Here is a 57,671-nt window from a genome sequence, read left to right as displayed (position 1 = left end):
CCCTGCTTGTGGACGAGGACGGCGTCGTACACCGGGTCCAGGTGGGACACGTGGTTCATCACGAGCAGGACGCCGCCCTCGCGCGGCAGACCCGGTCCCTCGATGCGCCTGCCTGCCAGCAGCGCGCCTGCGGGGTAGAGGATCGTCGCGCCGACCCCCACCCAGAAGCCGCCCTTCTCCTTGGCCACTTGCTCCCCTCTCGGTCGTCGGACCCTGGATGCTCCCCGGAGGTCGCCGCCGGGTCCAGCGGGCATCGGGGAGTATGGCGGTGTGCGAGCGGACGTCGACCTGGTGGTGCCGGTGAAGAGCCTCGACCGGGCCAAGACGCGGTTGGAGGCGGGGACCGGCCGGAGGGCGCTGGCGCTGGCGTTCGCGCTGGACCTGGTGGGTGTGGCGCGGCGGGTGGCGCGGACGGTGCTGGTGGTGACGGCGGACCCGGTGGTGGCGGAGGAGCTGGCGGCGGCCGGGGTGGAGACGGTGGTGGGGCCGGAGGGGTTGAACCCGGCGCTGCGGCACGGGGCGGCGGTGCTGCGCGGGCGTGATCCGGGGTCGGTGGTGGGGGCGCTGCAGGCGGACCTGCCCGCGCTGCGCGAGACCGAGCTGCGGGCGGCCGTGGTGGAGGCGGGGGGCGAGCGGGCGTTCTGCGCGGACCGGCAGGGGACGGGGACGACGCTGCTGCTGTCGGCGGCGGGGCGGGACCTGGAGCCCGCGTTCGGCGGGCCGTCGGCGGCGGCGCACCGGGGTGGCGGGGCGCGGGAGCTGGCGGGTGACTGGCCGACGTTGCGGTGCGATGTGGACACGCTGGAGGACCTGGCGCTGGCCGCCGGGTACGGGTTGGGGGCGCGGAGCGCGGAGGTGTGGGCGCGGGTCCGGGTGGCGGGGTGAGTGGGTGAGTGGGGTGAGCGGGTGAGTGGGAGGCGCGGCGGGCGCGCGGTGGGCGGCAGGCACGGCGGGTAAGGCACGGCGGGCGGCGGGCGCGCGGCAGGCACGACGGGGGCGGCGGCAAGCGGCAGGCGCAGCAGGCACGGCGGGCGGCAGGCGCGCGGTTGTGCCAGGCGCACGACGGGGACGGCGGCGGGCGCGGCGACCGGGTCTGACAGCCAGCGGATGATGGATAACCCGCAGGCGTGGAACGGCGGTGGAGCGAGGCCGACCGGCTGGACTTCGCGGGCGAACGGGTCGGCGTCCCAGCACGGATCGGACGCTGGTGATGGATAACTCGCGCGTCCACGAGCGACGCCCGACCAACCGCAGGATCGCAGGCGACCAGGCTCGGCAGTTCGGGGACAGCGGCGGCACGGTGGCTTGCGCGGCAGCGACAGGACGGTTGCGACCAGCGGCACGATGGCTTGGCCGCTCGGCAGCGGCAGCGGCAGGACGGGTTGCGGCCAGCGGCACGGCGGCGGTGCGGCAGGAACGCGGTCACGGCGGTGGAACGGCAGCGCGGCCACAACGGCGGAACTGTGGCGAGGCGCGGGTGGGGCGGCAGCGCAGTCGCGGTGCGGGAGTGGCTTGGCGGTGAGGCCTGCGAGGCAGCGGCAGGGCGGCGCGGCGGCATCGGCACGGCGGCATCGGCGGTTCGACCACCGCGCGGCTGCGATCGGACGGCGCGGCGGGCAGCGCGTGACGGGGCTGCCCCGGCACCGCCAACCCCGCCCCACCCCCACCACCATGGGCTACCTTCCCCCCGTGCCCGAACGCCCCCGCCCCGAGCAGGCCACCGTCAGCCGCCACCTCCCCGACGGTTCCGCCGAGGTCCTGCGCGACGACGGCGTCCTCGTCCCCGTCCCCTCCCCCGCCGTCGACGCGGGCGGTTGGCGGGTGATCCGGCCCGGTCAGCGGGTGGCGCTGCGGCGGGACGCGTCGGGTTCCGTTGTCGCGCTGCTCCGCCCGGTGTGACCCGGAGTTCACCTCTTCGACGACTCGGATCAGCGCGGGCCGCCCCCATCTGGGGAACAATGCAGAGCGTGAGCACGGAGAACAGCGACCAGCAGCCGACTCCGAAGCGGCGGACACGTTCCGCGCGGACGAGTCCCACCACCGCCACCGGGCGCGCCTCGGGCGCGAGCCGCCAGCCCGCCGCGGCGACCCCGCGCAGGCGGCCCCGCCCCGCGACCCGGCGCAGCTCGGTGCAGCAGGTCGCCCCGCCGCCCGACGCTCCCCGCATCATCCCCGGCTCGCCGCCCGCCGCGACCAACGACTTCAGCACCGTCGACCTGCCGGACGACCGCTACTTCAACCGCGAGCTGTCCTGGTTGGACTTCAACGCCCGCGTGCTCGCGCTCGCCGAGGACTCGTCCCAGCCGCTGCTGGAGCGGGCCAAGTTCCTGGCCATCTTCGCCTCGAACCTGGACGAGTTCTACATGGTCCGGATCGCGGGCCTGAAGCGCCGCCAGGAGACCGGGCTGTCCGTGCGCAGCGCCGACGGCCTGAGCCCCAGCGAGCAGCTGAACAACATCTACAAGCGCACCCAGGAGCTGGTGGAGCAGCACGCCCGCGCGTTCCTGGACCACGTGGGCCCCGAGCTGGAGAAGCACGCGATCAGCATCGTGTCCTGGGCGCAGGTCACCGACTTCGAGCGGCTGCGGCTGTCGAACTACTTCACCGAGCAGGTGTTCCCGGTGCTCACGCCGCTGGCGGTGGACGCGGCGCACCCGTTCCCGTACATCTCCGGCCTGTCGCTGAACCTGGCCGTCATGGTCCGCGACCCCGAGGGCGGCATGGACCGGTTCGCCCGCATCAAGGTGCCGGACAACGTGCCGCGCCTGGTCCGCGTCGAGTCCGACCGCGCCAGCTCCAGCGCCACGTTCCTGCCCGTCGAGGAGCTCATCGCCGCGCACCTGGGCGACCTGTTCGCGGGCATGACGGTGCGCGAGTGCCACGCCTTCCGGGTGACGCGCAACGCGGACCTGGAGGTCGAGGAGGACCGGCACGAGGACCTGCTGCTGGCGCTGGAGAAGGAGCTGGCCCGCCGCCGGTTCGGCCCGCCCGTGCGCCTGGAGGTCGCGGGCGACATGACCGAGCACATGCTGGAGCGCCTGCTGCGCGAGATGGAGGTCGACGAGCAGGACGTCGTGCAGGTGCCGGGCCTGCTGGACCTGTCGTGCCTGTGGCAGCTGTACGGCCTGGACCGCAAGCAGCTCAAGGACCGGCCGTTCGTGCCGTCCACGCACCCCGCGTTCGTGGAGCGGGAGACGCCCAAGAGCATCTTCGCGACGCTGCGCGAGGGCGACGTGCTGGTGCACCACCCGTACGACTCGTTCTCCACGAGCGTGCAGCGCTTCATCGAGCAGGCCGCCGCCGACCCGCACGTGCTGGCCATCAAGCAGACCCTCTACCGCACCTCCGGCGACTCCCCGATCGTGGACGCGCTGATCGACGCGGCCGAGGCGGGCAAGCAGGTCGTGGCGCTGGTGGAGATCAAGGCGCGCTTCGACGAGCAGGCGAACATCAAGTGGGCGCGGGCGCTGGAGAAGGCGGGCGTGCACGTCGTCTACGGCCTGGTGGGGCTCAAGACGCACTGCAAGACCTCGCTGGTGGTGCGCCAGGAGGGCTCGACGATCCGCCGCTACTGCCACATCGGCACCGGCAACTACAACCCGAAGACGGCCCGGCTGTACGAGGACGTCGGCATCCTCACCGCCGAGCCCACGATCGGCTCGGACCTGACGGACCTGTTCAACGTGCTGACCGGCTACGCCAGGCAGGACCACTACCGCACGCTCATGGTGGCCCCGTACGGCGTGCGGCGCGGCATCGTGGAGCGGATCGAGCGGGAGATCGAGCACGCCCGCGCGGGCCGCCCGTCCGGCGTGATGATCAAGGTGAACTCCCTCGTGGACGAGGAGGTCGTCGACTCGCTGTACCGGGCGTCGATGGCCGGGGTGCCGGTGGACGTGATCGTGCGCGGGGTGTGCGCGCTCAAGCCGGGCGTGCCGGGGCTGAGCGAGAACATCCGGGTGCGCTCGATCCTGGGCCGGTTCCTGGAGCACTCGCGGCTGTTCCACTTCACCGGCTGCGGCGAGCACTGGATCGGCAGCGCGGACATGATGCACCGCAACCTGGACCGCCGGGTCGAGGTGCTGGTGCGGGTGACCGACCCGAGGCTGACCGGGCAGCTGGAGGCGGTGGTGGAGTCCGCGCTGGAGCCCACCACGCGCTGCTGGGTGCTCCAGCCGGACGGCGAGTGGGAGGCGTTCCCCGCCGACGGCGGCCGGGTGCGCGACCACCAGACCGAGCTGCTCCGCAAGCACAACGCGCTGGGGTGAGCGGTGGTCGACGAGGTGCGCCCGGTGATCCGGGCGGCGGGCGCGGTGCTGCGCGACGGGGACCTGGTGGCGGTGGTGCACCGGCCCCGCTACGACGACTGGTCGCTGCCCAAGGGGAAGCTGGACCCCGGTGAGACGGCGCCCGCGGCGGCGGTGCGGGAGGTCTTCGAGGAGACCGGGTTCCGCGCGGTGCTGGGCCCGTACCTGAAGGCGGTCCGGTACGCAATGGACGGCGTGCCGAAGGTCGTGGACTACTACGCGGCCGACGTGGTCGCGGGCTCGTTCGCCCCCAACGAGGAGGTGGACGAGCTGCGCTGGCTCTCGCCCGCCGAGGCGGCGGTGCTGGTGTCGCGGGACGAGGACCGGTCGGTGCTGGCCGCGTTCGCCGCGCTGCCCGCCGGGTTGCGGACGCTGCTGCTGGTGCGGCACGCCAAGGCCGGCAAGCGCGAGCACTGGTCCGGTGACGACGACCTGCGCCCGCTGAGCGCGGCGGGCTGGCGGCAGGCGCACGCGCTGCGCGGGATGCTGCCGCTGTGGGGCGCCTCGCGGGTGCACGCGGCGCCGAGGCTGCGCTGCGAGCAGACCGTGCGGGCGGTGGCGGACGACCTGGGCGTGCCGGTGCGCTCGGAGCCCGCGCTGACCGAGGAGGGCTACTGGCCGGACCGGGACGCGGCGGTGGCGCGGGTGGCGCGGCTGCTGGAGGAGGACGACGGGGTGCCGGTGGTGTCCTCGCAGGGCGGGGTGATCCCGGACCTGGTGGAGTCGCTGGCCGCGCTGGGCGGGGTGGCGCTGGAGGACGGCAGGACGCCGAGCAAGAAGGGCAGCGCGTGGGTGCTGTCGTTCCGGCCGGGCGAGCCGGGCTGGTCCACTTCGGACCCGGTTTCCCGGTGGCCGCGCCTGGCCGCCGCGCACTACCTGCCGACGGCGTTGGGCAAACCGCTCTCCTGAGCCGAATGGGTCGCCCCGGTGTGGCGCCCGCAACAGTGCGGGGTGGAATCGCCGTGCGTCCGCCGGGTTTTCCACGGATGGCGGAATGAGGGGTCGGGTGGCGCTTTCCACCTGACCCCGGCGGTAAATCGGTTGCGCGCGACCGGCAATCGGACCGGGGTTTCAGCCGGGGGAAAAGCGGGCACCGACCGTCCGGTTGAGCCGGACCCCCTCGCCCGTTAGTCGCGGACCGCTCGGCCGTTAGTGGCGCGAGAGCGGTGCGGGAGTGGGCGGCGCCACTTCGACAAACCGATGCGGTTAGCCCGGTGCGACCGGGGAACGCGCGCGGGCAACGACGCGGGAACAGACGCACGACGCCTTTGCGGAACAGCGCGGCGACTTCGGTCGAGTGGCGGGGGAAAGCGCGGACAGGACGACGTTCGCGCAGGTCAGCGGCATGATCAACATTTAACGGGATGCTGCGGGAATTGCGGGGAACCGTTGTCGGCCGCGCGCGGGCCGAGCGGGGCGGTGGCCGCAGGACCCCCGAGAGGGCCGCCCACCAGCCCGAAGGCGGCTCGGGCACGAGGTGAGACGCGGGTCCGGCACAGGGGTGTGGGACAGGCGGGGCGCGGTGCGGGCAGGAGACGGACGAGACGCGGGCGGGGCGCGGGCAGGGCGCGGGCAGGGCGCGGACCTGGACGCGCGGCGAAGCGCTGGCCTGGACGGACGAGCGGGGCTCGGTCGAGCCGCGCGAGCAGCCACGAGGCCAGGGAGCTAGGGCCCGGAGCGCAGGAACCGCTCAGCGGCCCCACAGGGCCCAGCGGGCCGCCACCCCTACTCGGCACACCACCCAGGAGCCTCCAGGACGTCCTGGGGCCGTTGGGCGGCCGATCACGCGGCGGACGATCTCCGCGGCCCACGTTCGGCGGACAGCGCGGCGACCACCACCGGCCCCGCCCCACCCGCACCCGAGGTCCCCCACCGCCCGAACAGCCCAGGAACAGGCCACCGGCCATCCCGGACAGCAGGCTCCCGAGCAAGCCCCACAGGCCCGAGCAGCGGGCAGGCCCTCGACGCCTCGATCGACCAGCGGCCCACCTGCCTCGAACAGCGCCAGGACAACCGCTCCCGGCCCAGGCAGCAGGCCCCCGGAGCAGACCTCTCCGGCCCCGACTGACCACCAGCTCACCCCCGAGCGGCCCCGGATCAGGCCCGGCCACCCCACCGACCCGCCGCCCCCACCGGCCCCCGGACAGCGACGAGCCCCGGCAGGCCGTTGGCCTCCGGGGCTCCGCTGCACCGCGAATCCAGTTGTGGAAAGCACCTCCGGTCCCCTCCCGCGCCCCACCGGGGCCGCTCGGGTTCCGGAACTCCCGCGCGCACGGGCGGGTTCCCCCGCCGCTCGCGCGGGCCACCGCTCGCACGCCCCCGACCTCGCGCGATGTCCTCATCGGTCTCCCGACTCGGTCGTCCCGCCCGGCCGGAACGCGGTCCCGGCAGCGGCAAGCCCCGGCAGCCTCGCGTTGGCTCCCAGGGCTTCCCAACGGCGCATCCCCGCGCGGTCCCGGTCCGGTCGCCTGACGCGACAGCCCACCGGTCCGAACACCGCCTCGGCGGGGTGCTCGCGGTCCTCCCGCTCACGCGGGAGGAACCGGCCCGCTCCGCCGCACCAGGGCCGCGGAACGGGCGCGGCTCACTTCTTGGCGGCCGTGGTGGTCTTCCGCGTGGTGGTGCGCTTCGCGGCGGACGTCTTGGCGGCCGGGGTGGCCTTCGCGGCGGGCTTCTCGGCGGTCGCGGCGGCGGCCGGGGCGGCCGTCTTGGCGGCTGCGGCCGTCTTGGCGGCTGCGGCCGTCTTGGTGGAAGCCGCCTTGGTGGCGGTGGCCTTGGCCGGAGCGGCCTTGGTCGCGGCCGGCTTGGTCGCGGTGGCGGAGGTGGACGCGGCCTTGGTGGCGGCGGCCTTCGTCGTGGTCGTGCGCTTGGCGGTGGTCGCCGTCTTCGGCGCCGCCTTGGTGGCGGTGGCCTTGGTGGCGGGCGCCTTCGCGGCGGTGGTCTTGGCGGCCGGGGCGGCCTTCGCCGTGGTGGCGGAGGTCTTGGCGGCAGCGGTGGCGGTGCGACGGGCGGGCGCCTTCGTCGCGGCGGCGGCGCGCGTGGTGGTGCTGCGCGTGGCACGCGTGGTGGTCGCCTTGGCAGCGGGCGCCTTGGTGGCGGTCGCGGCGGGCTTCGCGGCGGTCGTCGTCGCCTTCGCGGCGGTGGCGGTCGCGGCCGGCTTCACGGCGGTGACGCGGGGCAGCTTCTTCGCCCCGCTGATGACGTCCTTGAACGTGGAACCCGCGCGGAACGCGGGAACGTTGGTCTTCTTGACCTTCACGGTCTCACCGGTGCGCGGGTTCCGCGCCGTGCGTGCCGCGCGAGCGCGCTTCTCGAAGACGCCGAAGCCCGTGATGTTGACCTTCTCGCCCTTGTGGACGCTCCGGACGATGACATCGACGATGCCGTCAACGGCGGCGGCTGCGTTCTTCTTGTCGCCAAGGCGCTCGGCGAGCGCCTCGATGAGCTGGGCCTTGTTCACCGTCAGTCCCTCCCAGGACGCTCACGGCCCTAGTCGGGCCGACTGAAGGCCACGGTAAGCCCATATGCAAGGAAATACCAATCGCCACGCCAATATTTTCGTTGCGGGGCGGGCAATTGCGCCCTGTTGAGGGACAGGGGAGGCGTCCGGAGGGGTGCGTCCGAGGGAGCGATTCCCCCTGGGGGAGGGGGAATCGCTCCCCGTTCACTAGCTCGCGGGCCGCACCTCGGTGTCCGGCAGCCAAGCGGCTCGGGTGGACTCGAACTCCGCGATGGAGTCGGAGTGCCGCAACGTCAACGCGATGTCGTCCAATCCCTCCAGCAACCGCCAGCGGGTGTAGTCGTCGATGTCGAAGCGGGCCGTGAAGTCCTTCGCCGACACCGTCTTCTGCTCCAGGTCGACGGTGACCGAGGTGCCCGGCTCGTTCTCCAGGACCTTCCACAGCTGCTCGACATCGGACTGCTCGCACTGCGCCGCGACGAGGCCCTGCTTGCCCGAGTTCCCCCGGAAGATGTCGGCGAAGCGGGACGAGACCACCACCCGGAAGCCGTAGTCCATGAGCGCCCACACCGCGTGCTCGCGGGAGGAGCCGGTGCCGAAGTCCGGTCCGGCGACCAGGACGCTGCCCGCGCGGAACGGCTCCTGGTTGAGCACGAAGTGCTCGTCGCCGCGCCACGCGGCGAACAGCCCGTCCTCGAAGCCCGAGCGGGTGACCCGCTTGAGGTAGACCGCCGGGATGATCTGGTCGGTGTCCACGTTGGACCGGCGCAGCGGGACGCCGACGCCGGTGTGCGTGCTGAACGCTTCCATTCGCTTGCCTCTTCTCAGACCAGGTCGGCGGGGGACAGGTCGGCCGGGGACGACAGGGTGCCGCGCACGGCGGTGGCGGCGGCGACGAGCGGCGACACCAGGTGCGTGCGACCGCCCTTGCCCTGCCTTCCCTCGAAGTTGCGGTTGGAGGTGGACGCGCTGCGCTCGCCCGGCTTCAACTGGTCCGGGTTCATGCCCAGGCACATCGAGCACCCGGCCTGGCGCCACTCGGCCCCGGCCGCCTGGAACACCTCGTGCAGCCCCTCGGTCTCGGCCTGCGCGCGCACGCGCATCGAGCCGGGCACGACCAGCATCCGGACGCCGTCGGCGACATGGTGACCGCGCAGCACGTCCGCCGCCGCGCGCAGGTCCTCGATTCGTCCGTTCGTGCAAGAGCCGAGGAACACCGTGTCCACGCGGATGTCGCGCAGCGGCGTGCCCGCCTCCAGACCCATGTACGACAGCGCCTTCTCGGCGGCGACGCGCTCGTTCTCGTCCGCGATCGCCTCGGGGTCCGGCACGCTCGCGCCGAGCGGCAGGCCCTGGCCGGGGTTGGTGCCCCAGGTGACGAACGGCGTCAGCTCGTCCGCGTCCAGCGTCACCTCGGCGTCGAACTCCGCGCCCTCGTCGGTGGCGAGCGTCGACCAGTACTCGACGGCGGCGTCCCAGTCGGCGCCGGACGGCGCGTGCGGGCGGCCCTTGATGTAGTCGAACGTCGTCTGGTCCGGCGCGATCATGCCCGCGCGCGCGCCCGCCTCGATCGACATGTTGCAGACCGTCATGCGGGCTTCCATGGACAGCGCGGAGATCGCCGATCCCCGGTACTCCAGCACGTACCCCTGGCCGCCGCCGGTGCCGATCTTCGCGATGACGGCGAGGATGACGTCCTTGGCCGTGACGCCGGGCTTGAGCGCGCCCTCGACGTTGATCGCCATGGTCTTGAAGGGGCGCAGGGGAAGCGTCTGCGTCGCCATCACGTGCTCGACCTCGGACGTGCCGATGCCGAACGCGAGCGCGCCGAACGCGCCGTGCGTGGACGTGTGGCTGTCGCCGCACACGACCGTCATGCCCGGCTGGGTCAGCCCGAGCTGCGGTCCCACCACGTGCACGATCCCCTGCTCCGCGTCGCCCATGGGGTGCAGCCGCACCCCGAACTCCGCGCAGTTGCGCCGCAACGTCTCCACCTGCGTGCGCGACACCGGGTCGGCGATCGGCAGCTCGATGTCCACCGTGGGCACGTTGTGGTCCTCGGTGGCGATCGTGAGGTCGGCCCTGCGCAGCCGCCGACCGGCCAGCCGAAGCCCGTCGAACGCCTGCGGACTGGTCACCTCGTGCAGCAGGTGGAGGTCGATGTAGAGCAGGTCGGGCTCAGCGCCGCTGCCGTGGCGCACGACGTGCGCCTCCCACACCTTCTCCGCGAGCGTGCGGCTCATCTCAACTCCAAACTCCAAGGGCGAGCAACAAGAAGACAGCTCTGGACTTCCCAATCAATGGGAAGTTAGTATCGGCTTGTGGGACAGCATAGCGGGATCGGCGTCCTGGACAAGGCAGTGGCCGTGTTGAACGCCGTGGCAAAAGATCCATGCGGGCTCGCGGAGTTGTGCAACCGCACGGGTCTGCCGAGAGCGACCGCGCACCGCCTGGCGGTGGGCTTGGAGGTGCACCGCCTGCTGCGCAGGGGTTCGGACGGCCGCTGGCGCCCAGGCGCGGCACTGGCGGAACTGGCGGGAGGCGCGACCGATCCACTGCTCGACGCGGCGACCTCGGTCCTGCCGCGCCTGAGGGACATCACCGGCGAGAGCGTCCAGCTCTACCGCCGCGACGGGATGCAGCGCGTCTGCGTCAGCGCCGCAGAACCCCCGAGCGGCCTCAGGGACACGGTGCCCGTGGGCGCCCGCCTCCCCATGACCGCAGGCTCGGGGGCGAAGGTCCTGGCGGCGTGGTCCGACCCCGGAACCCAGCGCGCCATCCTCGCCGACGCCGTCTACGGCGAACGCACCCTCCTGGAAGTCCGCAGGCGCGGCTGGGCCCAGAGCGTCGCCGAGCGCGAGCCGGGCGTGGCCAGCGTCAGCGCCCCCGTCCGCGACAGCGGCGGCACCGTGGTGGCCGCCATCTCCGTCTCCGGCCCCATCGACCGCATGGGCCGCCGCCCAGGCGCCAGGTGGGCCGCAGACCTCCTGGCAGCAGCAGAAGCCCTCCAAAGCCGCCTCTAAAACCCCCAACACCAAGGCCCCCGGACCCAAGTCCGGGGGCCTTCCTACACCCACCACCCACCCGAAGTGACCCACCTCACCACCGAGTGAAAAGCCCAAAAAAGAATGCCCCACACAAAAGTGACCCGCCCCACAAACCCAAGCGTCCACGGCGATGCGCGAAGCGCGAGCCGGAGGGTCAGCAATGGGCGAAGCCCGAGCCGTGACGATCATCACCGCACACACGACCCCCCTCGAAGGGGGTCCGGGGGGCGAAGCCCAGCCGGGCGGGGTCTGGGGGCTGCGCCCCCGGTGAAAATGCGAAAGAGCCGTGGTTGGCGTCCTCCGCCAACACGGCTCTCCCAGCTCTGTAGCCCCGATGGGATTCGAACCCACGCTACCGCCTTGAGAGGGCGGCGTCCTAGGCCGCTAGACGACGGGGCCCTAGAACAAGCTCATGAAGTTGTATTACCAGCGACCGTTCCAAGTCACCCCGGAAAAACCGCTCGTAGCCCCGATGGGATTCGAACCCACGCTACCGCCTTGAGAGGGCGGCGTCCTAGGCCGCTAGACGACGGGGCCTGGACTTTCATCCTGTGGACTTGCGTCCATGCTCGCGGCTCTCGCCGCTCGCAGCTGGGGTACCAGGACTCGAACCTAGACTAACTGAACCAGAATCAGTCGTGCTGCCAATTACACCATACCCCATTGGCTTTCCCTTTCAGCTTCCCCCCGGTCTTGCTCGGGAGGGGCTGTCCGTTCCGCCGAGATGAATACTAGACCACACACCCGGCGGAACGGAAATCGGGGTTCACACGCGGGTCCCCGCCAGCTCGCAGACGAGCAGTTCCGGCAGCTCAGCGAGACTTCGGATGGCGGACACGCCGTGCGGCAGGCTCCCGCCGCCCTGGTCCCCCTGACCGTTCCGGTCGAGCCAGACGCCGCGCATCCCGGCGTCCCGCGCGCCGATGGCGTCGGCGTACAGCCGGTCGCCGACGTGGACGGTGTCGGCCAGCGCGGTGTTCAGGCCCGCGCAGGCCGTGTCGAAGATCACCCGGTCCGGTTTGGCCGCGCCGACCTCGCCCGCGATGAGGACGGTGTCGAAGTACTGGGCCAGACCCAGGGTGGCGATCTTGTCCCGCTGGTGCCGCCCTGAGGCGTTGCTGACGGCGGCCAGGGGGAGGCCTGCGGCACGGAGCCAGTCGAGGCAGGGGACGACGTCGGGGTAGAGGCGCCAGCTTCCCGCCAGCGCCTCCTGCCGCCCCAGTTCCCGCCTGGCGGCCTCGTGCTCGTCGAGTTCTTCCCCGAGCGCCGCGAAGAACGCGCGGGTCCTGATCGTGCGCATGGTCGAGTACTCGAACTCGCCGGTGAGCATCCGGGCGCAGTGGTCGTCGGTGATGCGCTGCCACAGCGGGAAGGTGTCGTCGCTGCCGACCATCGAGGCCAGCGCCGCCCTGGACGAGGTGCTGTAGTCGACGAGGGTGTCGTCGACGTCCAGGCACACCGCGCGGACCGCGCCGGTTCTCCTAGGGGTGTGAGTCGGGGCTGTGGTTGTCACCCTGAGAGGCTAGGTGGGTATGCCCCCTGGGCGATTCGACCAGTGAGGTGATATCTGCGCGGTCTTGCGCGATCAAGCCGTGTCGAATCGCCCAGTCGCCCCGATCAGCTTGCGCCGAGCGCCTTTCGCAATCGCCCGATCGAGCGATCACGGCCGAGCAGCTCCATGGACTCGTAGAGCGGCGGGGACACGGTGCGGCCGGTGACGCCGACGCGCACGGGAGCGTAAGCCTTGCGGGGCTTAAGTCCCAGACCGTCCACAAGGGACGCCTTGAGCGCCTCCTCGATGCTCGCGGCGGTCCACTCCCCCGTCGCCTCCAGCGCGGCGATGGCGGCCTCCAGGACCGGCTGGGCGTCGGCGCCGAGCGCCTTGGCCGCCGCGTCCTCCTCGGGCGTGAACACGTCGTCGGCGGTGAAGAGGAAGCGCACCATGCCGGAGACCTCGGAGAGCACGACGAGGCGCTCCTGCACGAGCGGCGCGACCCCGCGCAGCACGGCCAGGTCCGCCTCGGCGGGCTCGGCCGGGAGGATGCCGTCCGCGACCAGGTACGGCAGCGAGCGGCTGACGAACTCCTCGACGGGGAGCGCGCGCAGGTGCGTCGCGTTGATCGCCTCGGCCTTCTTGAGGTCGAAGCGGGCCGGGTTGGCGCTGACCTTCGCGATGTCGAAGGCCGCCACCAGCTCCTGCGTGGTGAAGATGTCGCGGTCGTCCGCGATGGACCAGCCCAGCAGCGCGAGGTAGTTCAGCAGGCCCTCGGGCAGGAACCCGCGGTCGCGGTACAGGAACAGGTTGGACTGCGGGTCGCGCTTGGACAGCTTCTTGTTGCCCTCGCCCATGACGTAGGGCATGTGGCCGAAGAGCGGGGTGAACGTGGTGACGCCGATGCGCTGGAGGGCGCGGTAGAGCCCGATCTGGCGCGGGGTGGACGGGAGGAGGTCCTCGCCGCGCAGGACGTGCGTGATGCCCATGAGGGCGTCGTCGACGGGGTTGGTGAAGGGGTACAGCGGGTCGCCGTTGGCGCGCACCAGGACGGGGTCGGGCGTGGCGCCCGCCTTGAAGGTGATCTCGCCCCGGACGAGGTCGGTCCAGGACAGGTCCTCGTCGGGCATCCGCAGGCGCAGCACGGGCTCGCGGCCCTGCTCGCGGTAGGCGGCCTTCTGCTCGTCGGTCAGGTCGCGGTCGAAGCCGTCGTAGCCGAGCTTCGGGTCCTGCCCGGCGGCACGGCGGCGGGCCTCGACCTCGTCGGGGGTGGTGAAGGACTCGTAGAGCTCACCGGCCTCCAGGAGGCGGCGGGCGATGTCGGCGTAGATCTCGCGGCGCTGGCTCTGCCGGTACGGCTCGTGCGGGCCGCCGACCTCGGGACCCTCGTCCCAGTCGAGGCCGAGCCACCGCATCGCGTCGAGCAGCGCTTGGTAGGACTCCTCGGAGTCGCGCGCGGCGTCGGTGTCCTCGATGCGGAACACGACTTTGCCACCGGTGTGCCGGGCGTAGGCCCAGTTGAACAGAGCGGTGCGGATGAGCCCAACGTGGGGCGTGCCGGTCGGCGACGGCGAGAAGCGGACGCGGACCTCTTGGGGTGCGGATGCGGTGCTCATGACCGGATGAGCGTATCCCCCTTGACCCGGTTCCGACCGGGGAGCATCCTGGGCTTATTCAACTGGTGTTGAAAAGGGGTGTGGCGTCATGACCAGGACCTCGATCGCCATCGCGGGCGGCGGCCCCGCCGGGATGGTGCTGGGACTGCTGCTCGCCAGGGCGGGCGTGCCGGTGACCGTGCTGGAGAAGCACGGGGACTTCCTGCGGGACTTCCGCGGCGACACCGTGCACGCCTCCACGCTCGGGCTGCTCGACGACCTGGGGCTCGGGCCCGCGTTCGACGCGATCCCGCCCCGGTACGTGGAGCGGATGCGGGTGGTGCTGCCCAGCGGGCCGATGACGGTCGCGGACATGCGGCGGTTGCCGGGCAGGCACAAGCGGATCGCGTTCGTGCCGCAGTGGGACCTGCTGGAGCTGCTGGCGCGGGCCGGGCGCGCGGAGCCCGCGTTCACGCTGGTGATGGACGCCGAGGTGACCGGGCTGCTGCGCGAGGGCCAGAAGGTCACCGGGGTGCGGTACCGGACGCCGGAGGGCGAGGTCTCGCTGGGCGCGGACGTGGTCGTGGCGGCGGACGGGCGGACCTCGCGCGTGCGGGCGGAGGCCGGGCTGGCGGTGCGGTCGTTCGGCGTGCCGATGGACGTGTGGTGGTTCCGGGCGCCCGTGCGGGACGGGGACGAGCTCGGCGAGGTGCTGGGGCGGTTCGGGCGCGGCGAGGGGCTGGTGGCGATCCCCCGCACGGGCTACTTCCAGTGCGCGTTCCTGATCCGCAAGGGGACCGACGCGCGGCTGCGGGCCGAGGGGGTCGAGCGGTTCAGGGAGCGGGTCGCGGCGCTGATGCCCGCGCTGGCCGACCGGGTCGGGGAGATCGCGTCGCTGGACGACGTGAAGCTGCTGGACGTGGCGCAGAACCGGCTGCGCACCTGGCACCGGGACGGGCTGCTGTGCGTCGGGGACGCGGCGCACGCCATGTCGCCGGTGGGCGGGGTGGGGATCAACCTGGCGATCCAGGACGCGGTGGCGGCGGCGCGGCTGCTGGCCGGGCCCGCGCTGCGCGGGGCGGTGACGCCGGACGTGCTGGCGCGGTTGCGGAGGCGGCGGGTCCTCGCGACGGCCGCCGTGCAGGCGGTGCAGCGGGTGGCGCAGCGGGGGGTGATGCGGGAGCCGAGGGCGTCCGCGCGGCCCGCGCGGGTGCCGCTGCCGCTGCGGTTGGCACAGCGGTTCCCGGTGCTGCAAGGGGTTCCGGCGTACCTGGTGTCGATCGGGCTGCGGCCGGAGCCGACGCCGGGGTTCGCGAAGCGGTCGCCCGCGCCCGCGCGGTGAGGCGCGCCAGGGGTTTCCGCGCGATCGGGTGAAGCCGGGTGCGGCCGAGCGGGTGCCGCGCGCGGGGAGCAGGTCGGCCGGGGTTGTTGTCCCGCAACGGGTTCCGCGCTCCGCCCCAGGACCGCCGGAACCGCACTGGTGCGGCCTCGGGGACGGGAACGCCCCCGGTCCGGAGTGGACCGGGGGCGTTCCCCTCTTCCGCTCGGCGACAGGGGATCAGCGCGCGGCGGCGGTGTTGGTCAGCGTGCCGAGGCCGTCGATCGAGACCGAGACGGTCTGGCCGGGCTTCATCGGGCCGACGCCCGCCGGGGTGCCGGTGAGGATGACGTCCAGCGGGCGCAGGGTCATCACGGTGGAGATGAACGAGATGAGCGCCGGGATGTCGTGCACCAGCTGGGAGGTGCGGCCGTCCTGCTTCACCTCGCCGTCCAGCTCGGTGCGGATCGCCACGTCGGTGGGGTCGAACTCGGTCTCGACCCACGGGCCCAGCGGGCAGAACGTGTCGTAGCTCTTGGCGCGGGTGAACTGCACCTCGGAGCGCTGGATGTCGCGGGCGGTGACGTCGTTGGCGATGGTGTAGCCGAGGACCGAGCCCATGGCCCGCTCGACCGGGATGTCCCGGCCGCCGACGCCGATGACCACGGCCAGCTCGCCCTCGAACTCGACGCGCTCGGAGGCCGCCGGGAGGCGGATCTCGGCGTTCGGGCCGACGACGGTGGTGTTGGGCTTGAGGAAGATCAGCGGCTCGGCCGGGACCTCGTTGCCCAGCTCGGCGGCGTGGTCGGCGTAGTTGCGGCCGACGCAGACGATCTTGGGCGGGAGGAACGGGGCCAGCAGGCGGACGTCGGCCAGCGGCCAGCGGCGACCGGTGAAGGTCGGCTTGCCGAACGGCTCGTCGGCGATCTCGGCCGCGACCAGGTCGCCGCCCTCCCCCTCGATGGCGGCGAAGGCGAGACCGTCTGGCTGGGCGATACGGGCGATGCGCACGGAGTTCACCCTAACCGGCGGTGGGCGCGGGTGCCCGCCCCGCCTAGCGTCGGCTCATGGAACCCCTGCGCGGAGCACGCCTCCGCTCCCCCACCCGATCAGCCCTGCTGACCGCCGTGCTGCTGCTGCTCATGGCGGGCCCGGCCGACGCGGCGACGACGCTGCGGACCGGCACGGTCGTCCGGCTGGGCTCGAACGAGCAGTGCGCGAACGGCTTCAACGTCGAGGGCCACCTGCTGCTGCCGCCCGACTGCGTGCCCAGGGCCGCAGGCGTCAACCCGCTCGGCGTGGCGGTGCTGGGCGCGGGCGGCGAGACGATCGCCCGGATCACCGGGGTGAGCCGCGCCTTCGTCCTGGCCACGCAGGTTCCGGGCGCGACCGTCACCAGGGAGCCGGTGGTGGAGCACACCGGGACCAGGATCACCGGCGCGGTCGCGGCCGGGGTCGGGAAGCGGGTGTGCGTGCTGAGCCGGGCCAACGGGGTGCTGTGCGGGCCGGTGGTGGCGCTGAACCGGACGGTGAACTGGGCCGAGGGGACCGTGACCGGGCTGTCCGAGCTGCGGGTGTGCGCGAGCGGGCCGTGGGGCTGGGACCCGGTGGTGGACGGGACGCTCGCCGTCGGGCACGTGCTCGGCGGCGCCGGGTGCTCGCTGTACTTCCTGCCGATCACCCCGCTGCTGAGCGCGGGCGGGCTGCGGCTGGCGCTGTAGCGCCGGGAGGGGGCGGCCCGGTCGGCGCCGCCCCCGCTCCACGGCTCAGACCAGCGCGGACGCCCGCGAGGCCTTGTGCGCCAGCGCGTCGCACAGCGCCAGCCAGCTCGCCTCGACGATGTTGCCGTGCACGCCGACCGTGGTCCACTCGCGCTCGCCGTCGGTCGAGTTCACCAGCACCCGCGTCACCGCCTCGGTCCCGTCCGCGTCCCGCCCGTCGCCGGACAGGATGCGCACCTTGTAGTCGTTCAGCTTGACCGCGTCCAACCAGGACAGGTGCGGCAGCAGCGCCTTGCGCAGCGCCCCGTCCAGCGCGTGCACCGGACCGTTGCCCTCCGCCGTGGCGATCACCCGCTCGCCGCCCACGTGCACCTTCACCGTCGCCTCGGAGACGATCTCGCCGTCCGAGCGGTGGTCGAGCACCACGCGGTAGGACTCCAGGGTGAACGGCGGGGCGTCCAGTTCGGACAGCTCGTCGCGCAGCAGCAGCTCCAGCGACGCGTCGGCCGCCTCGAACGACCAGCCGCCCGCCTCCAGCTCCTTGACCTTGCGGACGGCGCTGGTCAGGGCCTCGGGGTTGGCCGCGAGGTCCACGCCCAGCTCCCTGCCCTTCAGCTCCAGGCTCGCCCGCCCGGCCATCTCGGTGACCAGGATCTTCATGCCGTTGCCGACCACCTCCGGGTCGATGTGGTTGTACAGCAGGGGGTCGACCTTGATCGCGCTCGCGTGCAGGCCCGCCTTGTGGGCGAAGGCCGACGACCCGACGTAGGCCTGGTGGGTGTCGGGTGCGATGTTGGCGATCTCGGCGAGGGCGTGCGAGACGCGGGTGAGCTCTCCCACGGCCCCCTCCGGCAGGACCGGCATCCCCAGCTTGGTGACCAGGTTGCCGACCACGGCGAACAGGTCGGCGTTGCCCGCCCGCTCGCCGTACCCGTTCGCGGTGCACTGGACGTGCGTCGCGCCCGCCTGGACGGCCGCGAGGGTGTTCGCCACGGCGCAGGACGTGTCGTCCTGGCAGTGGATGCCGACCCGGAAGCCGGTGCGGGCGATGACGTCCGCGACCACCTCGGCCAGGCCGAGCGGCAGCTGGCCGCCGTTCGTGTCGCACAGCACCACCACGTCGGCCCCGCCGGTGACGCCCGCCTCCAGCACGCGCAGCGCGGTGTCCGGGTCGTGCGCGAAGCCGTCGAAGAAGTGCTCCGCGTCCAGGAAGACGCGGCGGCCGTTGTCCACCAGGTGCTTGACGGTGTCGTGGACCATGGCGAGGTTCTCGGCGGCGTCGGTGCGCAGGGCGCGCTCCACGTGCCGCAGGTCCGACTTGGCCACGAGGGTGACGACGGGGGCCTGCGAGTCGAGCAGGGCGCGCACCTGCGGGTCGTCCTGGACCTTCACCCCGGCCTTGCGGGTGGCGCCGAACGCGACCAGCTCCGCGCTGGACAGCTCCAGCTCGCCGGAGGCCGCGCGGGCGAAGAACTCGGTGTCCTTGGGCATCGCGCCCGGCCAGCCGCCCTCGATGAAGCCGACGCCCAGCCCGTCCAGCAGGCGCGCCACCTGGAGCTTGTCGGCGACGGAGTAGGTGATGCCCTCGCGCTGGGCGCCGTCCCTGAGGGTGGTGTCGTAGACGTGGAAGCTATCGCCGAGCGTGGTCACGGTGTGCTCTCCTGCGGGCGGGTGTCAGGTTTGTCGAGAAAACAAAAAGACCCCCCGCTGGGATGCGAGAGGTCTGCGCGCCGGGGCGAGTGCTCGGGCACTCAACCGGCGCGCTGCTCGATAATCACGGCGACGTGGACAGCCATGTCCGCGATGGTGCCACAGGCCGGACGGGCGTACCAAGCTCCGGGCGGAGTTTCCCACCAGGTGGGTTACGCGATCGCTCGTTCGCAGGTCGGGGGTGGGCGCCGGGCGCGGGGTGGTCACCCGGACGGGCGGTGGGGTGGCCGGGCAGGAGGGCCGCGGCGATGCGGGCGGGAGGGCTCCGGGAGGGCGGCCCGGCGGTTTTCCCGGTGGCCCCGAACGCACGACCCGGCGGTTTTCCCAGCGCTCCGGACGCACGGCCTGGCGGCGGGCAGGCGGTTTTCCCGACCCCCGGCAGCGCGTCCCGGCGGCGGCCCGACGGTTTTCCCGCCCCCGGCAGCGCGACCCAGCAGCGATTCGGCGGTTTTCCCTGCGGCCCCGGACGCCTGCCGTGGCGCGCCATTTCCCGACCCGGAATGCCCCCGCGTCCCCGGAACGCGGAAAGGGCCACCGAAGACTTTCGATGGCCCTTCCCGCACTTGTGCCCTGGCCGCGAAGCGCGGCCCCGGTGTCAGCCGGTCCGCACGTTGGACGACACCAGCGCGGCGAGCCGGTCGCCGATCGCGTAGGTCGCGCCCGGCGACGCGTGGTCGCGGGTGGCCAGGTCGAACGCCACCGACGCCTCGATGCGGCGGGCCGACTCGTGCTCGCCGAGGTGGTCGAGCATGAGCGCCACGGACAGCACCGCGGCGGTCGGGTCGGCCACGCCCTGGCCCGCGATGTCCGGCGCGCTGCCGTGCACCGGCTCGAACATGCTCGGGTTGCGCCTGGTCACGTCCAGGTTGCCGGACGCGGCCAGCCCGATGCCCCCGGTCACCGCCGCCGCCAGGTCGGTGAGGATGTCGCCGAACAGGTTGTCGGTGACGATCACGTCGTAGCGGCCGGGGTCGGTGACCAGGTGGATGGTCGCCGCGTCCACGTGCTGGTAGGCCACCGTGACGTCCGGGTGCTGGAGCGAGACCTCCTCGACCACGCGGGACCACAGGGAGCCCGCGTGGGTGAGGACGTTGGTCTTGTGCACCAGGGTCAGGTGCTTGCGGGGGCGGTTCGCGGCGCGCGCGAAGGCGTCCCGGACGACCCGCTCGACGCCGAACGAGGTGTTGATGGACACCTCGGTGGCGATCTCGTGCGGGGTGTCCTTGCGCAGCAGGCCGCCGTTGCCCGCGTACAGGCCCTCGGTGCCCTCGCGGACGACCACCATGTCGATCTCCGGCGGGTCCGCGATGGGGCTGCGGACGCCGGGGTACAACCGCGCCGGGCGCAGGTTGACGTGGTGGTCGAGCTCGAACCGGAGGCGCAGCAGCAGGCCGCGCTCCAGGATGCCGCTGGGCACCGACGGGTCGCCGACGGCGCCGAGCAGGATCGCGTCGTGCTGGCGCAGCTCCCCCAGCACGGACTCCGGCAACAACTCACCTGTGGCGTGCCAGCGCGCCGCACCGAGGTCGTAACGGGTGATCTCGGCCGCCGGAACGACCTCACCCAGCACCTTCAGTGCCTCGGCGACGACCTCGGGCCCGATCCCGTCCCCCGGGATCACTGCGAGCCGCATTAACACACCTCCCAGGTATCAGTCCCAATTCACGGGACTAGTTTTCATTGCGAAAGGCTACCGGCCCGATGCGTCCGCACCGCACCCGGAACACGCCGTCGGGGGTAACTCTCCCGGACTGCGGGACACCCGAACGGTTCAACACCCCCGTTCAGATGTCACCTGAAAGACGTAAAACAGCTCTGGCCGGCCGGGGGAAAGTCCCCACGGCCGGCCAGAGCACCCCGTTCTGGATCGTTCCGACCAGCGCTTATGCCACCGGTCGGAGCGTCAGGGGAGGGGTCAGGCGGCGGGTCGGTCGCTGCCGCCCTTGACCTTCACCACGTCCACCCGGTCCCCGGACGCGTTGTGGTGGTTGACCACCATCAGGCTGTCCGCCGAGGTGCCGGGCGCGCGGTTGACCACGAGCGCCGTACCGGGCTTGGCCTGGTACGACAGCGCCGCGTCCCCGCCGCCCTGCACCCACAGGCCGGGGTTGAGGACGTCGAACGACAGCGCGCCGTCGATCGAGTCGATGCGGTCGTCGGACGCGCCGGGCGCGAGGTAGAACCCGGTGCTGTTCACCGTGTAGGTGATCTTCGCGGTGTCCCCGGACGGGTCGATGCCCAGTGCGGAGAGCAGCACCGGGAGCACCACCACGTTGGTGTCGAACACGTTCGTGTCAACATCACCGAACTGGCCGTTGACCGGCTGGATGTCGACGGTCTCCCCGGTCGCCAGGTCCACCGTGACCGCGACCAGCAGGTCGGTGTCGGTGAGCTTGGTCGTGTAGGTCTCGAAGTCCGGGGTGCCGTCGCCGTTCACGTCGACGTCGATGTAGAAGATGGTGTTCGACCCGAGGTTGTACCAGTTGTCCCAGGTCGAGACGCCGAACGCGAGCAGCGCGTCCTCGGGGTTGCCCTGGAGCTTGGCCAGCGGCGCGGTCGACGTGACGCCGACGTGCCGCAGGTCCGCGCCCTTGGCGGTCTGGTTGAGCGTGCAGCCCGAGGTGACGTTGCGGCGGCACTCCGGGAGCCTGGGCGAGGTCGCCTGGAGCTCCAGGACGCTCACCAGCGAGCGGAAGCCCCTCTGGTCCACGCCCCGGCCCGCCAGGTTCAGCACGGTCTGGGTGGCGTTCTTGCCCAGCTTCACGCTGCCGGGCACCGAGATGTCCGAGGCGGGCTTGGGCGCGGAGTACACCGGCACCCGCAGCGGCACGGTCGCGCCGCTCTTGGGCGAGAGCACCACGCGGCCCGACGCGTCGGCCAGGAACTGGCGCGGCACGTCCAGGTGCAGCGGCTCGACCGTCGGGTCGACGGTCTTGGCGAGCGCCTTCGGGTCGTCGATCCTCAGGGTGACCTTGACCCTGGCGACGCCGCGCGGGCTGAGCCTCACGGTCTGCTCGGACAGCTCGTAGCGCACGCCGGGGATGCTGGTGACGGCCTCGTAGCCCACCGAGTACTCGACGGCCTTCGGGGACTTGTTGACCACCTTGATGGTCTTGGTCAGCGCGGTCTTGCCGGTGACCTCGACCGGCCCGAACGACGCGGACACCGCGCCGGGGTCGTCCTGCACGTAGGCCAGGACCTGGTTGTCCAGCGCGGCCTTGGCGTCGATGCGGCCCGCGCCGACCCGGTTGGGGGCGAAGGTCTTGCCGTTCTCCTTGACGTCCGAGCCCGCGGAGTTCATGACCGCGGCCTTGACCTCCTCGGTGGTCCAGTCCGGGTGGGCCTGGCGGACGAGGGCGGCGATGCCGGTGGTGTGCGGGGCGGCCATGGAGGTGCCGCTGATCACCAGGGTGCCGTTGCCGGAGCCGACCAGCGCCGAGGCGATGGTGTCGCCGGGGGCGGCCACGTCCGGCTTCACGACCGGGCCGCGCACGCCGCGCGAGGTGAACGCGGACGGGGTGTCGGCGATCTTCTGGTCGTAGGTGGGCAGCGAGGTGCGCAGGTCACCGGCCTGGCGCACGGACAGCGTGCCCGCCGCGAGGGCCGGGCGCAGCGCCGAGGTGGCGGTGCCGGTGAACTGGAACACCGGGATGGCGGCGTTGCCCGCGATGCCCGCGTTGAAGTTCTCCAGCGCCGAGGTGAACAGCGCGCCCGCCGCGCCGGCGGCGGTGGCGTTGTTGGCGCGGGCGCCGGAGCCGCAGCGGCGGGTGGCGTCGACGTCGTCCCACTCCAGCCAGACGAACTTGCCCGCCACGGCGGCGGCGTCGGCGGCGCTGAACGGCTGGCAGCCGTCCAGGTTGGACGGGTCGGTCAGCGCGACCACGGGCTTGGTCTGGTCGTAGCCCGCGTAGTCGAAGTTCTGGCTGTACTGGCCGGGCTGCTTGGCGCCGTTCGCCTCGGCGGCGTCGCGCAGCACGAACGCGTCGCGGGTGCTGGCCACGGTCAGCGCCTCGGGGGTGCTGCCGGGCGAGCCGCCGATGTCGTACAGGTCGCCGCCGTTGCCCGCCGAGAACACGGTGAGCACGCCCGCCGCGTTGAGCTTGCGCACGAACAGGCTGTCCGGGTCGTCCGGGGCGCCGTAGTCGGAGCCGAGGGACAGGTTGACCACGTCGAGGTGGTCGGTGAAGTCGCCGTCGCCGTCGGGGTCGAGCGCCCAGTCCAGCGCCTGCGCGGTGACGTTGGTGGACCCGTCGCAGCCGAAGACCTTCAGCGCGTACAGCAGCGCCTTGGGGGCGGTGCCGGGGCCGATCCGCATGGCGTCGAGCTGCTCGCCGGAGAGCGTGGTGTAGTCGCCGGTGAACGTGCTGCCGTCGGCGTTGACGCCGAAGCCCGCCGCCGTGCCCGCCACGTGCGTGCCGTGGTCGTTGCAGTCGAGCGGGTTCGGGTCGGGCTTCGGGGTGCTCAGCGCGGGGTCGTCGCTGCCGCCGTCGTAGGCGTCGCCGACGAAGTCGTAGCCGCCGACCACCTTGGCGGTCGGGAAGTACGAGGCGTCCACGACGGTCGGATCGATCGCCTGGTAGGCCTCGGGCGTGCCGGGACCGGCGAACGCGGCGTGCGTGTAGTCGATGCCGGTGTCGATGATGCCGACGCGGGTGTCGTCGCCGAGCTTGCCGTACTGCTGCCAGGCCTTGGCCGTGTTGGTCAGCTGCACGGCGCTGGAGTTGGTGCGGGTCTTGGGCACCACGGTGCGGATGGACTTCACGTCCGACCGGGACGCCAGCTCGCGCACCTCGGCCGCGTCGGCGGTGACGACCACGCCGGGCACGCCGTTCGCGGTGCGGAAGAGCTCCTTGGTGCCGGAGTCCTTGGCGCGCAGGTCGCCGACGACCTTGTCGGTGACCTTGGTGGTCTCGCCCTTGGTGGCCTTGGCGGCCTCCTTGGCCTGCTGCTTGCTCGCGCCCTGGCCGGTCTTCTCGGTGAAGGTGTCGACGGCGGGCTTGGCCTCCAGCTCGACGAACGCGGTCACCCTGCCCTTCGCCGAGGCCAGGCGACCGGCCACCTTGGTCTGGAGCTTGGCGGCGTCCAGGCCCTTGGCGGGTTTCACGGACGGCGTGGTGGCCTGCGGACCCTCCGCCGCCAGCGCCGCGCCGGACAGGGAGCCGGTGAGCAGGACCGCGGCGAAGACCGGGATCACTGCCTTCCTGGCTCGGTTGGTGGAACGACTCACGACTTGCCCCTACCGAGGCCGGTACGACCTTGGCGGGCAGCGCGGAGCACGGAGGGGGACACCACCGGCGGGCCGGAGCGGGCCGCCGGGGTGGGCCGACTGTGGACCGAGTAGGGACTGCCCGCGTGGTGCCGCGCCCTCTACGGCACCGGGTCAACCTCGTTGAGGGAACCTAATCGGTATACGTAGCCAGACAATTACTCCATGCGAGTGGTGGCACTCACGGATTTCCAGGGCAACGGTCAAATGAGACGGATTCAGCGGGTGAACGGGCGGTTCCGTCCCACGACCGGGGCTCCCCCGGACGTGCGAAAGGCCGGACCGCCGTAGCGGTCCGGCCTTCGGGTCCCACGGGGTGGGCGCGACGCGGGGCGGGTGCGGCCCCGCGCGGGATCAGCCGAAGTCGACCGAGCGCATGGTGCGGGCGCCGACCGACGCGCCGATCGGGTCGAGGACGTTGCTGTCCACCGGCCGGTCGACGCGCAGCAGCATCAGGGCCTCGGAACCGCCCTTCTGCTGGCTGATCTGCGCCGCCTCCACGTTCACCCCGGCCTCGCCGAGGAGCGTGCCGACGGTGCCCATGACGCCGGGCCGGTCCGAGTACTCCAGCAGCAGCACGTTGCCCTCGGCGCGCAGGTCGAAGCTGCGGCCGTTGACGCCCACGATCTTCTCGACCTGGTCGAGGCCGGTCAGCGTGCCGGACACGCTCAGCACCGAGCCGTCGGCCTGCACGACCCGCACGGTCACCAGGCTGCGGTGGTTGGCGCTGGAGGGCTCCTTGACCACGTCGACCGACACGCCCAGCGCGGCGGCGAGCGCGGGCGCGTTCACGAACGTCACCTGCTCCTCGACCACGCTGGAGAACACCCCGCGCAGCGCGGCCAGCGGCAGCACGCTCACGTCCTCGTTGGACAGCTCGCCGCGCACCTCCAGGGTCACCGAGGTGGGCGCCTTGGCGCTGAGCGCCGCGACGACCGCGCCGAGCTTCTGCACGAGCGGCAGGTACGGCCGGACCTCCTCGCCGACCACGCCGCCGCCCTGCACGTTGACCGCGTCCGGCACGAAGTCGCCCGCGAGGGCGAGCAGCACCGACTTGGCCACGTCGGTGCCCGCGCGGTCCTGGGCCTCGGTGGTGGAGGCGCCCAGGTGCGGGGTGACGACGACGTTCGGGAGCCCGAAGAGCGGGCTGGCGGTGGTGGGCTCGGTGGCGAACACGTCGATGCCCGCGCCGCCGACCTGGCCGCTCTGCACGGCCTCGGCGAGCGCGTCCTCGTCGATCAGGCCGCCGCGCGCGGCGTTGACGACGATGACGCCGCGCTTGGTCTTGGCCAGCTGCTCGGCGCCGATGAGGCCCTTGGTCTCGGGCGTCTTGGGCAGGTGGATGGAGATGGCGTCGGCCCGCTCCAGCAGCTCCTCCAGCGACACCAGCTCGATGCCGAGCTGGGCGGCGCGGGCGGCGGCCACGTAGGGGTCGTACGCGATGATCGAGGTGCCGAAGGCGGCGAGGCGGGCCGCGAACAGCTGCCCGATCTTGCCGAGGCCCACCACGCCGACGGTCTTGCCGTTGAGCTCGACGCCGTTGAAGGAGCTGCGCTTCCACGCGCCGCCCGCGAGGGTGGCGTGGGCGGCCGGGATCTGCCTGGCCACCGACAGCAGCAGCGCGACGGCGTGCTCGGCGGCGGAGACGATGTTGCTGGTGGGCGCGTTGACCACCATGACACCGCGCTCGGTCGCGGCGGGCACCTCGACGTTGTCCAGGCCGACGCCCGCGCGGGCGACCACCTTCAGCTTCGAGGTCGCCGCGAACACCTCGGCGTCGACCTTCGTGGCGGACCGCACGAGGAGCGCGTCGGCGTCCGCGACGGCGGAGAGCAGCGCGGGTCGGTCGGTGCCGTCGACGTGGCGCACCTCGATGTCCTCGCCGAAGACGTCGAGCACGGAGGGTGCCAGCTTCTCGGCGATCAGGACGACGGGTCGGCTCGTGTTGCTCACGGGCGGTGCTCCCAGCGGTGTCTGGTGGATTCGGGAGCGCGGGCGGGTCGAAAGCAGGCCGCGAACCCGCGCCGACCGGCCACGGCGATGTGTCCGGGTTGTTAACGAGGATAGTCCCGTGCGGCGCGGGCGTCTGCGGCGGGTTCTCCCCGCCACCAGCGGGTTTGCCGGGTTTGGCCCGCTCTGGGCGCCTGCGCGGGCGCACGCGCGGGGAACCCTGCGGGAAAACGCGGTGTGAACTGTCCACCGGCTGGGAATCGCAGGCCCGTTCGGCGGATCGCCGAACGATCAAGGGCGCCGCTGGGCCGATCGGCGGGGCGCCCGCGACCGCGCGGGGTGACCGGGGACCGGGGCGCGGCGGGAGGTCGCCGGTTCCGGAACGTCACCGTCCGCCCGGCGCCACCAGCCGGTCACCACAAGTCGGGCGACGCCAGCCGCTCACCGCGAGCAGGTCACCGCGAGCCCGTCACCACGGCTCGTCGAACTCGCCGTCCTTGACGCCGAGGATGAACGCCTCCCACTCGGCGGGCGTGAAGACCAGCACCGTGCCGTCGGGTTCGGCGGAGTTGCGCATCGCCGTGTAGGTCACGCCGTCGGTGTGCTCGACGAACGCGATCTCGACGTGCTCGGCCTCGTGCTCGGCGCCCTCGTCGCTGCGCAGCCACTGCGCGGCCGACAGGTCCAGGTTGCCCCGGACGTGGGCCTTGTCGTCGTAGATCGGGGCGCTCTCGCTCATGCGCCAAGGTATACCGGAGGGCGCGGCCCGCCGACCAGCCGCGCCCCCGCCGTCCGCGACGACCCCCGACCAGCCGCGCGCCGTGCGGCTGATCAGGGGTTTCGCCGGAACGTCAGACCGTGTCGGTCAGCGGTCGGTCCACCCACGACATCAGGCCGCGCAGCTTCTTGCCGACCTCCTCGATCGGGTGAACTTCGCCCTCCTGCTGCAACTTCTTGTAGTTGCCGCGGCCCTTGTCGTCCTCCTCGACCCACTCCTTCGCGAAGGTGCCGTCCTGGATCTCGGTCAGGACCTTGCGCATCTCCTCCTTGACCGCGGGCGTGATGACGCGCGGGCCGCGGGTGAGGTCGCCGTACTCGGCGGTGTCGGAGATCGAGTAGCGCATCCGCGCGATGCCGCCCTCGTACATGAGGTCGACGATCAGCTTCAGCTCGTGCAGGCACTCGAAGTACGCGACCTCGGGGGCGTAGCCGGCCTCGGTCAGCACCTCGAAGCCCGCCTGCACCAGCGCCGAGGCGCCGCCGCACAGGACCGCCTGCTCGCCGAACAGGTCGGTCTCGGTCTCCTCCTTGAACGTCGTCTTGATGACGCCCGCGCGGGTGCCGCCGATGCCCTTGGCGTAGGACAGGGCGAGCGCCTGGGCGTTGCCCGACGCGTCCTGCTCGACCGCGATGAGCGCCGGGACGCCCTTGCCGTCGACGAACTGGCGGCGCACGAGGTGGCCGGGGCCCTTGGGGGCGACCATCGCGACGTCCACGTTGGACGGCGCCTGGATCAGGCCGTAGCGGATGTTGAAGCCGTGGCCGAAGAACAGCGCGTCGCCGTCCTTCAGGTTCGGCGCGATGTCGTTGGCGTAGATGTGCCGCTGCGCGGTGTCCGGCGCCAGGATCATGATCAGGTCGGCCTCGGCGGCGACCTCGGCGGGCGTGCCCACCTTGAGGCCCTGCTCCTCGGCCTTGGCGCGGGACTTGGAGCCCTCGGGGAGGCCGATCCGGACGTCGACGCCGGAGTCGCGCAGGCTCAGCGCGTGGGCGTGGCCCTGGCTGCCGTAGCCGATGACCGCGACCTTGCGCCCCTGGATGACGCTCAGGTCGGCATCGTCGTCGTAGAAGATCTCGACGCTCACTGGTGGGTACTTCCTTCCGTGGTTCTGCGGAAAACTCAGCGGTTCTGCGGAGAAGCTCAGCGCACCGCGGTCGCGGTGATGGAACGGGCGCCGCGACCGATGGCGACCATGCCGGACTGCACGATCTCGCGCAGCCCGTAGGGCTCCAGCATCCTGAGCAGCGCGTCGAGCTTCTCCGACGTGCCGGTCGCCTCGACCGTGACCGCCTCCGGGGAGACGTCGACGACCTTGGCGCGGAAGAGCTGGACCGTTTCGAGGACCTGGCTGCGCACGGTGGCGTCAGCGCGGACCTTGACGAGCAGGAGCTGGCGCTGCACGGAGGCGGCCGTCTCCAGCTCGACGATCTTGATGACGTTGACGAGCTTGTTGAGCTGCTTGGTGACCTGCTCCAGCGGCAGCTCCTCCACGGCGACCACGATCGTCATCCGGGAGATGTCGGGGTGCTCGGTGCGGCCCACCGCGAGCGACTCGATGTTGAAGCCGCGCCGGGAGAACAGGCCGGCGACCCTGGCCAGGACGCCGGGCTTGTCCTCGACGAGGACGCTGAGGGTGTGCTTGGTCATCGGTTGCCGTCCTCGTCGGTGCGCTGTCCTGCGGCGGGGCGGGGCGCGCGGTCAGACATCGTCTTCCTCGAACAGCGGGCGGATGCCGCGAGCGGCCATGATCTCGCTGTTGCCGGTGCCCGCGGCGACCATCGGCCAGACCTGGGCGTCCTTGCCGACGGTGAAGTCGATGACCACGGGCCGGTCGTTGATCTCCAGGGCCTGCTTGATGACCGCGTCGACCTCCTCGCGCGACTCGGCGCGCAGGCCCGCGCAGCCCATGGCCTCGGCGAGCAGCTTGAAGTCGGGGATGCGGTGCTTGTGGGTGCCCAGGTCGGTGTTGGAGTAGCGCTCGCCGTAGAACAGCGTCTGCCACTGCCGGACCATGCCCAGGTTGCCGTTGTTGATGACCGCGACCTTGATCGGGATGCCCTCGATCGCGCAGGTCGCCAGCTCCTGGTTGGTCATCTGGAAGCAGCCGTCGCCGTCGATCGCCCACACCGTGCGGTCGGGCACGCCCGCCTTGGCGCCCATCGCGGCCGGGACCGCGTAGCCCATCGTGCCGAGGCCGCCGGAGTTGATCCAGGTGCGCGGGCTCTCGTACTTGACGAACTGCGCCGCCCACATCTGGTGCTGGCCGACGCCCGCCGTGTAGACCGCGTCCGGGGACAGCGCGCCGATCCGCTCGATCACGTACTGCGGGGACAGCGTGCCGTCGTCCGGCCAGTCGTAGCCCAGCGGGAACGTGCCGCGCCAGGAGTCGATGAGCTCCCACCACGGGGTCAGGTCGGCGGCGTGCCCGTGCGCCTTCTCGGCGGCGACTGCGTCGATCAGCTCGGTGATGATCTCCTTGCAGTCGCCGACGATCGGCACGTCCGCGCGGCGGTTCTTGGAGATCTCGGCCGGGTCGATGTCGGCGTGCACGACCTGCGCCTCGGGCGCGAAGGACTCCAGCTGGCCGGTGACCCGGTCGTCGAAGCGCGCGCCGAGCGCGACCAGCAGGTCGGCCTTCTGCATCGCGGCGACGGCGGAGACCGTGCCGTGCATCCCCGGCATCCCCAGGTGCTGGCGGTGCGAGTCGGGGAACGCGCCGCGCGCCATCAGGGTGGTGACGACCGGGATGCCGTTCTCCTCGGCCAGGCGCAGCAGCTCGGCGGAGGCCTCGGCCTTGATGACGCCGCCGCCGACGTACAGCACCGGGCGGCGGGCGGCGGCGATGAGCTTCGCGGCCTCGCGGACCTGCTTGCCGTGCGGGCGGGTGGTCGGCCGGTAGCCGGGCAGCCGCAGCTCCGGCGGCCAGGAGAACGAGGTGGTCTCCTGCAGGACGTCCTTGGGGATGTCCACCAGGACCGGGCCGGGGCGGCCGGTCGAGGCGATGTGGAACGCCTCGGCGATCGCCCTCGGGATGTCGATCGGGTCGGTGACCAGGAAGTTGTGCTTGGTGATCGGCATGGTGATGCCGCAGATGTCGGCTTCCTGGAACGCGTCGGTGCCGATGAGCGGGCGGGACTGCTGACCGGTGATGGCGACGACCGGGACCGAGTCCATGTTGGCGTCGGCCAGCGGCGTCACCAGGTTCGTCGCGCCGGGACCGGAGGTGGCCATGCAGACGCCGACGCGGCCGGTGGCCTGGGCGTACCCGGTGGCGGCGTGGCCCGCGCCCTGCTCGTGGCGCACCAGGACGTGGCGGACCTTGGTGGAGTCCAGGAGCGGGTCGTACGCGGGGAGGATGGTGCCGCCGGGGATGCCGAACACGATCTCGCAGCCGACCGCCTCAAGGGAGCGGACGAGGGACTGGGCGCCCGTCACGCGGACGGGCGCGCCGCTCGGGGGCGCCGGCTTGGGCCGGGGTCCAGGGCGGGGCGACAGCGGCTCACCGGGGGCCGGTCGCGAGGTTGCGCTGGTCATCTGTCTGCCTCTGGGTCAAGGTGAGGAGCACGGTCCGGGCACGAAAAAACCCCCGCCAACCCGGATCTGTCGGGTCGTACGAGGGTCGCGCGTCGACGCAAGCTGTTCCGCTCAGGCGTCGACGCGCCTGCGAAGTACGAGAACGAGGTTGCGCTGCATGGCCCTGACGTTAACCGTGGAACTCGGGCAGCGTCAACTGTGCGGGACAGCACTCCCGGATCGTGGACGCATCGGGTGACGGCCTCGGGGGTGGCGTCACCGCCCGTGAGGTGGGGTGCGACCATCGCGGACGTGCCCAAGCTCGTGTTCCGCGTCCCCGCCACCGCCCTGCTCGCCTCCGGGTTGACCGCAATCTGCGTCACGCCGATGGCGCTGGCCGAGCCGGTGCTGTCGGTCCTGTACCTGCTGCCGCTGGGCTTCGCGTGGTGGGTGGTGCGCACCCGGACCACGGCGACCCCCGAGCGGCTGGTGACCAGGACCGCGTTCGGCGGGCGGGTCGTGGAGTGGGCCGAGGTCAAGTCGCTGAAGGTGGGCGCGAAGGGCGGGCTGTCGGCGGTCGTCGCGGACGAGAAGTTGGTGGAACTGCCCGCCGTGAAGCTCGCGCACCTGCCCGCGCTGGCGGCCGTGAGCGGCGGCCGGATCGACGACCCGGTGGCGCGCGCGAAGGCGCTCGAAGCGGCCGAGGAGGCCGAAGAGGGCACCGAGGACAGCACGGACAGCACGGGCACGGCCGAGGCAGGCGCCGACACCGACGCCGACGTCACCGCCACGGCGAGCGCGGAGCACGCGCCCACCGACCAGGCGTCCCCCGAGCAGGTGAAGAACGACACGGTCGACGCCGAGGCCACGACCAAGTCCGAGGCCGAGACCGAGCCCAAGACCGAGGCCAAGTCCAAGACCGCCGAGAAGCCCGTCGCCGAGGCCTGACCCGGCGCGCCAGGGTCCGGGGTCCCCCACCGCGCGGGACCCCGGTCGCACCCGCGCAGGGCCCGAGTTCCCGACTCCGCAGCCGCCGCCCCCTGTCCCACCGACGGGGCGCGCCCGCTTACGTAGAGTCGATCCGGTGACCCAGAAGTCCCGTCTGGCCTTCCTCGTCCTGTCGCTGCTCGGGCTGGCGACCTCGGTCTACCTGACCATCACCCACTTCCAGCAGGAGCTGCTGGTCTGCTCCGAGAACTCCCTGGTCGACTGCGGCACGGTCACCAGCAGCGAGCAGTCGGAGCTGTTCGGGGTCCCCGTCGCCATCCTCGGCGCGCTGTTCTTCGCCTTCCTGACCGCCATCAGCCTGCCCTGGGCGTGGCGGGTCCCGCTGCTGCGCTGGGCGCGGCTGGGCGCGGTCGGCGTCGGCGTGCTGTTCGTGGTCTACCTGGTCGCCGCCGAGTTCCTGCTCATCGGCAAGGTCTGCCTGTGGTGCACGGTGGTGCACGTCATCACACTGCTCCAGGCGGGCGTGCTGGTCAGGGGCGAGCTGAAGCGGGGGTAACCTGGGGTCACCGCTCCCCGCAAGGCCCCCGGCGCCCACGACCGCACCGGAACGACCGCGCCGACGCGCCTCGCGCCGGCCGCGGAACCAGACCACGCCAGGAAACCCAGGAGGAGCTGTGCCCCCGCTCCGTTCCCGCACGACCACCCACGGCCGCAACGCCGCGGGCGCCCGCGCCCTGTGGCGCGCCACCGGCATGACCGACTCGGACTTCGGCAAGCCGATCGTGGCGATCGCCAACTCGTACACGCAGTTCGTGCCCGGCCACGTGCACCTGCGCGACCTCGGCGACATCGTCGCGGAGGCGATCCGCGAGGCGGGCGGGGTGCCGCGCGAGTTCCACACCATCGCGGTGGACGACGGGATCGCGATGGGCCACAGCGGGATGCTGTACTCGCTGCCCTCGCGCGAGATCATCGCCGACTCGGTCGAGTACATGGTGAACGCGCACCAGGCCGACGCGATCGTCTGCATCTCCAACTGCGACAAGATCACGCCGGGGATGCTCAACGCCGCGATGCGGCTGAACATCCCGGTCGTGTTCGTCTCCGGCGGGCCGATGGAGGCGGGCAAGGCGGTCGTGGTGGACGGCGTCGCCGTCGCGCCGACCGACCTGATCACCGCGATCTCCGCGTCCGCGTCGCCCGAGGTGGACGACGAGGGCCTGTCGGTCGTGGAGCGCTCGGCGTGCCCGACCTGCGGGTCGTGCTCGGGCATGTTCACCGCGAACTCGATGAACTGCCTCACCGAGGCGCTGGGCCTGGCGCTGCCGGGCAACGGCTCCACGCTGGCCACGCACGCCGCGCGCCGCGAGCTGTTCTCCGAGGCGGGCCGGGTCGTGGTGGAGCTGTGCAAGCGCTACTACGGCGAGGACGACGAGTCGGTGCTGCCGCGCTCGATCGCGAACCGCGCCGCGTTCGAGAACGCGATGGCGCTGGACATGGCCATGGGCGGCTCGACCAACACCGTGCTGCACATCCTGGCCGCCGCGCAGGAGGGCGAGGTCGAGTTCGACCTGTCCGACATCAACGCGCTCAGCCGCCGGGTGCCGTGCCTGGCGAAGGTGTCGCCGAACTCCGACTACCACATGGAGGACGTGCACCGGGCCGGTGGCATCCCCGCGCTGCTGGGCGAGCTGTACCGGGCCGGGCTGCTCAACGAGGACGTCACCACCGTCCACTCGCGCACGATGGCGCAGTGGCTCGGCGAGTGGGACGTCCGGGCCGAGTCGCCGTCCGAGCGCGCGGTGGAGCTGTTCCACGCCGCGCCCGGCGGGGTCCGCACCACGCAGGCGTTCTCCACCTCCAACCGCTGGTCGAAGCTGGACACCGACGCGGCGGGCGGGTGCATCCGGGACGTCGAGCACGCGTACACCAAGGACGGCGGGCTGGCCGTGCTGCACGGCAACCTGGCCGAGTCCGGCGCGGTCATCAAGTCGGCGGGCATCGACGAGGAGCTGTGGCGGTTCGAGGGCCCGGCGCGCGTGGTCGAGTCCCAGGAGCAGGCGGTCTCGGTGATCCTGAACAAGGAGATCAAGGCCGGTGACGTGCTCGTGGTGCGCTACGAGGGCCCGTCCGGCGGTCCGGGGATGCAGGAGATGCTGCACCCGACCGCGTTCCTCAAGGGCGCGGGCCTCGGCAAGAAGTGCGCGCTGATCACGGACGGCCGGTTCTCCGGCGGCACCTCGGGCCTGTCGATCGGCCACGTCTCGCCGGAGGCGGCGGGCGGCGGGCTGATCGGCCTGGTGCAGGACGGCGACCGGATCCTCATCGACGTGCACGAGCGCAAGCTGGAGCTGCTGGTCGACGAGGCGGTGCTGGCCGACCGGCGGGCGAAGATGGAGGCCTCGGAGCGCCCGTGGCAGCCGGTGGACCGGGTGCGCCCGGTGACGGCGGCGCTGCGCGCGTACGCGCGGATGGCGACGGACGCGTCGAAGGGCGCGGTGCGCGACGTCAACCGGTGACGACCGGCGCTGATGGCGTGACCTGCGGGAACAGCACCCGCTGAACGTGCGGGGGGCCCGACCGGGGATCCGGTCGGGCCCCTCTTCGCGCTGGCGCGCGTCAGCGCAGCACGAGGTGGGTGAGCGCGGTCAGGCCCGCCGCGAGCAGCAGGCACACCGAGGCGGCCAGCAGCGGGCGGTGGAACCAGGGGCGCCGGTGGTCCAGGGAGACCCGGCCCGGTCCGGCGAACAGCACGCCGAGCGCCGCCGCCGCCAGCGCGGCCTCGAACTCGACGCCGTTCGGCAGGAAGAAGCCGTTGGTGTAGTTGAGCAGCAGCACGTTGGCCATGACGCCGAGCACGCCCGCGGCGGCCAGCGGTGTGGCGAAGCCCAGGATCAGCAGCACGCCGCCGACCAGCTCGGTCAGGCCGGTCACCCAGGCGAGCAGCCCGGACTGCTGGTAGCCGATGCTGGCCAGGACCTTGCCGAACGCGTCCAGGCCGGGCCCGCCGAACAGGCCGAACACCTTCTGCAGGCCGTGCCCGGTGAACACCAGGCCGAGGCCCAGGCGCAGCGCGAGCAGGCCGACGTCGTGGCTCGCGGTCCAGGCGGGCGGCAGCCTGCGGTCGACGGCGTCGTCGAAGCGGGACACCGGTTCGTCCAGGTCGGGCACCGGCGTGAACCCGGTCCCGGTGCCGGGCCGGTGCGGCCGGACGTCGTCCTCGTCCTCGGGCTCGTGCCGGTTCTCCCGCTCGTACCGGTTCCGGGGCAGGTCGTCGCTGTCGAAGTAGCCGGTGCCGGTGCCGCCGGTGACCAGCGGTTTGGTGCCCCTGCCCTGCGCGGGTTCCGGGTCCGGTTCGTCGGCGTAGTGGTGAGCCCCCCTGGCCGTGGCGCCCGATGCGCGGAACCCGTCGTCGGTGTAGCCGCCGGAACTTCCCCGGCGGTCGCCTTGATTAGCCACGGAACCGCACGGTAGGAGGTTCGCCGGAAGACCGCGAGCGTCCACCCGGCCCAACCATTTGAGCCGAACGGCCCAATTGGCAGTTGTGAGGTGGAGAAATGCCGGCAACCCGGCCTGAAAAATCAGGCCGGGTCACCGGTGGCGCCGTTTGCGACGCCTATCACGAAAAGATCACCGAGAGGTTCGGGGATCAGGGGCGAAGGCCACCCAGCAGACCGCCGACCAGCGGCAGGCCACCGAGCAGGCCGGTCACGGCGCCCAGGCCGGGCAGACCGCCGCCGCCACCGGCGCCACCGAGCAGGCCGCCCACCAGCGGCAGGCCACCGGTCAGGCCGCCGAGACCGCCGGTCAGGCCGCCGACCAGCGGCAGGCCGCCGAGCAGGCCGCCCGCGCCACCGGAGCCGCCGGTGACGCCGCCGAGGGCGCCGGTCAGGCCGCCGAGGCCCGCGCCGCCGGTCAGCGGCAGGACGTTGCCCAGCAGGTCCTGGAGGCTGCCGAGCAGCTGGGACACGACACCGGTGAGGGAGCCGAGACCGCCGAGGCCCGGCACCGCGCCGGTTGCGCCCCCGAGACCGGGGAGGCTCGGGAGGCCGGGGAGGATGCGCTGCAACTCGGCGCTGGCCGCCTCGGCCGCGTCGGCGTGGGCGACCATCGCGGGGTCGTTGATCTGCGCGAGCGAGGCGCGCAGCTGGTCGTTGGTCGACTGAAGGGCTGCCAGGTCGCTGGCCTGGGCGGCGCGCACCAGCGCCGCCGCCTGGCCGTCGATCTGCTGCACCGTGGACTGGTTCTGGCCGGAGACATCGGCAGGTGCGGTCTCGGCCTGGGCCAGACCTGCCGAGGACAGCGCGAGGACACTGCCGGCGGCGGCGGCGACAGCGAATCGGGCGAGCTTGTTCATCTCTGGCTTCTCCTTGGATCGGATATGTCCGAGCCGGACCCCGAAACCATGACCCGAGTCGGCGTGGAGCAAATCTCGACCAATTGCGGAGAGCTACTAGATCGATTCGAACGGTAATTGCCCGCCGGAAATCCCTCCCCCGTGCGGGTGACCCGCTTCGTCGGGAGACGATCGTCGCCCTGAGTGGCCGGTGACGACCGTCCCCCACCTCAGTCCGCCCGGACGGACGCAGGTCGCACGTTCGGTGCGGTTGTCCGGATCAGTACTCGCCGTTCACCACATTGGCTGGCCGCTCGCCGCGGGCGAACCGCTCGACCTCCGACCTGACCACCGCGTACGCCCGCTCGGTGTGCCCGGTGCAGCTGCCCGCCACGTGCGGGGTGAGGAACAGGCCGGGCGCGGTCCACAGCGGGTGGTCCTGCGGCAGCGGTTCCGGCTCGGTCACGTCGAGCGCGGCGCGCAGCCGCCCGGAGACCAGCTCGGCGACGAGCGCGTCGGTGTCCACGACCCGGCCGCGCGCGGCGTTGACCAGCACGGCCCCGTCGGGCATCCGGGCGAGGAACTCCGCGTCGACCATGCCGTCGGTCTCCGAGGTCAGCGGCACGACCAGCACCACGACGTCGTGGTGCGGCAGCAGGTCGGGCAGCTCGGACATGGCGCGCACGCCGTCGCGGGCGGTGCGGCCGACCAGGGTGGCGGTGGCGTCGAACGGCTCGACCCTGCGCTGGAACTGCCTGCCGAGGTCGCCCGCGCCGACCACGAGCACCTTCTTGCCCTGGAGGGTCTCGGTGACGTGGTGCTCCCAGCGGGCCTCGTCGGCCAGGCGCTGGAACACCGGGAAGTCCCGGTAGAGCGACAGCAGCGCGCCGACGGCCCACTCGGCGGTGCTGCCGCCGTGCGCGCCCCGGCAGGTGGACAGCAGCACGCCGTCCGGCACGAGGCCGAGGAACCGCTCGACGCCCGCGCTCAGCAGCTGCACGAGCTTGAGGTTCGGGAGCTGGGCGAGCACCTCGCGCGGATCGCTGTTCTGGAGGAAGCGGGGGACGAGCACCTCGGCGGTCCCCGCGCCGTCGGGGAAGGGCTTCCCCGGTTCGTAGCGGAGCGCGCGGACACCGTCCACACCGGACAGGGCGGTCACTCCGAGGTCGTCTGGTACCAGCACGGTGAGCGTCACGCCCGCACGCTACCGGCAGGTCCGCGCGGTCCGGGGCACACTGTCCAGCGTGCGGGAGGTCGTGGCCGAGGACGGCGCCCGGCTGCGGACCTGGCGGGCGGACCGGGGCGGGCCGGACGTGCTGCTGTGCGCGGGGCTGGGCATCCCGGAGGCCGCGTGGCCGCCGTTCCCCGCGCACCTGCTCGGCTGGCACTACCGGGGCACGCTCGGCTCGACCCGGCCCGCCGACCCGGCGCGGGTGCGGCTGGCCGACCACGTGTCCGACGCGCTGCGGGTGCTGGACGCGGCGGGCGTCGAGCGGTGCCCGGCGCTGGGGTGGTCGTTCGGGGTGACGGTCGCGGTGGAGCTGGCGCTGCGGCACCCGGACCGGGTGTCGGGGCTGCTGCTGGTGGCCGGTCCGCCCGGCGACGTGCTCGGCGCGGTGCTGGGCGCGCCCCCGCTGGACCGGGTGCTGCCCGAGCGGGTGCGGCGGGAGCTGGCGCGCGGCGGGGTGCGGGCGCTGCACCGGGTGGGACCGCTGCTGGGCGCGGTGCTGGGCCGGGTGCCGGTGCCGGAGGTGGACCTGTGGGCCGCGCGGGTGCTGGGGCCGCTGCTGCGCACCGACTGGGCCTGGTTCGCCGAGCTGACGCTCGCGCTGGCCGAGACCCCCGCGCAGGACCTGTCCGGTGTGACGTGTCCCACAACCGCCGTGGTGGGCGGGCACGACGGGATAGCCGCCCCCGGCAGCCTGCTCGGACCGGTGGCGCGGCTGCCCCAGGCGCGCTGCCGGGTGCTGCCCACCACGCACTTCCTGCTGCCGGTGGCGCACCGGGCCGAACTGGTCGCGGAGCTGGCGCTGCTGCTGCGCAGGGTCGACGCGGTCGAGCGGGCGATGGCCTGGGCGGGCAGGCCGCTCACCCCGCGTTCACGGCCGCCCGCCTAACCTGGGTCACCGTGGCGTCACGTCTGAGAGCGGTGCTGGTGGGCTCCGCCGTCGGCCTGCTGGCCGTCGGCTGCGCAGGCTTCCCCGAGCAACCGACCCCGGCGGGCTGGAGCTCGCAGGTCCAGCTGACCCCGCAGGCGGGTCCGACGCCGGAGCTGCCCGGCGAGCTGCCGCAGAGCCCCGGCCAGGGCAGGCAGGCCCCGTCGTCGGTGCCGCCGCCCCAGGGCTGCCAGGACTTCAACCCGGCGGTCATCGGCACCTGCCTCGACCGGGTGTCCGGGGTGGCGCCGATCGCGGTCGACCAGTCGACCGGCGCGGTGACGGCGCTGGCCTCCGAGCGCACCACGGGCCGGGTGGTGCGGGTGGCCAAGGGCGCGGAGACCGTCCAGGTCGCGAAGTTCGAGGTGGACGCGTCGGCGGACGGCGGGCTGACCGCCGTGCTGCCCTCCCCCACCTACGCCGAGGACCAGCTGGTCTACGCGTACGTGACGACCGCGACCGACAACCGGGTGCTGCGGATCGCGCCGGGCGACGTGCCCAAGCCGGTGCTGACCGGCATCCCCAAGGGCGCGTCGGGCAACCGGGGCGCGCTGGCGCACGACGCGAGCGGCGCGCTGCTGGTGGCCACCGGCGACGCCGGGAACCGGGCGCTGGCCGCCGACCCGAACTCGCTGGCGGGCAAGGTGCTGCGGATCGACACCTCGGGCGGGCCCGCGCAGGGCAACCCGACGGCGTCGTCGCGGGTGTTCGCGAGCGGGCTGACCGCGCCGACCGGGCTGTGCGTGTCCCCGGACGGGGCGCGGACCTGGCTGACCGACGTCGGCGCTGGCGCGGACGCGCTGCACCGGGTGGAGGCGGGCAAGGCGCTCGGCTCCCCGGCGTGGACCTGGCCGGACCGACCGGGCCTCGCGGGCTGCGCGGCCACCGCCGACTCGGTGTGGGTGGGGCTGTCGAACAAGAACGGCCTGCTGGTGCTGCCGACCAACCAGGACGGCTCGTTCTCCGGCGAACCGTCGCCGATGCTGGACGGCGACAGCGGGTTCGGGCGGATCGGCGCGGTGATCGGGCTGAGCGACCAGGCCGCGCTGGTGGGGACGGTGAACAAGAATCCCGGTGGGACACCGGTGTCCAGCGACGACCGGGTGGCGATCGTGGTGAAGCCGGAGGGCGTGGGCGGCGGCAAGGATTAGCTGTGACACTCCTAGAAGCGGAGGCCTGACTGCGCACGGGAAAAAGCACCCCGTGCGCAGTCACCGCTCCGCTTCACAGGGCGGCCTTGGGTGAGGTGGCCTTGAGCGGGTGGGAAGAGCGGGTTCAGGGAGGTCGCCAGGCGGCCTCGGGGTGGTGCCCTGCGTGTAGGGCGGGTTCAGGGGGTCGCCAAGGCGGCCTCGGGGTGGTGCCCTGCCTGTAGGGCGGGTTCGGAGGTCACCAGGCGGCCTCGGGGTGGGACCTGTGTGTGGGGCGGGTTCAGGGGGTCGCCAGGGCGGGTCCGGGTGGTTTGGGGTTAGCCGGCGCCCAGGCAGACGAAAGGTCTTCGGAGGGGGTCCTCCGCTACCGCCTGCGCCAGTGCCACGGCGGGGGTCTCCCCCGCCAGCAGGCCCCGGTGGAACGCCTCCATCGCCGCCGCCGACGGCTGGTCGCCGACCTTGCTGGAGGCGGCGATCACCGTGCGCACGCCGCCCGCGAGGAGCGCGCCCGCGAACCCGAGCGGCTCGTCGCCGGGGCGGACCCGGTTCAGGGCCAGCTCGCACGCGGACAGCACGACCTTCGCGGGCAGGTGCCGCACCCGGCCGATCTCGTAGGCGAACACCGCGCCGTCGGCCAGCTCCAGCCGGGAGAACAGCGCGTTCTCCGGCTCGTGCTCGCCGTGCGCGGCGATGTGCGCCAGGCCCTGCCCGGCCAGCGCGGACAGCACCGCGCCGACCTTGGACTGCGGCACGTCCAGCACGGTGGGCCGGTCGTGGTAGCCGGCCAGCCGGTCCAGCTCGGTCTGCGCCGCCTGCAGGCCGGGACCGCGCACCAGCAGCACCCCGTCCGGGTCGTCCTGGCCGCTGCCCAGCGCGGACACCCACGCCGTCGCCGACGGGACCACCGAGGTCGGCCTGCCCGCGCAGGTGGGCAGCACGCCCCACGGCACCGCGTGCAGCGCCCCGGTGGGCACCACGACCAGCTCCCGCCCGCCGAGCATGGCGGCGAGCGGCCGGAGCAGGGTGCGGTCCAGCTTCTCGGCCTCGCGGCGGGCCGACGCGGAGATCACCTCGACCAGCGGCGCGGGCAGGTGGTCGGGGGCCAGCGCGTTCAGGTCGGCGTGCAGCCTGCGCGCGCTCTCCGTGGCTTCTCCGGCGGGGCCCAGCCGCACCAGCCGCACCACGTCGTCGACCAGCACGGCGGCGACCAGCTCGTCGTCGGACACCGCGAAGCTGACCAGCGCCCGGTCGCCGAGCACGGCGGCGACCTCGGCGGCGGTGACCACCGGGCGGGGCGTGCCCCACGGGGCGGCGCCCCAGCCGAGCCGGGTGGCGTCGTGCTTGGCCAGCCGCAGCCGCTCCTCCAGCTCACCGGTGGCCTGGCCGTCGAGCCGGGCGCGCAGCAGCGCGCTGGTGAGCCTGCGCACCTCGGTGACCCGCTCGGTGAGCCCGTCGTCCTCGGGGGTCTCGACCGGGTCGTACCGGAACAGCTGGGCCTTGGTGCGCTCCAACCAGGTGAACAGCCTGCTCGCGCCCTGGGCCGATTCGGCGTCGCCCAGCGCCAGCCGCACGGCCAGCTCGCCCAGTTCGAGCCCGTGCACGGCGGCGCCGGACAGCATCTCCAGCCCGCCGAGGCGGTCCCGCATCCGGCCCAGCTCGTCCAGCCCGGCCCTGGCCTGGGCGAGCGCGACGCGCCGGTTGCCGCGCACCAGCGCCAGCTCGGCGCGGCACAGCCGCAGCAGCATCCTCAGGTCTATGGCGACGAGCCTGCGCGACTTGGGCACGCCGCGCAGCAGCCGCTCGGCGCGGTCCGGCTCGCCCCTGCGGATCTCCAGCCTGGCGGCGAGCGCGAGCGCGAACGCGGCCTGCTCCGGCAGCGCGAGCGCGGCCAGCTCGGCGGACAGGCCCATGGCCCGCTCCACCAGCCGCTCCGGCGGCCTGCGCGGCGACTCCAGCGCGCGGCGGACCTCGACGCGCAGCACGAGCAGGCCCGCGACGCACCCCCACACGGGGCTGCCGCGCAGCACGAGCTTGCGCTGGGCCGCAGCGCCGAGCCGCTTGGCGAGCGCGAGGTCGCCGACCTGGAGGGCTGCGGCGGCGCGGAACAGCTCGGCCTCGGCGACGTCCTGGCCGATGCGCTGGCGGCGCATCTCGGGCAGCACCTCGTCGAGCAGCCGCCCGGCCTCGTCGGCCAGCCCGACGCTGATCAGCGCCTCGGCCTGGTCGATGCGCAGCCGCAGCAGCAGGCCCGGTTCGAGCTCCTGGAACGCCCGGTTCGCCTCGTGGTACTCGCGCAGCGCGGCGGGCACGTCGCCGATCCGCTGGAGCGCGTTGCCCAGCGCGTGCTTGGCGATGGCCGCGCGCATCGGCATGTCGTGCGCGTCGGCCAGCTCCACCACGCGGTCCAGGTCTGCGGCGGCCCGGTCGTGCCGCTGGGCCTCGCCGAGGGCGTTGCCCCGGTTGCTCAGCGCCACGATGAGCTGGTCGGCGGTCTCGGCGCTCGGGCGGGCCCGGTAGCGGGCCTCGCTGCGCCCGACCTCGACGTCGAGCCTGGCGACCCCCTCGTCGATGCGGCCGACCCGGCACAGCAGTGCGGCCCGGTTCATGTTGGAGTTGCTCGCGAGGGTGTCGCGGAGGTCGTCGTCGAGCAGGCCGGGCAGCTCGCGGTCCACCTCGTCCAGCTGGGCGAGCCCGGTGTCGAAGCTGGTGGTCTCGGCCAGGCAGAAGGCGAGGGTGACGAGGAGCCGGACCCGGACCTCCAGCCGCTCCTGCGGGTCGATGCCCGGCGTCTCCAGGAGGGCGAGGCCTTGGCGCATCCTCCGGATCGCGGTGGGGTGCCGGTCGGCGGTCGCGGCCTCGCGGGCGGACCGCTGGAGCGCGCGGGCCAGCGCGATCGCTTTTTCCGGTCCGGTTGGCCCGCGCGATTCGCGTGTTCTCGGACCGGGTGAATGCGCGGCCACTGCCATATCAGATCACACGCGGCGAGCGGGTGTCGCCCGCCATTGCGGCGAGCGACACCCGATTCGCGTGGGTCCGCTACTTGGCGAGCGCGGCGGGCGCGCCCTCGGCCACGAGGACGGGTTCGTCCATCGGCTTGTAGGGGCCGCCGTTGACCTCGTCGACGGGCTCGTCCATGGGCTTGTACGGGCCGCCCATCGGCTTGATGACCGGGCTGCCCGCGAGGGTGCCCGCGGGGTTCCCCGGCTGCGGCTCCGAGTGCGATTCCGCGTGGGCGACCGGCTCGCCCATGGGCTTGTACGGACCACCCATCGGGGTCACCACGGGGTCGTCGCCCGGCTCGGTCGGAGCGGCGGCCACCGGCTCGCCCATCGGCTTGTAAGGACCACCCATCGGAGTGAAGACCGGGCTGTCGACCTGGCCTTCCGGCGCGGACGCGCCCTCGTCGCCCCTGGTGCCCTCGACGAGCTTGGGATCGGCAGAAGTCATGAGCGTTGTCCTCCCCTTGCAACGGCGCCCGCGGCGTTCGGGCGCTCCCCTTGACCTGCTGGTGTGATCACTCGAACAGCCCCCCGGCTCGTCGAGCGGGTAAAGCCTTACACAGATGGCGGCTGCCTTGAGGGGTGTTTTTACTCAGAGCCACCAGAGTGGTCTTTGTCCACCCACCTTGACCAGCCCCGACAATACCTCACACAAAATAACGTCACCCTAGCGGAGTAACGTGTTCACCGAGTGAATCCGTGCGCAGAGCGCACAAGGGGCAGAGCCCAGACACGAACGGGCGGAGAATGACCATCCGCCCAGAGCAATACCGCCCCGCGCCCCTCTCCAGGGCGTCAGCCGATCGGACGCGCGAATGCGGCGGGGCGGAGCAGTGGGCCGGTGCGCCTGGAAAGCGCGGGACCCCGGAACCGAAGCCGGTTCCGGGGTCCCGAGTGCGCGCGTGGGCGCGTGGCGCGCCGGGCGTCAGCCGCCGCAGCGGGCGATGACGAGCTCGCGCACCCGCTTCGCGTCGGCCTGGCCCTTGGTGGCCTTCATGACCGCGCCGACGATGGCGCCCGCCGCCGCGACCTTGCCGTCGCGGATCTTGGCCGCGATGTCCGGCTGGGCCGCGAGGGCCTCGTCGACGGCCTTCTCCAGCGCCGAGTCGTCCGACACGACCTTCAGGCCGCGCGCCTCGATCACCGCCTCCGGCTCGCCCTCGCCGTCGAGCACGCCGGTGACGACCTCGCGGGCCAGCTTGTTGGTCAGCTCGCCCGCGTTGACCAGCGCCACGACCCGCGCGATCTGGACCGGCGTGATCGCCAGCTCGCCCAGCTCGACGCCCCGGCCGTTGGCCTCCTTGGTCAGGTACGCCACCCACCACGAGCGCGCCTCGGCGGGCGTCGCGCCCGCCTCGACCGTCGCGGCGACCAGGTCGACCGCGCCGGAGTTGACCAGGTCGCGCAGCTCGGCGTCGGTCAGGCTCCACTCGGTCTGGATGCGCTTGCGGCGCTCCCAGGGCAGCTCGGGCAGCGTGCCGCGCAGCTGCTCGACCCACTCGCGGGACGGGGCGACCGGCACCAGGTCGGGCTCCGGGAAGTACCGGTAGTCCTCGGCGGTCTCCTTGGCGCGCCCCGAGGAGGTGCCGCCGGTGGACTCGTCGAAGTGCCTGGTCTCCTGGCGGATCGTGCCGCCGCCCGCGAGCACCGCGCCGTGCCGGGTCATCTCGAACCGGACCGCCCGCTCGACGCTGCGCAGCGAGTTCACGTTCTTGGTCTCGGTGCGGGTGCCGAACACCTCGGCGCCCTTCGGCATCAGCGACACGTTCGCGTCGCAGCGCAGCGAGCCCTGGTCCATCCGCACGTCGGAGACGTCGAGGGCCTTGAGCAGGTCGCGCAGCGCGGTCACGTAGGCGCGGGCCACCTCCGGCGCGCGGGCGCCGGTGCCGGTGATCGGCTTGGTGACGATCTCGATCAGCGGCACGCCCGCCCGGTTGTAGTCCAGCAGCGAGTGCTCCGCGCCGTGGATGCGGCCGGTGGCGCCGCCGACGTGCAGCGACTTGCCGGTGTCCTCCTCCATGTGCGCGCGCTCGATCTCCACGCGCACGACCTCGCCGTCGTCCAGGGTGACGTCGAGGAAGCCGTTGAAGGCGATCGGCTCGTCGTACTGCGAGGTCTGGAAGTTCTTCGGCATGTCCGGGTAGAAGTAGTTCTTCCGGGCGAACCTGCACCACTCGGCGATCTCGCAGTTGAGCGCGAGGCCGATCCGCATGGCCGACTCGACGGCGGTGCCGTTGACCACCGGCAGCGCGCCGGGCAGGCCGAGGCACACCGGGCACACGTTGGTGTTCGGCTCGCCGCCGAAGACGTTCGCGCAGCCGCAGAACATCTTGGTGGCGGTGTGCAGCTCGACGTGCACTTCCAGGCCGAGGACGGGGTCGAAGCGCTCCAGGACCTCGTCGTAGTCCATGAGCTCGTAGGCGGTGGTCATGCCAACCCGTCCTTCCGGTACGCCCTGACGGCCATGGCCGCGCCGGTGACGGCGACCAGGATGCTGCCCGCCGCGTTGACCAGGGCGAGCTTGTCGCCGTCACCGCGCGCCGCGCGCAGGGTGGAGAACGCGCTGGCCGCCGCGGCGACCGCGCTGAGCAGGCCGAACAGCCCGCGTGCCGCCCTCATCGGGACGTTCCTTCCAGCTCGGGCGCCCGGCTGATCACGGTGTGGCCGAGCGCGGCGTCGCGGGCGACCTCGTAGGCAGCGGCGACGCGGTACATGCGGTGGTCCTGGAGCGCGGGGGCCATGATCTGCAGGCCCACCGGCAGGCCGTCCTCGTCGGACAGTCCGCTCGGGACGCTCAGCGCCGCGTTGCCCGCCAGGTTGGCGGGGATCGTGCACAGGTCCGCCTTGTACATGGCCATCGGGTCGCCGGTGCGCTCGCCGATCTTGAACGCCGTGGTGGGCGTGGTCGGCGACACCAGCACGTCGACGGTCGCGTAGGCGGCCTCGAAGTCGCGGGTGATGAGCGTGCGGACCTTCTGCGCCGAGCCGTAGTAGGCGTCGTAGTAGCCGGAGGACAGCGCGTAGGTGCCGATCATGATGCGCCGCTTGACCTCGGCGCCGAAGCCCGCCTCGCGGGTCATCGACATGACCTCCTCGGCGCTGCGCGTGCCGTCGTCGCCGACGCGCAGGCCGTAGCGCATGGCGTCGAAGCGGGCCAGGTTCGAGGACGCCTCGCTGGGCGCGATCAGGTAGTACGCGGGCAGCGCGTAGTCGAAGCTCGGGCAGGAGACCTCGACGATCTCGGCGCCGAGCTGCTTGAGCTGCGCCACGGCCGCCTCGAACGAGCGCAGCACGCCGGGCTGGTAGCCGTCGCCGGAGAACTGGGTGACCACGCCGACGCGCACGCCGGTCAGGTCGCCGGACAGGCCCTCGCGGGCCGCCGCCACCACCGGGGGGACGGGGGCGTCGATCGAGGTCGAGTCGAGCGGGTCGTGGCCCGCGATGACCTCGTGCAGCAGCGCGGCGTCCAGCACCGTGCGCGCGCACGGGCCGCCCTGGTCGAGCGAGGACGAGAACGCCACCAGGCCGTAGCGGGACACCGAGCCGTAGGTGGGCTTGACGCCCACGGTGCCGGTGACCGAGCCGGGCTGGCGGATCGAGCCGCCGGTGTCCGTGCCGATCGCGAGGGGGGCCTCGAACGCGGCGAGCGCGGCCGAGGAGCCGCCGCCGGAGCCGCCGGGGATGCGGTCCAGGTCCCACGGGTTGCGGGTCGGGCCGTAGGCGGAGTTCTCGGTGGAGGAGCCCATCGCGAACTCGTCCATGTTGGTCTTGCCGAGGACGACGACGCCTGCTTCCTTGAGCCTGCGGGTGACGGTCGCGTCGTACGGCGGGCGCCAGCCCTCCAGCATCTTGGAGCCGACGGTCGTGGGCACGCCCTCGGTGGTGAAGACGTCCTTGAGCGCCAGCGGGACGCCCGCGAGCGGGCTCGCCGGGGCCTCGCCCGCCGCGACGGCCTCGTCGACGCGGCGGGCCGCGGCGAGCGCGCCCTCCCGGTCGACGTGCAGGAAGGCGTGCACCGCGCCGTCGACCGCGTCGATCCGGTCGAGGTGGGCCTGCGCGACCTCCACGGCCGAGACCTCGCGGGAGGCGATCTTCGCGGCCAGGTCGGCCGCGGTGCTGCGGGTCAGGTCGTTCATGCTTCCTCACCGAGAATGCGCGGGACGCGGAAGCGGCCTTCCTCGGCGGCGGGGGCGCCCGCGAGCGCCTGCTGCTGACCGAGGCTGGGACGCACCACGTCCTCGCGGAAAACGTTGGTCAGCGGTACGGCGTGCGAAGTGGGTGGGATGTCCGCGGTGGCGATGTCGCCCACCGTGGCCACCGACTGCAGGATCACGTCAAGCTGGCCTGCGAAGAGGTCGAGCTCGTCGTCGGTGACGGCGAGCCTGGCCAGACGGGCCAGGTGCGCGACCTCGTCGCGGGAGATGCTCGGCACCTCGTCAACCCCCGTGGGTCGGTTTTCGGATCTGGGACCCGGCGAGTCTATTGGCTGGTCAGGGTGAGGGCCGACCGGGTTGTCGTGCGCGGTGGGGTGGGGTGTGGGGGGAGTGGCGGATTTTACGCCCGCGCAACGCACGGCGCGGGTCGGGAAGCGAGGGTTCGTCTGAGACAATCACCGGCTGGCGGGTGCCGAAGTCCGGCAGTCCGGCAGTTCAGGGGTTCCGCAGCCCAGCAGTTCCGCAGTTCCGCAGTTCCGCAGTTCCGCAGTTCCGCAGTTCCGCAGTTCCGCAGCAAGCCTGGAGGCGTGCACCGTGTCCTTCCTGATCCGCGTCCAGCTCCCGGACCGTCCCGGCACGCTCGGCGCCGTGGCGTCGGCCCTCGGCGAGATCGGGGCAGACATCCTGAGCGTGGACGTGGTGGAGCGGTCGCCGGGGGTCGCCATCGACGACCTGGTGGTGGAGCTGCCGTCGGGGCGGCTGCCCGACGGGCTGATCACCGCGGCGGAGTCGGTGGAGGGCGTCGAGGTCGACGCGGTCCGGCCGTACGCCGGGGTGCTGAACACGCACCGCGAGCTGGAGCTGGTGGAGGAGGTCGCCGACGAGCCCGCCAAGGGGTTGGCGGTGTTCACCGAGGGCGTGCCGAAGATCATCCGCGCCGGGTGGGCCGTGGTGATCGAGATCGGTGGGGGCGGGTACCGGGTGACCGCGTCGGCGGCGGCGCCGGAGAGCGTGGAGCTGCCGCCGTGGATGCCGCTGGCCAGGGCCACGGTGCTGGACGGCGAGGACGGCTGGGTCCCGGAGACCTGGCGGGAGCTGGGCACGGAGCTGGCGGCCACGCCGCTGGGGCGGGCCGACCGGGTGCTGCTGGTGGGGCGGCCGGGCGGGCCGATGTTCCGGGCGGCCGAGGTGGCGCGGTTGGCGCACTTGGCGGGGATCGTCGCCGTGGTGCTGCCGGACTGAAGCCGGGGCGGGCTGAGACCGGGCGGGCTGGGGCAGGCTGAGGCCGAGTGGGCTGGGCAGCCGGTCGAGACGACCTGCGGGTCGGGCTGGGGCCGAGCAGGCCGAGGCCGGTCGGGCCGGGCAGCGGGTCGGGCCGAGGCAGGCGGCGAGGTGGGCCGGGCAGCAGGTCGGGCCGGTCGGGCCGGGCTGCCGGTCGGGGCCGGGGTGAACGCGACTGCGGGTCTCACCCGGTTCGCCTGCGCGTGCAGGCTTCGGGCAGCCGGTCGAACGGTGTTGGATACCGCACATGGCGCTGACCCCTGCCCTGTTGCGGCACCGCGCGGGCCACAAGTCCTACTGGCGTGGACTGGCCTACCGGGACGCCGTGGTCTCCGTGGTGCACCACCCCCGGTACGTGGCCGGGGTGGTGCGCGGCAGCTCGGAGTACTCGATCACGCTGACCTGGGACGCCGAGGGGAACCTGCGGGGGACGTGCGCCTGCCCGTACGGGGAGCAGGGGTTCTTCTGCAAGCACTGCGTCGCCGTGGGGCTGGTGCTGCTCGACCGGGGCGAGACGGTGCCCGCGCCGGACGCCGAGGACGACGAGCTGCGCACCGCGCTCACCCGCCTGCCGCGCGCGGCGCTCGTGGAGCACGTCTACGAGCAGGCCGCGCGCGACACCGCGCTGCGCGAACGGATCATGGCCGAGGCCGAGGAAGCGGCACGGGCCTCCGGAATCCCCAACCAGGGCAACGTGGGCAAGGTGATCCCCTACCGACGATGAGCCGGTCACGGTGACGCGCGAACGATCCAGCCGCGCCTCGGGCACCCCTGCGACACCCGTTCCGGCGGCGGCCGGGGGCCGGGAGGTGGCCCGGCGGCAACTGGGCAGCGGCCCGGCGGCTAGGTGGCCGGGGGTAGGCCGGCAACGACTGGGCAATGGCCCGACGGCTGCGCAGCTGCGCGGCGGCTCGGCGGCTGCGCGGCGGCCCGGCTGCCAGGCAACGGCTCAGCGGCCAGGCAGCAGCCAGCGGCAACTGGGCGGTAGCCAGGCGGCGCCTGGGCGGCAGCCGGGCAGTGGCGCGGCGGCAACTCGGCGGTGACTGGGTAGCAACTGGGCGGCGGCCGATATCCGGCCCCGGTGTCCGGCCCCCGGCCTCCCGACCCTCAGCGTTCGACCCCCATCGGCCCGGCGTCTCAACACCTCGGCTGCGCACAACGTCCCGGCGGCCCGACATCACGACGGCTCGATGGCCCGGCAATGCCCGCGCGATCCGGCAACGCCTGACCACACGGCAATGCCCGACGTTCCGACACCCGCGGGTCCAGCGGCGGTTGACTCCGTCGCACTGTCCTCCCTTGGCGCGACCGCACCACCAGTGAGAGCGCTCTCCCCCACTCGCACCCGGCCGTGGAAGCGCTCCCACCAACCGCGCTCCTGACCGTAGGAGCGCTCTCATCAGCCGCACCCACCCTTGGGAACGCGCTCCCCTGGGCGCGCCTTGTCCGTGGGAGCGCTCTCCTCACTCGCGCACGGTCGTGAAAGCGCTTCCGCTAGCCACGCCCTCGGTCATGGGAGGGCTCTCCGCAGGCACGCTCCATCCGTGGGAGCGCTCTCCGCAAGCACGCCTCGTCCGTGGAAGCGCTCTCCCCAGCCGCGTCCCCATGTGTGGAAGCGCTCTCGCCCGTCCCCGCAGCCGGAATCGCAGCCGCGCCCGCCTACCCCTCGACCCCGGCCCCGGCCCCGTCCCCGGCCACAGCCCTGTCCTCGGCCCCGTCCGCAGCCGCGTCCACAGCCCCGTCCTCCACCTCCCCCTCCGGCGCCCCCACCACCGCAACCGCCGCAGCCGCCTCCGCCCCCCGCTCCAGCAGCACCCGGAACCCGGCCTCGTCCAGCACCGGCACCTTCAGCTGCACGGCCTTGTCGGCCTTGCTCCCAGGGTTGTCCCCCACGACCACGAACGCCGTCTTCTTCGACACCGACCCCACCGCCTTGCCGCCCCGCACCAGGATCGAGTCCTTCGCCTCGTCGCGGGAGAAGTCGGTCAGCGTCCCGGTCACCACGATCGACAACCCCTCCAGGTTGCGCGGGATCGTGGTGTCGCGCTCGTCCACCATGCGCACCCCGGCCGCCGCCCAGCGGCGCACGACCTCCTGGCGCCACGGGGTCCGCGCCCACTCCCGCACCGCCGCCGCGATCGTCGGGCCGACCCCGCCCGCCGCCGCCAGGTCGGCCTCCTCGGCGTCCAGGATGGCCTGCACGCCGCCGAACTCCACCGCCAGCGCCCGCGCCGCCGTCGGTCCCACGTGGCGGATCGACAGCGCCACCAGCACCCGCCACAGCGGCTGCGACTTGGCGGCCTCCAGGTTCTCCAGCAGCTTCGCGCCGTTCGTCACCAGCGCGCCGTCCTGGTTGCGGAACAGGTCGACGCGCAGCAGGTCCTCGGCGGTGAGGTCGAACAGGTCGGCCTCGTTGTCGTAGACGTCGGACGACGCCAGCGCCGCCGCGCCCTCGTACCCCAGCACCTCGATGTCCAGCGCGGACCGGGACGCCAGGTACGCCAACCGCTCCCGCAGCTGCGCTGGGCACCCCTCGGCGTTGGGGCAGCGGATGTCCACGTCCCCCTCCTTCATGGGGCGCAGCGCGTGCCCGCACTCCGGGCAGGACGCGGGCATCACGAACTCCCTGGCGTCGGCGGGCCGCACGTCCACGACCGGGCCGAGCACCTCGGGGATCACGTCGCCCGCCTTGCGGATGACGATCCGGTCGCCGATGAGCACGCCCTTGCGCTTGACCTCGGACGCGTTGTGCAGAGTCGCGCGGGCCACCGTGGAGCCCGCGACCTTCACCGGTTCCATGATCGCGAACGGGGTGACCCGCCCGGTGCGGCCGACCTGGACGCCGATGTCGAGCAGCGTCGTGGTGGCCTCCTCCGGCGGGTACTTGAACGCGATGGCCCAGCGGGGCGCGCGCGAGGTGCTGCCGAGCCTGCGCTGCAGCGGGACCTCGTCCACCTTCACGACCAGGCCGTCGATCTCGTGCGCGGCGTCGTGCCGGTGCTCGCCCCAGTGCGCGACGCGCGCCCACACCTCGTCGAACGTCGCCACGACGGCGGTGTGCTCGGACGTGGGCAGGCCCCAGGCGCGCAGCGCCGCGTACGCGTCGGACTGGCGCTCCAGCTCGAACCCGGCGCGCTTGCCGATGCCGTGGCACACCATGCGCAGCCTGCGGGACGCGGTGACCTTCGGGTCCTTCTGCCGCAGGGAACCGGCGGCGGTGTTGCGCGGGTTCGCGAACGGCGGCAGGCCCGCCTCGACCAGCTTCGCGTTGAGCTCCAGGAAGTCCTCGACGGCGAAGTACACCTCGCCGCGCACCTCGACCAGCTCGGGGACCGGCCACTCGGCGGTGCCGGTGAGCACCTCGGGGACGTCGCGCAGGGTGCGCAGGTTGAGCGTCACGTCCTCGCCGGTGCGGCCGTCGCCCCTGGTCAGGGCGCGGACGAGCCTGCCGCGCTCGTACAGCAGGTTGATCGCGAGCCCGTCGACCTTCAGCTCGCACAGGAACCGCGCCGCGTCGCCGACCTCCTTGACGACCCGGTCGAACCACGCCCGCAGGCCGTCCTGGTCGAACGCGTTGTCCAGGCTGAGCATCCGCTCCAGGTGGTCCACGGCGGTGAACTCGGTGGAGAACGTGCCGCCGACCTGCTGGGTGGGCGAGTCCGGGGTGGCCAGGCCGGGGTGCGCGTCCTCCAGGGACTGGAGCTCGCGCAGCAGCGCGTCGAACTCGCCGTCGGAGATGGTGGGCGCGTCGAGCACGTAGTAGCGGAACTGGTGGGCGCGCACCTCCTCGGCGAGCGCGCGGTGCCGGTCGCGGGCGTCGGCGGGCACGTCCTCCAGGCCCTGGGCGCGCACGCCGTCGGGGGCGTCGGCCGCGGGCGCGCCGGGGGTGGTGGCGAGGTCGCCGACCGGGGAGTCGGCGGAGTCGGCCGCAGGGGCGGCGGCGGGCGCGCTCCCGGAGCCGTCCTCGGGGGCGCGGCCTTCGGTGGAGGGGTGGTCGTCGCTGGTCACGGCAGCAGCCTAGCCAGGACCACCGACAGTCCCCCGTGGACGGGAGCGGCGCGCGGGGGGCGGCGCACGGGCGGCAACTCGCGGGGGCGGCGCACGGGCGGGCAGCTCGCGGGAGCGGCGCGCGGGGCCGTGGCGCGCGGGGCAGCGGCCCAGGGCCTGCCCGCCCGCCGCCCGGTCAGTCCTCGGTCGGCTCGAACACCCGGCGGAACTCCGGCAGCGTGATCGAGCTCGGCTTCTCGGTGAGCGACAGCTCCACCCTGCCCACCGCGCCCGCCGCGACCCGCTCCCCCAGCGCCGCGTCCAGCGCCAGGAACGCCACCCGCATCCGGTCGTCCTCGCCGAGGTCGGCGAACACCGGGTGGTGCACGACCACGTCGAACCCGCCGTCGTCGGTCGGCCGGGTGCGCAACCGGATGTCGGCCAGCGGCAACCGGTGCTCGCCGATGTTGACGGTGACCTCGTCGGTGTCCGGCACGGGCGGCACCGAGTCGTGGTACTCCCAGATCATGTCCTCGTGCGGCGCGGCGGCCTTCCAGGCGTCCGTGTAGGGGCGCACCACCGGGTCCTCGCGGCTGCTGAGCACGAGCGCGTACACCGCGCGCCTGCCGCGCTGGACGGCGAACTCCAGCCGGGGGTGCACGGAGGCGACCAGCTCGCACATCTCGTGCTCGACGCGCTGCGGCTGCCCGTCGCCGAGCGCGCCGCTGATCCTGGGCAGCAGGGCGTGCCAGCGCTCCCAGAAGGCCACCGCCGCCTCCGCCGGGTTCGGCAGGTGGACGGGGGCGGGCGTGGGCTCGGGGCGTTTGCGGCGGAACCAGCGCATGGCCCCATTGAACTACGCGCGGGCGTCCCGCAGGGCGAGTGCGAGCAGTTCGGCGGCCGGACCCACCAGCCTGCGACCGGACGGCCACACCGCGCGCAGGGCCCGGCGCAGGTCCAGGTCGACCGGGACGGCGGCGAGCCTGCCCGCCGCGAGGTCGGCGGCGACCGCGAGCGCGCTCAGCACGGCCGGTCCGGCGCCCGCGACGACCGCGCCCAGCACGGCGGCCGACGAGCCCAGCTCCAGCGCGGGCGGGCTGGCGCCCGGCAGGACGCGGTCCAGGGTGTCCCTGGTGCCCGAGCCCCGCTCGCGCACCACCAGGGGCGTGGCGGCCAGCTCGGCGGGTCTGAGCGGGGTCCTGCGGCGGGTCCACGGGTGGTCGGGCGGGACGACGAGCACGAGGCGGTCCACCGCGACCCTGCGGCTGCTCAGGCCGGGCAGCGGGCCGGGTGCCTCCACGAAGCCGAGGTCGACCTCGCCTGCCCTGACCAGCGCGCACACCGACTCGGAGTTGGTCACCCGCAGGCCGACGCGCAGGTCGGGGCGGCTGCGGCGGAGTCCGCCGACCCAGCCGGGCGCCAGGTGCTCGGCGACGGTCATGCTCGCGGCGACGGCCAGCTCGGCGTCCCGCTCGGCCCGCAGCGCCCGCGCGGCCTCCACCAGGCCCTCCACCTCGGCGAGCGCGCGGCGGGCGCGCTCGGCCAGCACCGTCCCGGCCGGGGTGAGCGCGGAGCCCCGGCTGCCGCGCTCGACCAGCACCACGCCGAGCGAGCGCTCGGCTGCGGACAGGCGCTTGCTCGCCGACGGCTGCGCCACGCCGAGCGCGGCGGCGGCGCGGCTGAGGCTGCCCAGCTCGCCGACCAGGACGAGCAGCCGCAGGGTGGTCAGGTCGGGGTCGGCCATAGCCGGAGGGTATGGCCGAAGAGCGGATTCCCGCCTACCGGGAGCACTTGACGCGGCGGACGATCTGTGCGTGCTGATCGCCGCCCTGCTGCTGGGCGTCCTCGTCGGAGGGCGCCTCCCCGACCTGTCCGCCGCCACGAAGAAGCTGCTGCGGCTGGGGGTGGTGCTGCTGGGGTTGCAGCTGTCGCTGCCGGTGGTGCTGGAACTGGGGCCGGGGGTGCTGGTCGCGGTGGTGGCGACGGTGGCGGTGACCTTCCTTGGCACCCGGTGGATCGGCGGGCTGCTCGGGCTGCCGAGCGGGCTGACGACGCTGGTCGCGACGGGGTTCTCGATCTGCGGGGCGTCGGCGGTGGCGGCCGTGGAGGGCGTGGTCGAGCGGCGGGACGAGGACGTGGCGACGAGCGTGGCGCTGGTGACGCTGTTCGGGACGCTGGCGATGCTGGCGCTGCCGCTGCTGGGGGCGTCGCCGCTGTGGATCGGGTTGAGCGTGCACGAGGTGGGGCAGGTGGCCGCCGCGGCGCCCGCGTCGGGGGTGGCGACGGCGATGGCGGTGAAGTTGAGCCGGGTGGCGCTGCTGGCGCCGGTCGTGGCGCTGGTGGGGCGCGGGGCTGCGGGGCGTGGGGCGGGCGGTTCGGGTGGCGCTGGTGGGCGCGCGCCGGTGGTGCCGCTGTTCCTGGTGGGGTTCGTGGGGCTTGCGGCGCTGCGGTCGACGGGGGTGCTGCCGCAGGTGGTGCTGGACGGCGGGAAGGTCGCGGCGACGGTGCTGCTGGCGGCGGCGATGTTCGGGCTGGGCACGGCGGTGCGGCCGAAGGTGTTGCTGCGCACCGGTCCGAGGGCGTTGGCGCTGGGGGCGCTGTCGACGCTGCTGGTGTGCGGGACCGGGTGGGCGGCGCTGGCGCTGCTGACGTGACGCTCCACTGTGGACTGTTTTTCCAGGACAGTCCACAGTGGAGTGCGATCACCAGGTGTCGGGCGGTTCCAGGAACGCCTTGCCGAGGTCGCGGGACAGCGCGAGGGCGCGCCGGACCCAGCCGAGGCTCGCGCCCGCCATGCCGCACGAGGGCGTGGGGACGGCGTGCGTGGCGAGCACCGAGCGCGGGAAGCCGAGCCGGTCGGCCAGGTCGAGGGCGGGCTTCGCCGCGGTCCTCAGGTCGATCGGGGTGGCGGGGTCGGTGCCGGGCAGCAGGCCCAGCAGCAGCACCAGCCCCTCCTGCCACGCCTCCCCCAGCTCGTCCAGCATCGCCCGCTCCACCAGGGACACGTCGAGCGCGACGGCCTTCGCCCCGGCCCTGCGCATCAGGTTCACCGGGGGGTTCGGCGCGCAGCAGTGCACGATCACGTCGTCGAACGGGGCGATGACGCTCTCCAGCAGCGCCTGCGCCTCCGGTTCGGGCACGGCGGGGACGGTGCCGAGCTTGGACGGGGTGGGCAGCAGGCCGCGCAGCACGGACGGCAGGGCGGGCTCGTCCAGCTGCACCACGACCTTCGCGCCGGTGCGGCGGGCGACCTCGGCGGTGTGCCGGGACAGGCCCTCCACCAGGGACTCGGTGAACTCGCGCAGCGCGCCGGGGTCGGTGAGCACGCGGTGGCCGCGCACGAGCTCGACGGTGGCGGCGAGGGTCCACGGGCCTGCGGCCTGGACCTTCACCACGGCGGGCTTGGTGGCGGCTGCGGCTTCTTCGAGGGCGTCGAGGTCCCAGCTGAGCAGGTCCTGGGCGCGGCGGTGGTCGCGACCGGGGTGGGCGGCGACCCGGTAGCCGGACGGGACGACCTCGACGGGGAGGTCGACCAGCAGCGCGGCGGTGCGGCCGGTGAGGTCGGCCCCGACTCCGCGCGCGGGCAGCTCGGGCAGGTGCGGCAGGTCGGGCAGCTCGCCGAAGACCAGGCGGGCGGCCTCGTGCGGGTCGGTGCCGGGGAGCGAGCCGATACCGGTTGCCGCTCCGGCGGGCCAGGGGGTGACGTCCACGGCGGCAAGTGTCCCACCGGGTGGGGGTGCGGGACCGCCGGGAGCGGCCGGGAGCGGCCACCGCACCGCCGCCCGGTCGGGTCGGGTGGTGTCGGGTCGGGTGGTCAGCTCGTTCTGCGCAGTCCGACCACCTGCACGGCGGTGATCGCGGCGACGGCGAGCGCCTGCGCCTGGAGCAGCACCAGGCCGGTGGTGGTGAGCGGGAACAGGTCCACGAGCAGCACGAGCGCGCTCCCCAGGACCCAGGCGGTGTTGAAGAGGACGACGGCGAGCGCGCGTGGACGGGTGGGGCGGAGACCGGCCAGGAACGCGCAGGCGCCGTAGGCGAGCAGGAACGCGCCGAGGCCCAGCACGAGCGGGCGGGGCAGGCCCAGGTCGACGGGGACGAGCGGGACGAGCGCCCCGCACGCGGCGGAGGCTACGCCGTCGGCCTTGAGGGCGAGGCGGAGCAGGGCGGTGCGGGCGGGATCGGTGCGGGCGGGATCGGTGCGGGCGGGATCGGTGCGGGCGGAATCGGTGTGGGGCTTGGGAGCGCCGGTCGTCATGGGTTCGAGGGTGCGGGGCGTCGCACTGCCGACTCCACGCCGAGCACTGCCATCTGCTGCCGGTCAGGGGCGTTCGACCTGCGCGGACAGCGCGGCGAGGTCGGCGGCGATCAGCTTCGCCCCCGCGGTCTGTCAGTTGTGCAGGGTGCGCTCGGGGACCTGGTTCACGAACCAGGCGAGGGCCTTCCTGGCGTCAGGGTCCAGGTTCTCGCGCTTGGTGCGCGCGCTGTGCGGCCGCAGTCCGACGACGTAGTAGAAGTGCAGCGCGTTGTAGTGCCGCCACTCGTCGCTGGTGCCGAACTCGCCGTCGGCGGGCTTGAGCCGCCGGATGCCCTCCTGCAGGACGGCTTTCAGCTCGGCGGCCCGTTCGAGGGGCTGGTCGGGCGCGCCGCGCGCGGCGAGGCGGGCGTCGATGAGCGGGAGCCCGGTGAGCGGGCTGGCGACGAGGCGGCCGAGATCGCCGTAGTGGCTGAGGGCGCGGCGGGTGAGCCTGGCGAGGTCGGCGGGCAGGTGCTCGGCGGGCAGCGGGGCGCGCTTGGGCAGGGACTCGGCGGCGTCGCGCAGCTCGGCGCGCTGGGCGGCGGTGGCGGGGAGGGCGACGCGGTCGGCGAGCGACGCGATCGGGCCCGCCAGGGCTTGGACGGTGACGGCGGTGGCGACGACGGCGAACAGCAGCGGGGCGCTCGGGCCCAGCAGCGCCACCTGGACCGCGAACAGCGCGGCGGTGGCGGTGGCGACGAGCAGCGAGCGGAGCAGTTCGGCGCGGAACGCCTCACCCCCGTCGAACGCGTCGGCGGCCACGACGAGCACGCCGAGCACCAGCAGGTCGACGCCGACCGCCAGCAGCAGCACCGGTTCCGGGAGCAGGTCGGGCAGCAGGTCCGCGCCGAGCAGGGCGGTGCCGAGGCCGAACGTGGTGGTGGCGACGGCGAGCAGCGCCTTCGGTTGTCCGCCGCGCACGTGCAGGACGAGCGCGAGCACCAGCGGTGGCAACACGATCGGGGGAAAGATCCAGGTGGCGGCGACGAGCAGCGGCAGCGCGCTCCACGCCCAGAGCCGGTCCCAGCGCGGGCCGAGCCCGCTGGTGATCGCACCCGTCCAGGCCACGGCGGGCAGCGCGAGCAGCAGGTCGGGGGCGGGGTGCAGGGCGAGCGCGAGGGCGTGGGAGAGCAGGCCGACCGCGCTGCGGCGCAGCAGGGGTTTGCGCGGGTCGCGGACGAGCAGGTGCAGCCCGAGCCACCAGGAGAGGCCGAACAGCACCAGGGTCGTGGGGAGCACCCGGTGATCCTCCCGTCGGGGAACCGGTTCAGTCCAAAGGACCCACCACGGGACTTGTGCTGGCTGGGAGCATGTCGCGTATGCCGGTCGATGCGACGCTGCGGAGGGCTGCCGAGGAGGTGGCGCGCGGCGATCTGGCGAGCGTGCTGCGGGCGCGCCAGCGGCTGGTGGGGTTGGTGTGCAGCTACCCGACGCGGTTGGACCTGAGGGACCGGTTGGCCTCGGTGTACCGGCTGCTGGGAGACCCGGTGCAGGCCGGGCGGTGGAGCTACCTGCTGGAGGTGCGGGACGAGGCGGAGTTAGCCGCGTTCGAGCGGGCCTACCGGACGGCGGAGTCGCGGTTGGTGGCGATGAACTGGCTGGAGGGCGAGGGGGAACCGGACGACGCGGCGGGGAGCGAGACGGCGCGGAACCGGTTGACCGACCTGAGGCGGGCGGTGGCCGAGCAGTTGGCGGGCGAGCTGGCGGTGGCGGAGGACCGGGACAGCCCGTGGCACGTGCACCTGGGGGTGCTGGTCGGGGTTGTGGTGGTGCTGCTGTGCTTCGTGGTCGGGTTGGTGACGGTCGTGATGTGGTTGCTCGGGTGGGCGATTAGTGGGTAGTGGGTGGCGGGTCGTGGGTTGGCTTAATACGACAACAACAGGTTGTTATTTATTGACCAGGGGCGGGTATACCGTCTTGATGGTGGTCGAGGACGTGTGGTCGTGGTCGGCGGGGTTCGACGCGTTCGTGGTCGGTTTCGCGGCCAGGTTCCCGCGTGTGGAGTCGAGACGTCAGATGCGTTGCCACGTAAGAGGATTATTGTCCGAAGTGGAGCGTAAGAACGGATGGGCCCTGGCGGAGGCGACCGGACAGTCGGGGCCTGAGCGGATGCAGCGGTTGCTGAACTTCTACGCCTGGGACGAGGACGGCGTCCGTGACGACCTGCGGGCGATGGTGACGGAAGTACTGGGTGATCCGGAGAGCGGC

47 protein-coding genes and 3 tRNA genes (1 of these 50 running past the window's edge) are annotated in these 57,671 nt (G+C 73.2%); 17 read left to right on the top strand and 33 right to left on the bottom strand.

The annotated features are described in order from the left end of the window. Nucleotides 1–188, bottom strand: partial view of a lysophospholipid acyltransferase family protein gene (locus LV78_RS09355; RefSeq protein ID WP_253844433.1) — the 5' portion only. It extends 514 nt beyond the left edge of the window; only the first 188 of its 702 coding nucleotides appear in the window; its start codon is at nt 186–188; the stop codon falls past the left edge of the window. Nucleotides 189–270: 82 nt separating this feature from the next. Between LV78_RS09355 and cofC the strand changes: the two genes are divergently transcribed. The 4 genes from cofC to LV78_RS09335 all read left to right on the top strand — a co-directional run bounded on the left by cofC (nt 271) and on the right by LV78_RS09335 (nt 5,216). Next, on the top strand, nt 271–885 hold the full coding sequence (gene cofC / locus LV78_RS09350) for a 2-phospho-L-lactate guanylyltransferase (RefSeq protein WP_253844431.1): 615 nt from the start codon (nt 271–273) through the stop codon (nt 883–885). Nucleotides 886–1,689: 804 nt separating this feature from the next. After that, nucleotides 1,690–1,899, top strand: a complete 210-nt coding sequence (locus LV78_RS09345) for a hypothetical protein (protein WP_253844429.1) — start codon at nt 1,690–1,692, stop codon at nt 1,897–1,899. Between the two features lie 59 nt (nt 1,900–1,958). Continuing rightward, nucleotides 1,959–4,268 carry an RNA degradosome polyphosphate kinase gene (locus LV78_RS09340; RefSeq protein ID WP_253844428.1) on the top strand — a complete coding sequence of 770 codons (2,310 nt, stop codon included), beginning with the start codon at nt 1,959–1,961 and terminating at the stop codon, nt 4,266–4,268. Nucleotides 4,269–4,283: 15 nt separating this feature from the next. Beyond that, nucleotides 4,284–5,216: an NUDIX hydrolase gene (locus LV78_RS09335; RefSeq protein ID WP_253844911.1), complete on the top strand. Its 933-nt coding sequence runs from the start codon at nt 4,284–4,286 to the stop codon at nt 5,214–5,216. 1,675 nt (nt 5,217–6,891) lie between these two features. Here LV78_RS09335 and LV78_RS09330 read toward each other — a convergent pair. The 3 genes from LV78_RS09330 to leuC all read right to left on the bottom strand — a co-directional run bounded on the left by LV78_RS09330 (nt 6,892) and on the right by leuC (nt 10,010). Further along, nucleotides 6,892–7,767, bottom strand: a complete 876-nt coding sequence (locus tag LV78_RS09330; protein WP_253844426.1) for an HU family DNA-binding protein — start codon at nt 7,765–7,767, stop codon at nt 6,892–6,894. 207 nt (nt 7,768–7,974) lie between these two features. Next, nucleotides 7,975–8,577, bottom strand: coding sequence for a 3-isopropylmalate dehydratase small subunit (gene leuD / locus LV78_RS09325; RefSeq protein ID WP_253844424.1), 603 nt, complete (start codon nt 8,575–8,577; stop codon nt 7,975–7,977). Nucleotides 8,578–8,591: 14 nt separating this feature from the next. Further along, a complete protein-coding gene (gene leuC / locus LV78_RS09320) occupies nt 8,592–10,010 on the bottom strand; it encodes a 3-isopropylmalate dehydratase large subunit (RefSeq protein WP_253844421.1) in 1,419 nt (472 codons plus the stop codon). A 78-nt stretch (nt 10,011–10,088) separates the two neighbouring features. On the opposite strand from leuC, the gene LV78_RS09315 reads away from it, so the two are divergent. Then, nucleotides 10,089–10,790, top strand: a complete 702-nt coding sequence (locus LV78_RS09315; RefSeq protein WP_253844419.1) for an IclR family transcriptional regulator — start codon at nt 10,089–10,091, stop codon at nt 10,788–10,790. 350 nt (nt 10,791–11,140) lie between these two features. Here LV78_RS09315 and LV78_RS09310 read toward each other — a convergent pair. The 5 genes from LV78_RS09310 to gltX form a co-directional block, all read right to left on the bottom strand. Beyond that, a tRNA-Glu gene (locus LV78_RS09310) sits at nt 11,141–11,213 on the bottom strand. A gap of 65 nt (nt 11,214–11,278) precedes the next feature. Continuing rightward, nucleotides 11,279–11,351 (bottom strand) — tRNA-Glu (locus LV78_RS09305). A gap of 54 nt (nt 11,352–11,405) precedes the next feature. Next, nucleotides 11,406–11,477 (bottom strand) — tRNA-Gln (locus LV78_RS09300). 103 nt (nt 11,478–11,580) lie between these two features. Beyond that, nucleotides 11,581–12,273: an HAD family hydrolase gene (locus tag LV78_RS09295; RefSeq protein ID WP_253844909.1), complete on the bottom strand. Its 693-nt coding sequence runs from the start codon at nt 12,271–12,273 to the stop codon at nt 11,581–11,583. Between the two features lie 158 nt (nt 12,274–12,431). After that, nucleotides 12,432–13,922, bottom strand: coding sequence for a glutamate--tRNA ligase (gene gltX, locus LV78_RS09290; RefSeq protein WP_253844417.1), 1,491 nt, complete (start codon nt 13,920–13,922; stop codon nt 12,432–12,434). Between the two features lie 88 nt (nt 13,923–14,010). Here gltX and LV78_RS09285 point away from each other — a divergent pair, with 88 nt between their 5' ends. Continuing rightward, nucleotides 14,011–15,243 carry an FAD-dependent oxidoreductase gene (locus tag LV78_RS09285; RefSeq protein ID WP_253844415.1) on the top strand — a complete coding sequence of 411 codons (1,233 nt, stop codon included), beginning with the start codon at nt 14,011–14,013 and terminating at the stop codon, nt 15,241–15,243. Between the two features lie 216 nt (nt 15,244–15,459). Here the strand turns inward: LV78_RS09285 and LV78_RS09280 are convergent, their stop codons facing one another. Next, on the bottom strand, nt 15,460–16,230 hold the full coding sequence (locus LV78_RS09280; protein WP_253844413.1) for a fumarylacetoacetate hydrolase family protein: 771 nt from the start codon (nt 16,228–16,230) through the stop codon (nt 15,460–15,462). 56 nt (nt 16,231–16,286) lie between these two features. On the opposite strand from LV78_RS09280, the gene LV78_RS09275 reads away from it, so the two are divergent. Beyond that, entirely contained in the window at nt 16,287–16,940 is a 654-nt protein-coding gene (locus LV78_RS09275) for a chymotrypsin family serine protease (protein WP_253844412.1), read from the top strand. 45 nt (nt 16,941–16,985) lie between these two features. Here the strand turns inward: LV78_RS09275 and cimA are convergent, their stop codons facing one another. From cimA to LV78_RS09235, 8 genes are all read right to left on the bottom strand, one after another. Further along, complete coding sequence (gene cimA, locus LV78_RS09270; protein WP_253844410.1) at nt 16,986–18,590, bottom strand: citramalate synthase; 1,605 nt, start codon at nt 18,588–18,590, stop codon at nt 16,986–16,988. Nucleotides 18,591–19,245: 655 nt separating this feature from the next. Next, the gene (locus LV78_RS09265) at nt 19,246–20,283 is read right to left on the bottom strand and encodes a 3-isopropylmalate dehydrogenase (RefSeq protein ID WP_015804706.1); all 1,038 of its coding nucleotides are present in this window, start codon (nt 20,281–20,283) and stop codon (nt 19,246–19,248) included. Between the two features lie 282 nt (nt 20,284–20,565). Next, the gene (locus LV78_RS09260) at nt 20,566–23,844 is read right to left on the bottom strand and encodes a S8 family serine peptidase (protein WP_253844408.1); all 3,279 of its coding nucleotides are present in this window, start codon (nt 23,842–23,844) and stop codon (nt 20,566–20,568) included. A gap of 426 nt (nt 23,845–24,270) precedes the next feature. After that, a complete protein-coding gene (gene serA / locus LV78_RS09255) occupies nt 24,271–25,869 on the bottom strand; it encodes a phosphoglycerate dehydrogenase (RefSeq protein WP_253844407.1) in 1,599 nt (532 codons plus the stop codon). A 466-nt stretch (nt 25,870–26,335) separates the two neighbouring features. Beyond that, a complete protein-coding gene (locus LV78_RS09250; protein WP_096496676.1) occupies nt 26,336–26,605 on the bottom strand; it encodes a DUF397 domain-containing protein in 270 nt (89 codons plus the stop codon). A 112-nt stretch (nt 26,606–26,717) separates the two neighbouring features. Further along, nucleotides 26,718–27,731 (bottom strand): ketol-acid reductoisomerase, encoded by a 1,014-nt coding sequence (ilvC, locus tag LV78_RS09245; RefSeq protein ID WP_253844405.1) that lies wholly within the window; start codon nt 27,729–27,731, stop codon nt 26,718–26,720. Between the two features lie 56 nt (nt 27,732–27,787). Then, nucleotides 27,788–28,294 (bottom strand): acetolactate synthase small subunit, encoded by a 507-nt coding sequence (gene ilvN / locus LV78_RS09240; protein ID WP_015804712.1) that lies wholly within the window; start codon nt 28,292–28,294, stop codon nt 27,788–27,790. Nucleotides 28,295–28,345: 51 nt separating this feature from the next. Then, complete coding sequence (locus tag LV78_RS09235; protein WP_253844403.1) at nt 28,346–30,181, bottom strand: acetolactate synthase large subunit; 1,836 nt, start codon at nt 30,179–30,181, stop codon at nt 28,346–28,348. A gap of 291 nt (nt 30,182–30,472) precedes the next feature. On the opposite strand from LV78_RS09235, the gene LV78_RS09230 reads away from it, so the two are divergent. The 3 genes from LV78_RS09230 to ilvD all read left to right on the top strand — a co-directional run bounded on the left by LV78_RS09230 (nt 30,473) and on the right by ilvD (nt 33,627). Next, nucleotides 30,473–31,108, top strand: coding sequence for a PH domain-containing protein (locus LV78_RS09230; RefSeq protein ID WP_253844401.1), 636 nt, complete (start codon nt 30,473–30,475; stop codon nt 31,106–31,108). Nucleotides 31,109–31,244: 136 nt separating this feature from the next. Next, entirely contained in the window at nt 31,245–31,664 is a 420-nt protein-coding gene (locus LV78_RS09225) for a vitamin K epoxide reductase family protein (RefSeq protein ID WP_253844399.1), read from the top strand. Between the two features lie 118 nt (nt 31,665–31,782). Further along, nucleotides 31,783–33,627: a dihydroxy-acid dehydratase gene (ilvD, locus tag LV78_RS09220; RefSeq protein ID WP_253844398.1), complete on the top strand. Its 1,845-nt coding sequence runs from the start codon at nt 31,783–31,785 to the stop codon at nt 33,625–33,627. A 100-nt stretch (nt 33,628–33,727) separates the two neighbouring features. On the opposite strand, the gene LV78_RS09215 is transcribed toward ilvD, so the two are convergent. The 3 genes from LV78_RS09215 to LV78_RS09205 form a co-directional block, all read right to left on the bottom strand. Beyond that, nucleotides 33,728–34,567 (bottom strand): DoxX family membrane protein, encoded by an 840-nt coding sequence (locus LV78_RS09215; RefSeq protein WP_253844396.1) that lies wholly within the window; start codon nt 34,565–34,567, stop codon nt 33,728–33,730. Between the two features lie 190 nt (nt 34,568–34,757). Continuing rightward, nucleotides 34,758–35,465: a hypothetical protein gene (locus LV78_RS09210; protein WP_253844394.1), complete on the bottom strand. Its 708-nt coding sequence runs from the start codon at nt 35,463–35,465 to the stop codon at nt 34,758–34,760. A 259-nt stretch (nt 35,466–35,724) separates the two neighbouring features. Then, complete coding sequence (locus LV78_RS09205) at nt 35,725–36,639, bottom strand: 2-hydroxyacid dehydrogenase (protein ID WP_253844392.1); 915 nt, start codon at nt 36,637–36,639, stop codon at nt 35,725–35,727. Nucleotides 36,640–36,688: 49 nt separating this feature from the next. Between LV78_RS09205 and LV78_RS09200 the strand changes: the two genes are divergently transcribed. Then, a complete protein-coding gene (locus LV78_RS09200) occupies nt 36,689–37,561 on the top strand; it encodes an alpha/beta fold hydrolase (RefSeq protein WP_253844390.1) in 873 nt (290 codons plus the stop codon). Nucleotides 37,562–37,572: 11 nt separating this feature from the next. Then, nucleotides 37,573–38,751: a PQQ-dependent sugar dehydrogenase gene (locus tag LV78_RS09195; RefSeq protein WP_253844389.1), complete on the top strand. Its 1,179-nt coding sequence runs from the start codon at nt 37,573–37,575 to the stop codon at nt 38,749–38,751. A 314-nt stretch (nt 38,752–39,065) separates the two neighbouring features. Here the strand turns inward: LV78_RS09195 and LV78_RS09190 are convergent, their stop codons facing one another. From LV78_RS09190 to gatC, 6 genes are all read right to left on the bottom strand, one after another. After that, complete coding sequence (locus LV78_RS09190; protein WP_253844387.1) at nt 39,066–41,564, bottom strand: CHAT domain-containing protein; 2,499 nt, start codon at nt 41,562–41,564, stop codon at nt 39,066–39,068. Nucleotides 41,565–41,784: 220 nt separating this feature from the next. Further along, nucleotides 41,785–42,195, bottom strand: a complete 411-nt coding sequence (locus LV78_RS09185; RefSeq protein WP_253844385.1) for a hypothetical protein — start codon at nt 42,193–42,195, stop codon at nt 41,785–41,787. Between the two features lie 477 nt (nt 42,196–42,672). After that, nucleotides 42,673–44,178, bottom strand: coding sequence for an Asp-tRNA(Asn)/Glu-tRNA(Gln) amidotransferase subunit GatB (gene gatB, locus LV78_RS09180; RefSeq protein WP_253844383.1), 1,506 nt, complete (start codon nt 44,176–44,178; stop codon nt 42,673–42,675). Further along, the gene (locus LV78_RS09175; RefSeq protein WP_253844381.1) at nt 44,175–44,366 is read right to left on the bottom strand and encodes a hypothetical protein; all 192 of its coding nucleotides are present in this window, start codon (nt 44,364–44,366) and stop codon (nt 44,175–44,177) included. Before LV78_RS09175 ends, gatB begins: the two co-directional genes overlap by 4 nt. Further along, entirely contained in the window at nt 44,363–45,883 is a 1,521-nt protein-coding gene (gatA, locus tag LV78_RS09170) for an Asp-tRNA(Asn)/Glu-tRNA(Gln) amidotransferase subunit GatA (RefSeq protein ID WP_253844379.1), read from the bottom strand. Before gatA ends, LV78_RS09175 begins: the two co-directional genes overlap by 4 nt. Then, nucleotides 45,880–46,179 carry an Asp-tRNA(Asn)/Glu-tRNA(Gln) amidotransferase subunit GatC gene (gene gatC / locus LV78_RS09165; RefSeq protein WP_015804727.1) on the bottom strand — a complete coding sequence of 100 codons (300 nt, stop codon included), beginning with the start codon at nt 46,177–46,179 and terminating at the stop codon, nt 45,880–45,882. The genes gatA and gatC overlap by 4 nt, the downstream gene beginning before the upstream one ends. A gap of 316 nt (nt 46,180–46,495) precedes the next feature. Between gatC and LV78_RS09160 the strand changes: the two genes are divergently transcribed. Beyond that, nucleotides 46,496–47,143 carry an ACT domain-containing protein gene (locus tag LV78_RS09160; RefSeq protein WP_253844378.1) on the top strand — a complete coding sequence of 216 codons (648 nt, stop codon included), beginning with the start codon at nt 46,496–46,498 and terminating at the stop codon, nt 47,141–47,143. Nucleotides 47,144–47,429: 286 nt separating this feature from the next. After that, nucleotides 47,430–47,906, top strand: a complete 477-nt coding sequence (locus LV78_RS09155) for an SWIM zinc finger family protein (RefSeq protein WP_253844376.1) — start codon at nt 47,430–47,432, stop codon at nt 47,904–47,906. Nucleotides 47,907–48,841: 935 nt separating this feature from the next. On the opposite strand, the gene ligA is transcribed toward LV78_RS09155, so the two are convergent. From ligA to LV78_RS09140, 3 genes are all read right to left on the bottom strand, one after another. Continuing rightward, nucleotides 48,842–51,034, bottom strand: a complete 2,193-nt coding sequence (ligA, locus tag LV78_RS09150; protein WP_253844907.1) for an NAD-dependent DNA ligase LigA — start codon at nt 51,032–51,034, stop codon at nt 48,842–48,844. Nucleotides 51,035–51,365: 331 nt separating this feature from the next. Next, nucleotides 51,366–52,013, bottom strand: a complete 648-nt coding sequence (locus LV78_RS09145; protein ID WP_253844374.1) for a hypothetical protein — start codon at nt 52,011–52,013, stop codon at nt 51,366–51,368. Between the two features lie 12 nt (nt 52,014–52,025). Then, on the bottom strand, nt 52,026–52,913 hold the full coding sequence (locus LV78_RS09140; protein WP_253844372.1) for a LysR family transcriptional regulator: 888 nt from the start codon (nt 52,911–52,913) through the stop codon (nt 52,026–52,028). Between LV78_RS09140 and LV78_RS09135 the strand changes: the two genes are divergently transcribed. After that, entirely contained in the window at nt 52,912–53,823 is a 912-nt protein-coding gene (locus tag LV78_RS09135; protein ID WP_372494856.1) for a YeiH family protein, read from the top strand. The genes LV78_RS09140 and LV78_RS09135 overlap by 2 nt on opposite strands. A 48-nt stretch (nt 53,824–53,871) precedes the next feature. On the opposite strand, the gene LV78_RS09130 is transcribed toward LV78_RS09135, so the two are convergent. The 3 genes from LV78_RS09130 to LV78_RS09120 form a co-directional block, all read right to left on the bottom strand. Continuing rightward, nucleotides 53,872–54,879 (bottom strand): uroporphyrinogen decarboxylase/cobalamine-independent methonine synthase family protein, encoded by a 1,008-nt coding sequence (locus LV78_RS09130; protein WP_253844368.1) that lies wholly within the window; start codon nt 54,877–54,879, stop codon nt 53,872–53,874. A gap of 104 nt (nt 54,880–54,983) precedes the next feature. Continuing rightward, a complete protein-coding gene (locus LV78_RS09125; protein ID WP_253844366.1) occupies nt 54,984–55,424 on the bottom strand; it encodes a hypothetical protein in 441 nt (146 codons plus the stop codon). 132 nt (nt 55,425–55,556) lie between these two features. After that, a complete protein-coding gene (locus LV78_RS09120) occupies nt 55,557–56,702 on the bottom strand; it encodes a hypothetical protein (RefSeq protein ID WP_253844365.1) in 1,146 nt (381 codons plus the stop codon). Nucleotides 56,703–56,782: 80 nt separating this feature from the next. Between LV78_RS09120 and LV78_RS09115 the strand changes: the two genes are divergently transcribed. Both LV78_RS09115 and LV78_RS09110 read left to right on the top strand, forming a co-directional pair. Next, on the top strand, nt 56,783–57,304 hold the full coding sequence (locus tag LV78_RS09115; protein WP_253844363.1) for a DUF6584 family protein: 522 nt from the start codon (nt 56,783–56,785) through the stop codon (nt 57,302–57,304). A gap of 82 nt (nt 57,305–57,386) precedes the next feature. Beyond that, on the top strand, nt 57,387–57,671 hold a 285-nt coding region (locus LV78_RS09110; protein WP_253844361.1), incomplete at its 3' end, for a transposase.

The organism is Actinosynnema pretiosum (assembly GCF_024171695.1).
GTDB classification, from domain to species: domain Bacteria; phylum Actinomycetota; class Actinomycetes; order Mycobacteriales; family Pseudonocardiaceae; genus Actinosynnema; species Actinosynnema pretiosum.
This window is presented reverse-complemented; position numbering and strand designations above follow the sequence as displayed.

Coding starts and splice junctions, on each gene's coding strand:
- LV78_RS09340 (WP_253844428.1), top strand. CDS start 1,959: ATGCAGAGCGTGAGCACGGAGAACAGCGACCAGCAGCCGACTCCGAAG.
- leuD (WP_253844424.1), bottom strand. CDS start 8,577: ATGGAAGCGTTCAGCACGCACACCGGCGTCGGCGTCCCGCTGCGCCGG.
- leuC (WP_253844421.1), bottom strand. CDS start 10,010: ATGAGCCGCACGCTCGCGGAGAAGGTGTGGGAGGCGCACGTCGTGCGC.
- gltX (WP_253844417.1), bottom strand. CDS start 13,922: ATGAGCACCGCATCCGCACCCCAAGAGGTCCGCGTCCGCTTCTCGCCG.
- LV78_RS09285 (WP_253844415.1), top strand. CDS start 14,011: ATGACCAGGACCTCGATCGCCATCGCGGGCGGCGGCCCCGCCGGGATG.
- LV78_RS09275 (WP_253844412.1), top strand. CDS start 16,287: ATGGAACCCCTGCGCGGAGCACGCCTCCGCTCCCCCACCCGATCAGCC.
- LV78_RS09265 (WP_015804706.1), bottom strand. CDS start 20,283: ATGCGGCTCGCAGTGATCCCGGGGGACGGGATCGGGCCCGAGGTCGTC.
- LV78_RS09250 (WP_096496676.1), bottom strand. CDS start 26,605: ATGAGCGAGAGCGCCCCGATCTACGACGACAAGGCCCACGTCCGGGGC.
- ilvN (WP_015804712.1), bottom strand. CDS start 28,294: ATGACCAAGCACACCCTCAGCGTCCTCGTCGAGGACAAGCCCGGCGTC.
- LV78_RS09235 (WP_253844403.1), bottom strand. CDS start 30,181: ATGACCAGCGCAACCTCGCGACCGGCCCCCGGTGAGCCGCTGTCGCCC.
- LV78_RS09210 (WP_253844394.1), bottom strand. CDS start 35,465: ATGAACAAGCTCGCCCGATTCGCTGTCGCCGCCGCCGCCGGCAGTGTC.
- LV78_RS09190 (WP_253844387.1), bottom strand. CDS start 41,564: ATGCGCCAAGGCCTCGCCCTCCTGGAGACGCCGGGCATCGACCCGCAG.
- LV78_RS09185 (WP_253844385.1), bottom strand. CDS start 42,195: ATGACTTCTGCCGATCCCAAGCTCGTCGAGGGCACCAGGGGCGACGAG.
- gatB (WP_253844383.1), bottom strand. CDS start 44,178: ATGACCACCGCCTACGAGCTCATGGACTACGACGAGGTCCTGGAGCGC.
- LV78_RS09175 (WP_253844381.1), bottom strand. CDS start 44,366: ATGAGGGCGGCACGCGGGCTGTTCGGCCTGCTCAGCGCGGTCGCCGCG.
- gatA (WP_253844379.1), bottom strand. CDS start 45,883: ATGAACGACCTGACCCGCAGCACCGCGGCCGACCTGGCCGCGAAGATC.
- LV78_RS09155 (WP_253844376.1), top strand. CDS start 47,430: ATGGCGCTGACCCCTGCCCTGTTGCGGCACCGCGCGGGCCACAAGTCC.
- LV78_RS09145 (WP_253844374.1), bottom strand. CDS start 52,013: ATGCGCTGGTTCCGCCGCAAACGCCCCGAGCCCACGCCCGCCCCCGTC.
- LV78_RS09140 (WP_253844372.1), bottom strand. CDS start 52,913: ATGGCCGACCCCGACCTGACCACCCTGCGGCTGCTCGTCCTGGTCGGC.
- LV78_RS09125 (WP_253844366.1), bottom strand. CDS start 55,424: ATGACGACCGGCGCTCCCAAGCCCCACACCGATTCCGCCCGCACCGAT.
- LV78_RS09115 (WP_253844363.1), top strand. CDS start 56,783: ATGCCGGTCGATGCGACGCTGCGGAGGGCTGCCGAGGAGGTGGCGCGC.